Source organism: Limimaricola cinnabarinus (assembly GCF_047631075.1).
GTDB classification, from domain to species: Bacteria; Pseudomonadota; Alphaproteobacteria; order Rhodobacterales; family Rhodobacteraceae; genus Limimaricola; species Limimaricola cinnabarinus.
In genome coordinates, this window is sequence record NZ_JBLHYX010000002.1 from 55,656 (window position 1) to 110,578 (window position 54,923).

At 68.0% G+C, this 54,923-nt stretch carries 55 protein-coding genes (2 of these 55 cut by a window edge); 34 read left to right on the forward strand and 21 right to left on the reverse strand.

Annotated features, from left to right (window positions below):
• Nucleotides 1–374, forward strand: the end of a protein-coding gene (locus ACJASC_RS02090; protein ID WP_415143149.1) for a transglycosylase domain-containing protein. 1,975 nt of this gene lie to the left of the window's left edge; the window shows 374 of its 2,349 coding nt (coding positions 1,976–2,349); the start codon falls outside the window, past its left edge; its stop codon occupies nucleotides 372–374.
• A 43-nt stretch (nucleotides 375–417) separates the two neighbouring features.
• Here ACJASC_RS02090 and ACJASC_RS02095 read toward each other — a convergent pair whose 3' ends face one another.
• Nucleotides 418–1,059 (reverse strand): hypothetical protein, encoded by a 642-nt coding sequence (locus tag ACJASC_RS02095; protein WP_415143151.1) that lies wholly within the window; start codon nucleotides 1,057–1,059, stop codon nucleotides 418–420.
• Between the two features lie 177 nt (nucleotides 1,060–1,236).
• On the opposite strand from ACJASC_RS02095, the gene ACJASC_RS02100 reads away from it, so the two are divergent.
• The 7 genes from ACJASC_RS02100 to ACJASC_RS02130 all read left to right on the forward strand — a co-directional run bounded on the left by ACJASC_RS02100 (nucleotide 1,237) and on the right by ACJASC_RS02130 (nucleotide 8,016).
• Complete coding sequence (locus tag ACJASC_RS02100; protein ID WP_045320034.1) at nucleotides 1,237–2,976, forward strand: type I secretion system permease/ATPase; 1,740 nt, start codon at nucleotides 1,237–1,239, stop codon at nucleotides 2,974–2,976.
• Nucleotides 2,973–4,295: an HlyD family type I secretion periplasmic adaptor subunit gene (locus tag ACJASC_RS02105; RefSeq protein WP_021694297.1), complete on the forward strand. Its 1,323-nt coding sequence runs from the start codon at nucleotides 2,973–2,975 to the stop codon at nucleotides 4,293–4,295. The genes ACJASC_RS02100 and ACJASC_RS02105 overlap by 4 nt, the downstream gene beginning before the upstream one ends.
• Before the next feature lie 72 nt (nucleotides 4,296–4,367).
• Nucleotides 4,368–4,838, forward strand: coding sequence for a RidA family protein (locus ACJASC_RS02110; protein ID WP_021694298.1), 471 nt, complete (start codon nucleotides 4,368–4,370; stop codon nucleotides 4,836–4,838).
• The gene (locus tag ACJASC_RS02115) at nucleotides 4,835–5,611 is read left to right on the forward strand and encodes a glycerophosphodiester phosphodiesterase family protein (RefSeq protein WP_415143154.1); all 777 of its coding nucleotides are present in this window, start codon (nucleotides 4,835–4,837) and stop codon (nucleotides 5,609–5,611) included. The genes ACJASC_RS02110 and ACJASC_RS02115 overlap by 4 nt, the downstream gene beginning before the upstream one ends.
• A gap of 31 nt (nucleotides 5,612–5,642) precedes the next feature.
• Nucleotides 5,643–6,845: a GNAT family N-acetyltransferase gene (locus ACJASC_RS02120; RefSeq protein WP_081698556.1), complete on the forward strand. Its 1,203-nt coding sequence runs from the start codon at nucleotides 5,643–5,645 to the stop codon at nucleotides 6,843–6,845.
• Complete coding sequence (locus ACJASC_RS02125; protein WP_415143157.1) at nucleotides 6,842–7,129, forward strand: 4a-hydroxytetrahydrobiopterin dehydratase; 288 nt, start codon at nucleotides 6,842–6,844, stop codon at nucleotides 7,127–7,129. Before ACJASC_RS02120 ends, ACJASC_RS02125 begins: the two co-directional genes overlap by 4 nt.
• Nucleotides 7,129–8,016, forward strand: a complete 888-nt coding sequence (locus ACJASC_RS02130) for a mechanosensitive ion channel family protein (RefSeq protein ID WP_415143159.1) — start codon at nucleotides 7,129–7,131, stop codon at nucleotides 8,014–8,016. The genes ACJASC_RS02125 and ACJASC_RS02130 overlap by 1 nt, the downstream gene beginning before the upstream one ends.
• A gap of 49 nt (nucleotides 8,017–8,065) precedes the next feature.
• Here ACJASC_RS02130 and ACJASC_RS02135 read toward each other — a convergent pair whose 3' ends face one another.
• A complete protein-coding gene (locus tag ACJASC_RS02135; RefSeq protein ID WP_415143161.1) occupies nucleotides 8,066–8,554 on the reverse strand; it encodes a peroxiredoxin in 489 nt (162 codons plus the stop codon).
• Nucleotides 8,555–8,641: 87 nt separating this feature from the next.
• Here ACJASC_RS02135 and ACJASC_RS02140 point away from each other — a divergent pair, with 87 nt between their 5' ends.
• Together ACJASC_RS02140 and rsmD are read left to right on the forward strand one after the other, a co-directional pair.
• A complete protein-coding gene (locus tag ACJASC_RS02140) occupies nucleotides 8,642–9,853 on the forward strand; it encodes an NAD(P)/FAD-dependent oxidoreductase (protein ID WP_415143163.1) in 1,212 nt (403 codons plus the stop codon).
• Nucleotides 9,850–10,410: a 16S rRNA (guanine(966)-N(2))-methyltransferase RsmD gene (rsmD, locus tag ACJASC_RS02145; RefSeq protein WP_021694304.1), complete on the forward strand. Its 561-nt coding sequence runs from the start codon at nucleotides 9,850–9,852 to the stop codon at nucleotides 10,408–10,410. The genes ACJASC_RS02140 and rsmD overlap by 4 nt, the downstream gene beginning before the upstream one ends.
• A gap of 3 nt (nucleotides 10,411–10,413) precedes the next feature.
• Here the strand turns inward: rsmD and map are convergent, their stop codons facing one another.
• Nucleotides 10,414–11,247, reverse strand: coding sequence for a type I methionyl aminopeptidase (gene map, locus ACJASC_RS02150; RefSeq protein WP_045320035.1), 834 nt, complete (start codon nucleotides 11,245–11,247; stop codon nucleotides 10,414–10,416).
• 152 nt (nucleotides 11,248–11,399) lie between these two features.
• Between map and ACJASC_RS02155 the strand changes: the two genes are divergently transcribed.
• Genes ACJASC_RS02155 through ACJASC_RS02170 form a run of 4 tightly spaced genes read left to right on the forward strand, consistent with a single transcriptional unit; the run spans nucleotide 11,400 to nucleotide 14,717 of the window.
• Nucleotides 11,400–12,122 carry a competence/damage-inducible protein A gene (locus ACJASC_RS02155; RefSeq protein ID WP_415143506.1) on the forward strand — a complete coding sequence of 241 codons (723 nt, stop codon included), beginning with the start codon at nucleotides 11,400–11,402 and terminating at the stop codon, nucleotides 12,120–12,122.
• Nucleotides 12,119–12,805 (forward strand): GNAT family N-acetyltransferase, encoded by a 687-nt coding sequence (locus ACJASC_RS02160; protein ID WP_415143166.1) that lies wholly within the window; start codon nucleotides 12,119–12,121, stop codon nucleotides 12,803–12,805. The genes ACJASC_RS02155 and ACJASC_RS02160 overlap by 4 nt, the downstream gene beginning before the upstream one ends.
• Nucleotides 12,802–13,722 carry an OmpA family protein gene (locus tag ACJASC_RS02165; RefSeq protein WP_415143168.1) on the forward strand — a complete coding sequence of 307 codons (921 nt, stop codon included), beginning with the start codon at nucleotides 12,802–12,804 and terminating at the stop codon, nucleotides 13,720–13,722. The genes ACJASC_RS02160 and ACJASC_RS02165 overlap by 4 nt, the downstream gene beginning before the upstream one ends.
• 44 nt (nucleotides 13,723–13,766) lie before the next feature.
• Complete coding sequence (locus ACJASC_RS02170) at nucleotides 13,767–14,717, forward strand: cation diffusion facilitator family transporter (RefSeq protein WP_021694309.1); 951 nt, start codon at nucleotides 13,767–13,769, stop codon at nucleotides 14,715–14,717.
• A 63-nt stretch (nucleotides 14,718–14,780) separates the two neighbouring features.
• On the opposite strand, the gene ACJASC_RS02175 is transcribed toward ACJASC_RS02170, so the two are convergent.
• The 4 genes from ACJASC_RS02175 to ilvD form a co-directional block, all read right to left on the reverse strand.
• Nucleotides 14,781–15,686, reverse strand: coding sequence for a LysR family transcriptional regulator (locus ACJASC_RS02175; RefSeq protein WP_415143170.1), 906 nt, complete (start codon nucleotides 15,684–15,686; stop codon nucleotides 14,781–14,783).
• Nucleotides 15,687–15,806: 120 nt separating this feature from the next.
• Entirely contained in the window at nucleotides 15,807–17,822 is a 2,016-nt protein-coding gene (locus tag ACJASC_RS02180) for an FAD-dependent oxidoreductase (protein ID WP_415143172.1), read from the reverse strand.
• Between the two features lie 101 nt (nucleotides 17,823–17,923).
• Nucleotides 17,924–18,559, reverse strand: a complete 636-nt coding sequence (locus tag ACJASC_RS02185; RefSeq protein WP_415143174.1) for a DUF6478 family protein — start codon at nucleotides 18,557–18,559, stop codon at nucleotides 17,924–17,926.
• On the reverse strand, nucleotides 18,556–20,289 hold the full coding sequence (gene ilvD / locus ACJASC_RS02190) for a dihydroxy-acid dehydratase (RefSeq protein ID WP_415143176.1): 1,734 nt from the start codon (nucleotides 20,287–20,289) through the stop codon (nucleotides 18,556–18,558). Before ilvD ends, ACJASC_RS02185 begins: the two co-directional genes overlap by 4 nt.
• Before the next feature lie 326 nt (nucleotides 20,290–20,615).
• Between ilvD and accD the strand changes: the two genes are divergently transcribed.
• The 3 genes from accD to ACJASC_RS02205 are packed head-to-tail and all read left to right on the forward strand — an operon-like array spanning nucleotide 20,616 to nucleotide 23,421.
• Complete coding sequence (accD, locus tag ACJASC_RS02195) at nucleotides 20,616–21,611, forward strand: acetyl-CoA carboxylase, carboxyltransferase subunit beta (protein WP_415143178.1); 996 nt, start codon at nucleotides 20,616–20,618, stop codon at nucleotides 21,609–21,611.
• A complete protein-coding gene (locus ACJASC_RS02200; RefSeq protein WP_415143180.1) occupies nucleotides 21,608–22,885 on the forward strand; it encodes a bifunctional folylpolyglutamate synthase/dihydrofolate synthase in 1,278 nt (425 codons plus the stop codon). Before accD ends, ACJASC_RS02200 begins: the two co-directional genes overlap by 4 nt.
• Nucleotides 22,882–23,421, forward strand: coding sequence for a hypothetical protein (locus tag ACJASC_RS02205; RefSeq protein ID WP_415143182.1), 540 nt, complete (start codon nucleotides 22,882–22,884; stop codon nucleotides 23,419–23,421). Before ACJASC_RS02200 ends, ACJASC_RS02205 begins: the two co-directional genes overlap by 4 nt.
• Nucleotides 23,422–23,700: 279 nt before the next feature.
• Here ACJASC_RS02205 and zapE read toward each other — a convergent pair whose 3' ends face one another.
• Complete coding sequence (gene zapE / locus ACJASC_RS02210; RefSeq protein ID WP_415143184.1) at nucleotides 23,701–24,774, reverse strand: cell division protein ZapE; 1,074 nt, start codon at nucleotides 24,772–24,774, stop codon at nucleotides 23,701–23,703.
• Nucleotides 24,775–24,839: 65 nt separating this feature from the next.
• Here zapE and ACJASC_RS02215 point away from each other — a divergent pair, with 65 nt between their 5' ends.
• Both ACJASC_RS02215 and ACJASC_RS02220 read left to right on the forward strand, forming a co-directional pair.
• Nucleotides 24,840–25,334: a GNAT family N-acetyltransferase gene (locus tag ACJASC_RS02215; RefSeq protein WP_415143186.1), complete on the forward strand. Its 495-nt coding sequence runs from the start codon at nucleotides 24,840–24,842 to the stop codon at nucleotides 25,332–25,334.
• 97 nt (nucleotides 25,335–25,431) lie between these two features.
• A complete protein-coding gene (locus tag ACJASC_RS02220) occupies nucleotides 25,432–26,670 on the forward strand; it encodes an MFS transporter (protein WP_415143188.1) in 1,239 nt (412 codons plus the stop codon).
• Between the two features lie 15 nt (nucleotides 26,671–26,685).
• Here ACJASC_RS02220 and ACJASC_RS02225 read toward each other — a convergent pair whose 3' ends face one another.
• Entirely contained in the window at nucleotides 26,686–27,333 is a 648-nt protein-coding gene (locus ACJASC_RS02225; RefSeq protein WP_415143190.1) for a YggS family pyridoxal phosphate-dependent enzyme, read from the reverse strand.
• Between the two features lie 180 nt (nucleotides 27,334–27,513).
• Between ACJASC_RS02225 and ACJASC_RS02230 the strand changes: the two genes are divergently transcribed.
• The 4 genes from ACJASC_RS02230 (at nucleotide 27,514) to holA (ending at nucleotide 32,850) form a co-directional block, all read left to right on the forward strand.
• On the forward strand, nucleotides 27,514–28,626 hold the full coding sequence (locus ACJASC_RS02230) for a porin (protein WP_415143192.1): 1,113 nt from the start codon (nucleotides 27,514–27,516) through the stop codon (nucleotides 28,624–28,626).
• Nucleotides 28,627–28,797: 171 nt separating this feature from the next.
• The gene (gene leuS, locus ACJASC_RS02235; protein WP_415143194.1) at nucleotides 28,798–31,356 is read left to right on the forward strand and encodes a leucine--tRNA ligase; all 2,559 of its coding nucleotides are present in this window, start codon (nucleotides 28,798–28,800) and stop codon (nucleotides 31,354–31,356) included.
• Entirely contained in the window at nucleotides 31,343–31,831 is a 489-nt protein-coding gene (gene lptE, locus ACJASC_RS02240; RefSeq protein WP_415143197.1) for an LPS assembly lipoprotein LptE, read from the forward strand. The genes leuS and lptE overlap by 14 nt, the downstream gene beginning before the upstream one ends.
• A complete protein-coding gene (gene holA / locus ACJASC_RS02245) occupies nucleotides 31,828–32,850 on the forward strand; it encodes a DNA polymerase III subunit delta (RefSeq protein ID WP_415143199.1) in 1,023 nt (340 codons plus the stop codon). The genes lptE and holA overlap by 4 nt, the downstream gene beginning before the upstream one ends.
• Before the next feature lie 147 nt (nucleotides 32,851–32,997).
• Here holA and ACJASC_RS02250 read toward each other — a convergent pair whose 3' ends face one another.
• The 4 genes from ACJASC_RS02250 to ACJASC_RS02265 form a co-directional block, all read right to left on the reverse strand.
• A complete protein-coding gene (locus tag ACJASC_RS02250) occupies nucleotides 32,998–33,222 on the reverse strand; it encodes a hypothetical protein (RefSeq protein ID WP_021694619.1) in 225 nt (74 codons plus the stop codon).
• A 100-nt stretch (nucleotides 33,223–33,322) separates the two neighbouring features.
• Nucleotides 33,323–33,970, reverse strand: coding sequence for a YjbF family lipoprotein (locus ACJASC_RS02255; protein ID WP_415143201.1), 648 nt, complete (start codon nucleotides 33,968–33,970; stop codon nucleotides 33,323–33,325).
• A gap of 2 nt (nucleotides 33,971–33,972) precedes the next feature.
• Nucleotides 33,973–36,120 (reverse strand): YjbH domain-containing protein, encoded by a 2,148-nt coding sequence (locus tag ACJASC_RS02260; RefSeq protein ID WP_415143203.1) that lies wholly within the window; start codon nucleotides 36,118–36,120, stop codon nucleotides 33,973–33,975.
• 72 nt (nucleotides 36,121–36,192) lie between these two features.
• Nucleotides 36,193–37,368, reverse strand: coding sequence for a TIGR03862 family flavoprotein (locus ACJASC_RS02265; RefSeq protein WP_415143205.1), 1,176 nt, complete (start codon nucleotides 37,366–37,368; stop codon nucleotides 36,193–36,195).
• Between the two features lie 65 nt (nucleotides 37,369–37,433).
• Here ACJASC_RS02265 and ACJASC_RS02270 point away from each other — a divergent pair, with 65 nt between their 5' ends.
• Nucleotides 37,434–37,784, forward strand: coding sequence for a hypothetical protein (locus ACJASC_RS02270; protein ID WP_415143207.1), 351 nt, complete (start codon nucleotides 37,434–37,436; stop codon nucleotides 37,782–37,784).
• A gap of 31 nt (nucleotides 37,785–37,815) precedes the next feature.
• Here ACJASC_RS02270 and ACJASC_RS02275 read toward each other — a convergent pair whose 3' ends face one another.
• Nucleotides 37,816–38,559, reverse strand: a complete 744-nt coding sequence (locus ACJASC_RS02275) for an SDR family oxidoreductase (RefSeq protein ID WP_415143209.1) — start codon at nucleotides 38,557–38,559, stop codon at nucleotides 37,816–37,818.
• A 125-nt stretch (nucleotides 38,560–38,684) separates the two neighbouring features.
• Between ACJASC_RS02275 and ACJASC_RS02280 the strand changes: the two genes are divergently transcribed.
• From ACJASC_RS02280 to lpxK, 6 genes are all read left to right on the forward strand, one after another.
• Entirely contained in the window at nucleotides 38,685–40,199 is a 1,515-nt protein-coding gene (locus tag ACJASC_RS02280; RefSeq protein WP_415143212.1) for a DUF2125 domain-containing protein, read from the forward strand.
• A gap of 79 nt (nucleotides 40,200–40,278) precedes the next feature.
• On the forward strand, nucleotides 40,279–41,625 hold the full coding sequence (locus tag ACJASC_RS02285) for a TldD/PmbA family protein (RefSeq protein ID WP_415143214.1): 1,347 nt from the start codon (nucleotides 40,279–40,281) through the stop codon (nucleotides 41,623–41,625).
• Complete coding sequence (locus ACJASC_RS02290; RefSeq protein WP_415143216.1) at nucleotides 41,612–42,403, forward strand: 3'(2'),5'-bisphosphate nucleotidase CysQ; 792 nt, start codon at nucleotides 41,612–41,614, stop codon at nucleotides 42,401–42,403. The genes ACJASC_RS02285 and ACJASC_RS02290 overlap by 14 nt, the downstream gene beginning before the upstream one ends.
• 55 nt (nucleotides 42,404–42,458) lie before the next feature.
• Nucleotides 42,459–42,704, forward strand: coding sequence for a DUF4170 domain-containing protein (locus tag ACJASC_RS02295; protein ID WP_021694610.1), 246 nt, complete (start codon nucleotides 42,459–42,461; stop codon nucleotides 42,702–42,704).
• Nucleotides 42,701–43,849 (forward strand): 3-deoxy-D-manno-octulosonic acid transferase, encoded by a 1,149-nt coding sequence (locus ACJASC_RS02300; protein ID WP_415143507.1) that lies wholly within the window; start codon nucleotides 42,701–42,703, stop codon nucleotides 43,847–43,849. Before ACJASC_RS02295 ends, ACJASC_RS02300 begins: the two co-directional genes overlap by 4 nt.
• Nucleotides 43,846–44,847 carry a tetraacyldisaccharide 4'-kinase gene (gene lpxK / locus ACJASC_RS02305; protein WP_415143218.1) on the forward strand — a complete coding sequence of 334 codons (1,002 nt, stop codon included), beginning with the start codon at nucleotides 43,846–43,848 and terminating at the stop codon, nucleotides 44,845–44,847. The genes ACJASC_RS02300 and lpxK overlap by 4 nt, the downstream gene beginning before the upstream one ends.
• Here lpxK and ACJASC_RS02310 read toward each other — a convergent pair.
• Nucleotides 44,834–45,757, reverse strand: coding sequence for a DsbA family protein (locus ACJASC_RS02310; protein ID WP_415143220.1), 924 nt, complete (start codon nucleotides 45,755–45,757; stop codon nucleotides 44,834–44,836). The two genes, lpxK and ACJASC_RS02310, sit on opposite strands and share 14 nt — an antisense overlap.
• Nucleotides 45,758–45,770: 13 nt before the next feature.
• Nucleotides 45,771–46,280, reverse strand: coding sequence for a DUF721 domain-containing protein (locus ACJASC_RS02315; RefSeq protein WP_021694606.1), 510 nt, complete (start codon nucleotides 46,278–46,280; stop codon nucleotides 45,771–45,773).
• A gap of 46 nt (nucleotides 46,281–46,326) precedes the next feature.
• On the opposite strand from ACJASC_RS02315, the gene mutY reads away from it, so the two are divergent.
• Complete coding sequence (mutY, locus tag ACJASC_RS02320; RefSeq protein ID WP_045320112.1) at nucleotides 46,327–47,403, forward strand: A/G-specific adenine glycosylase; 1,077 nt, start codon at nucleotides 46,327–46,329, stop codon at nucleotides 47,401–47,403.
• Between the two features lie 9 nt (nucleotides 47,404–47,412).
• Nucleotides 47,413–48,555: an alkane 1-monooxygenase gene (locus tag ACJASC_RS02325; protein WP_415143223.1), complete on the forward strand. Its 1,143-nt coding sequence runs from the start codon at nucleotides 47,413–47,415 to the stop codon at nucleotides 48,553–48,555.
• On the opposite strand, the gene ACJASC_RS02330 is transcribed toward ACJASC_RS02325, so the two are convergent.
• The 3 genes from ACJASC_RS02330 to ACJASC_RS02340 form a co-directional block, all read right to left on the reverse strand.
• Nucleotides 48,552–49,661, reverse strand: coding sequence for a site-specific DNA-methyltransferase (locus ACJASC_RS02330; RefSeq protein WP_415143225.1), 1,110 nt, complete (start codon nucleotides 49,659–49,661; stop codon nucleotides 48,552–48,554). The two genes, ACJASC_RS02325 and ACJASC_RS02330, sit on opposite strands and share 4 nt — an antisense overlap.
• A gap of 91 nt (nucleotides 49,662–49,752) precedes the next feature.
• A complete protein-coding gene (locus tag ACJASC_RS02335; RefSeq protein ID WP_415143227.1) occupies nucleotides 49,753–50,382 on the reverse strand; it encodes a ribonuclease HII in 630 nt (209 codons plus the stop codon).
• A gap of 195 nt (nucleotides 50,383–50,577) precedes the next feature.
• Nucleotides 50,578–51,720, reverse strand: a complete 1,143-nt coding sequence (locus tag ACJASC_RS02340) for a hypothetical protein (protein WP_415143229.1) — start codon at nucleotides 51,718–51,720, stop codon at nucleotides 50,578–50,580.
• Nucleotides 51,721–51,924: 204 nt separating this feature from the next.
• Here ACJASC_RS02340 and ACJASC_RS02345 point away from each other — a divergent pair, with 204 nt between their 5' ends.
• Complete coding sequence (locus ACJASC_RS02345) at nucleotides 51,925–52,209, forward strand: hypothetical protein (RefSeq protein WP_415143231.1); 285 nt, start codon at nucleotides 51,925–51,927, stop codon at nucleotides 52,207–52,209.
• Entirely contained in the window at nucleotides 52,157–52,885 is a 729-nt protein-coding gene (locus ACJASC_RS02350) for a winged helix-turn-helix domain-containing protein (RefSeq protein WP_415143233.1), read from the forward strand. The genes ACJASC_RS02345 and ACJASC_RS02350 overlap by 53 nt, the downstream gene beginning before the upstream one ends.
• Before the next feature lie 4 nt (nucleotides 52,886–52,889).
• Here the strand turns inward: ACJASC_RS02350 and ACJASC_RS02355 are convergent, their stop codons facing one another.
• Together ACJASC_RS02355 and ACJASC_RS02360 are read right to left on the reverse strand one after the other, a co-directional pair.
• A complete protein-coding gene (locus ACJASC_RS02355; protein WP_021692915.1) occupies nucleotides 52,890–53,606 on the reverse strand; it encodes a Crp/Fnr family transcriptional regulator in 717 nt (238 codons plus the stop codon).
• Between the two features lie 250 nt (nucleotides 53,607–53,856).
• A protein-coding gene (locus tag ACJASC_RS02360; protein ID WP_415143235.1) for a tyrosine-type recombinase/integrase crosses the window boundary here: on the reverse strand, nucleotides 53,857–54,923 show its 3' portion. It continues 28 nt past the right edge of the window; the window shows 1,067 of its 1,095 coding nt (coding positions 29–1,095); its start codon lies beyond the right edge, outside the window; the stop codon is at nucleotides 53,857–53,859.

Below are 54,923 nucleotides of genomic sequence, written 5' to 3' on the forward strand. Positions count from 1 at the left end.
GCTATGACGACAACCGGCCGCTTTCGGGCGTCACCGGTGGCGGGCTCCCCGCCACGATCTGGCGCGAGGCCATGGTGCGCGTGCTTGAAGGCCAGCCGGTCAAACCGCTGCCGATGCGGGTGCCCGAACAGATCCAGCCGCAGGCCATCGCCGGAGCCGATTCGCAAGACATGTCGCCCTCCGGCGGGCAAGCGAGCGACCCCGAGACCGACCGGCTCCTGCGCGAGATGCTGGGCGCGCCTCAGCCTGCGCAATCGGCCGAAGCACCTGCTCCGGCACCGGCACCGGCACCCGATCAGGCGCCCGCAGGTAACGACCGCGAGCGGCTCATCCTCGACGTGCTGACCAATATTCTCGGCGGTGTCACGAACTGATGCGTCACGGGGCCCGGTTCGGTCCGCTGGGCTCCTTCCGAGATCAGCCCGCGTCGCCTGGATCCCTGATCTGCGCGGCGGTGCCGCCCCGCGCCTCGCCCGGGTCGTCGTTCTTTCGAGGACCGGATGACGGGTTCGGGGTAGGAGCGTCATCGGGCTCGACCGCGAAGGGCGGCAGGACGCCGGGGAGGGTGATGCCGGGCAACGTGACGACGGGCAATTCGACCCATGGCAGCACGACGCGGGACGGCGGCAGCCCGGTCGCATCTTCTTCAAGCTCCAAGGCGGCACCCGCCCCGGCCTCGTCCGGCACCTCGCTTTCGTCGCCCGCCTCGCAACGGGCATAGCGAAATGCGTAGCCGTTCCAGAGCATGATCAGCCCATCATCCTGCGCCGCCTTCATCAGCAGGGCGCGCTCGGTCCAGCGCGTGTCCCCGGCGCTGCATTCCATCGTGTAGAGCGTGGCATCCATGTCGACGACATCGACGGGCCGCGTCATCCGGCATTCGCTGCCCACGCCCTGAAACAACCCTTCTTCGATCCGCAGAGCCCCGCCCTCTTCCCCGACACGCGCGCAATCGGCGTCGCCGCTGCTGCGATAGAGACCGTCATAGGGCGCGGCCGCAACGCTCCCCGCAAGCAGGAAGATGCCGGCAGCCCCCACGCTCCGGCTGGTGATATTCATGTTTCGCAAAGTCATCTGTATGAGACTAGGCGCAATCAACGACAGGTCCAGATTTCCGAGGCCACATTCACGGAACAACCGAAGCACGCCGCTACACAGAAGGCAGGCTTTGCTCTAAGCAGTATCCATGCCGGGTAACCGATCTCTGGGCCCGCTTCGATACGAATGGGACATGACATGACACGTGACGCGGCCACCATTGGCGCGGCCGAACTCCGCGAGGCCCGCAATCAGAGCAGATGGCTGTTCTGGGCGGTCGCCCTCTTCAGCCTGATGGTCAACCTCCTGATGTTGACCGGCCCGCTCTACATGATGAACGTCTATGACCGAGTTCTGGGGTCGCGCTCGATCGCGACCCTGGTGGCGCTATCGGTGCTGGTCGCCTTTCTCTATGCGATGATGGGCCTTCTGGACATGGTGCGCGGCCGGGTGATGAACCGGGTCGCGGCCCGGTTTCAGGCCCGTCTCGACAAAAGGGTCTTTGCCGCGGCATTGCGCGCAAGCTCGGGCCAGAAGGCGCGTGCCGAGGCCGCCACCGCGCAGCGCGACCTTGAATCCGTTCAGCGGCTCATCGGCTCGCCGGTCCTGATGGCAAGCTTCGACCTGCCCTTCGCGCCGCTGTTCTTCTTCGGCATCTTCCTGTTCCACCCGATGCTGGGCGTTCTCGGTCTGGCCGGTGCGCTGATATTGGTCATTCTTGCGCTGGCCAACCAGCTGATGACGCGCAAGCAGCTTGAGGAGTCGAACTCCAGCACCTTCCGCTCCGAGCAGCTTGGCACGCAGATCCGGCAGGATTCGGACATGGTGCAGGCGCTTGGCATGCGCGGCGCCGCCTTTGGTCGCTGGAACGAGGCGCGTTCGCTCTCGCTGGCCGCGTCGATCGGCGCCACCGACACGGGCGGCGGGTTCTCGGCCGTCATCAAGGCGTTCCGCCTGTTGCTGCAATCGGCGATGCTGGGTCTTGGCGCCTATCTCGTGCTGCAGGGCGTGATGTCGCCCGGCGCGATGATCGCGGGTTCGATCCTGCTGGGCCGCGCTCTGGCACCGATCGAGATGATCGTGAACCAGTGGCCTTCGTTCCAGCGCGCCCGCGAGGGCTGGGGCCGGCTGGCGGTACTCCTGGGCGAAATCCGCCCAGAAGAAACCCGCACCACCCTGCCCCGCCCCAAGGCGCGGCTGTCGTGCGAACAGGTCACCGTTCTGCCGCCGGGCGAGAATCAGGCCGCGCTGCGCATGATGAGCTTTCGGGTCGAGCCAGGTCAGGCGGTCGGCGTGATCGGCCCTTCGGGGGCCGGCAAATCGACGCTGGCGCGCGCCCTGACCGGGTTGTGGCGCCCCGCGGCGGGCAAGATCCGTCTCGATGGCGCCAGCCTCGACCAGTACGATCCCGACGTGCTGGGCAGCTATATCGGCTACCTGCCGCAGCAGGTCACGCTGTTCGACGGCACCATCAAGGAAAACATTGCCCGGATGTCGCTCTCTCCCGACGATACGGAGGTGGTGCGCGCCGCGCAGGCCGCCGCTGCCCATGACATGATCCTCAAGCTGCCCGAGGGCTACGATACGCGGGTCTCCTCCAAGGGCGGCCGGCTCTCCGGTGGGCAGATCCAACGGATCGGCCTCGCGCGCGCGCTCTATGGCGATCCGGTGTTCCTCGTGCTCGACGAGCCCAATTCAAACCTCGACAATGCCGGCTCCACCGCCCTCAACCAGGCGATTCGGGATGCCAAGGCCAGCGGGAAATGCGTGTTGATCATGGCCCACCGCCCAGCCGCCATCGCGGAATGCGACCATATCCTGATGATTGAGGATGGTGGGCGCCGTGCCTTTGGACCCAAGGACGAGGTCTTGCGCGAAACGGTGCAGAACCATCGCGAAATCGCCGCCTCGGTCCATAAAGGTGGGGGCGTGTCATGATGCGCGCCCCCATCTCTCCCGAAAACGCACCCAGCGCATGGTCGGCCGCCCGGCCCTTGATCTTGGGCTTTCTGGCGCTGGCCGTGCTGCTGGGCGGCTTCGGTACTTGGGCCACGATGAGCCAGATCTCAGGTGCCGTTGTTGCCTCGGGCCAGGTCGAGGTCGACCAGAACCGGCAGATCGTCCAGCACCCTGACGGCGGCGTCGTCTCGGAGATTCTCGTCGACGAAGGCGATGAGGTCGAGGCAGGCCAGCTGTTGATCCGGCTTGAAGCCGAACAGCTTCAATCCGAACTCGCGGTGGTGGAAGGACAGCTTCTCGAAGTGCTCTCGCGCCGGGCCCGGCTCGAAGCCGAGCGCGACGATTCGGAACGCCTCGAGTTCGACGACCTTCTGCTCGAGACGGAAAATCCGATCGCGCCCGAACTGATGGAGGGGCAAAGACGCCTTCAGGAGGCCAGGATCGAAAGCGAGAACCGGCAGGCCGAGCAGCTGACCCGCCAGCGCGAGCAGATCAGTGATCAGATCCTCGGCATTGAATCGCAGGAGACCGCCGCCGCCCGGCAACTCGAACTCATCGAGAGCGAGCTGGGAAGCCAGCAGTCGCTGCTCGACCGGGGCCTCGCCCAGGCGACGCGGGTGCTGACCCTTCAGCGCGAGCAGGCCGATCTGCTGGGTCGTCAAGGTGAACTCAAGGCCTCCAAGGCGCAGGCGGGGGGCCGCATCTCCGAAATCGAGATCGAGATCCTCAAGCTCGCCTCGACCCGGCGGCAGGAGGCAATCAGCCAGCTGCGCGACCTGCAGTTCAACGAGATCGAGCTGTCGAACCGTCGCCGCTCCCTGCTCACCCAGCTCGACCGGCTCGACATCCGTGCTCCGGTCGGCGGCATCGTCTACGGGCTGACGGTCTTCACCCCGCGCTCCGTGATCCGCCCTGCGGACCCGGTGCTCTACATCGTGCCGCAGGACCGGCCCCTGGTGATCACGACGCAGGTGCAGCCGACGGATATCGACCTGCTGCATCTGGGTCAGGAAGTGATCCTGCGCCTGCCCGCCTTCGATCAGCGGCGCACGCCGGAGCTGACCGGCGAGGTGATGCAGATCTCGGCCGACGCCTTTCAGGACGAACGCCAGCCGATCTCCTACTACCGCGTCGAAATCCGGCTGAGCGAGGGCGAGATCGACAAGCTGCCGGAGGACATGACGTTGATCCCCGGCATGCCGGTCGAATCCTATATCCGCACCACCGACCGCACGCCGCTGGCCTATTTCGTCAAGCCGCTCTCCGACTACTTCGCCCGCGCCTTCCGCGAGGGTTGAGTCAGCCGGGCGTTGTCCCCCTGCCCGGCGCGGGCTAGCTTGCGCCGGGACACTTTCACGGGGAACAACGACATGATCGACGCCGCACGCATCGAGACCACTCTGGCCGACATGGGGCTGTCGCTGCCCGAAGCGCCGAAGCCGGCCGCCAATTACGAGCCCTTCGTGATCCATGACGGGCTGCTCTACGTCTCGGGCCAGATCTCCGCCGGGCCGGATGGCCTCATCACCGGCCGTCTGGGCGAGGACATGGCCACCGAGGCCGGGGCGGACGCCGCCCGCGCCTGCGCGCTGAGCCTGCTGGCGCAAGCCCGTGCCGCCTGTGACGGCGACCTTGGCCGCATCACGCGGCTGGTCAAGCTCACGGGTTTCGTCGCCTCGACGCCCGGCTTCACCGAACAGCCCAAGGTCATCAACGGCGCCTCTGACCTGATGGTCGAACTTTTGGGCGACGCGGGACGGCACGCGCGTTCCGCCGTGGGCGTGGCGGCCCTGCCTCTGGGCGTCGCGGTCGAGATCGAAGCCATCTTCGCGATCGCATGAGCCGCAGCGCCCCTGCCCTGCCCGCCGCCTTCCTCGACCGGCCCATCGCCCACCGCGCCTTTCACGGCGCGGGTCGGCCCGAGAACTCGCTCTCGGCGGTGCGCGCCGCCGTCGAGGCGGGCTTCGGCATCGAGATCGACGTGCGCGCCTCACATGATGGCGAGGCCATGGTGATCCATGATCCGGGGCTGGAGCGGCTGACGCGGGAGCGCGGCCTCGTCTCGAGCCGCGACGCGGAGACGCTGCGCGCGATCCCGCTGATCGGCAGCGCCGACACCATCCCGACCTTGCGCGATGTGCTCGATCTCGTTGCGGGCCGCGCGCCGTTGCTGATCGAGATCAAGGATCACGACTACACCCTCGGCCCCAATGTCGGCGTGGTCGAGCCGGCGGTGGTGCGCGCGATCGAGGGCTATGACGGGCCGGTCGCGGTGATGTCGTTCAACCCGCATTCCGTCTCCGAGATGGCCCGCCTCGCGCCCGATCTGCCGCGCGGCCTCGTCACCTGCGGCTTCGATCCCGAGGATTGGCCCGACCTTTCCGCACGCGTCGCAGCCCGACTGCGCGAGATCCCCGATTATGACAATCTCGGCGCCAGCTTCATCAGCCACGAGGCGCGCGACCTCGACCGCACCCGCGTCGCGGATCTCAAGGCGCTCGGCGCCAAAGTGATGTGCTGGACCATCACCTCCCCCGAGCAGGAGGCCGAAGCGCGGCGCCTTGCCGACAACGTGACCTTCGAAGGCTACCTTCCCGGCCCGCCCCCCGCTTGACCCCGCGCCGCGGGGGGCCAACTCTGCGCCCATGAGCCAGACAGACACGGACCCCGCGGCGGTGGTCGAGATCACCGCCCATGACAACCTGCGCGACATCCCCGCCCCCGAGTGGGATGGCTGCGCCTGCCCCGAGGCAGCCGAGGGCCGCCCGAGCGACCCCTTCACAACGCATCGCTTCCTCTCGGCACTGGAAGACAGCGGCTCGGTTGGACCCGGCACCGGCTGGCAGCCGCATTACCTCGCCGCCCGGCGTGACGGCGCGCTGATCGCCTGCGCGCCGCTCTATGCCAAGGGCCACAGCCAAGGCGAATACGTCTTCGACCACGCCTGGGCCGATGCCTATGAGCGCGCGGGCGGGGCCTATTACCCCAAGCTGCAGATCGCCGTGCCCTTCACGCCGGTCACCGGGCGGCGCTTTCTCGCCAAGCCGGGCCACGAGGCCGAGGGCATGGCGGCTCTGATGCAGGGCGCGGTACAGCTTGCGGCGAATAACGGCCTGTCGTCGCTGCACGCCACCTTCTGCGCGCAGGACGAGGCGGTGGCCGGAGAGCAGATGGGGCTGATGCGCCGCACTGGCCAGCAGTTTCATTGGATCGACGAGGGCTATGGAAACTTCGACGGTTTTCTCGCGGCCCTCTCCTCGCGCAAGCGCAAGACCATCCGAAAGGAGCGGGAGGGCGCGCGCGCTTCGGGTCTGCGCATCGAGCACCTGACCGGCGACGATCTGAAACCGCACCACTGGGACGCGGTCTGGGCCTTCTATCAGGACACCGGACGCCGCAAATGGGGCTCGCCCTATCTCAGCCGCGCTTTTTTCGAGATCGCGCAGGAGACGTTGCGCGACGACATGCTGCTGATCCTCGCGTCAGATGGCGATCGGCCCGTGGCCGGCGCGCTGAACCTTATCGGGCGTGATACGCTCTATGGCCGCTATTGGGGCGCGCTGGAACATCATCCGTTCCTGCATTTCGAGCTGTGCTACTATCAGGCAATCGACTGGGCGCTGGCGCATGGGCTGCCCCGCGTCGAGGCGGGCGCACAGGGTGAACACAAGCTGGCGCGCGGCTACCTGCCGGTGGCGACGCACTCGTTGCACTGGATCGCGGAGCCGGGCTTTCGCGACGCGGTGGCGCGCTATCTCGATGCCGAGCGCGTGGCGGTGGACGAGGAAATCGAGGTGCTGACGGGCTATGGCCCGTTCCGGCGCACGCGCATGGAGGATCAGGAATGACCGAGACGCTCGACGAGGCGGGGCGCAAGACCCTCAAGGCCGCCGGATGGAAAACTGAAGCCGACCGCGACGCAGTGACCAAAATCTTTCGATTTTCAAATTTTGTTGATGCTTTCGGCTTCATGACACGCTGCGCGTTTTGGGCCGAGAAGTTGAATCACCACCCCGAATGGTCCAACAGCTACCGGACCGTGACCGTCACGCTCACCACCCACGACGCGGACGGACTGACGGAACTCGACGCGAAGCTCGCGTCGAAGATGGACAAGCTGGCGGAGGCCTGATGCAAGACGTTCTCAATACCGAGCTTTGGTCGGGCACCTCGCTCGGCGACCTGCTGACCCTCGAATTCCTGACCGCGATCCTCGGCGGCACGATCAGCGCGATCTTCGTGCTGACGGCGGGCTTCATCATCGCGGGCTGGTTCTCGCGGCGGATCAAGGGGCTGGCCTCGCGTCACTCGCGGCTCGACCAGACGCTGTTCGACTTCCTCTCCAACATCGTCTGGTACGCCGTCGTCGCCTTCTCGGTGCTGATCGTGCTCAACACGCTCGGGGTGCGGACCACCTCCGTGGTCGCGGTCATCGGTGCCGCCGGTCTGGCCGTCGGCCTCGCGCTTCAGGGCACGCTGTCGAACGTGGCGGCGGGCGTGATGATCGTGTTGTTCCGGCCCTTCAAGCTTGGCGATTTCGTGGTGATCAACGGCCAGATGGGCACGGTGAAGTCGATCTCGCTTAACTACATCGAGCTGGCCGACCTGCAGAACCTGCAGATCATCGTCCCCAACAGCCAGGTCTGGGGCAACACCATCGTCAGCTACTCGGCCAACCCGACGCGGCGCGTGCAATGGGTGTTCGGGGTCTCCTACGGATCGAACCTCGCGCAGGCCGAGAAGGTCATCATGGACACCATCATGTCGGACCCGCGCGCCATGAAGGACCCCGAGCCCTTCATCCAGGTGAGCAATCTGGGCGATTACTCGGTCGATTTCACGGTGCGCGTCTGGTGCGAAAACTCGGACGCATGGGGCTTTCAGACCGACTGCACCCGTCGGGTCAAGGAGGCGCTGGACGAAGCCGGGATCGAGATCCCCTTCCCGACCCGGACCCTCTACGCCAACAAGCTGGCCGGCGAGGACGAAGACCGCGAGACGCGCCACGCCGCCGAGTGAGCCCATCGCCAGGGCGAAGAGGGACATGCGCCCCCTTTCGCCCTCTCGCTCAGAGCGCTGCGACCATGCTCGCCCCGCCCGAGATGTCGCAGGTCCCGGTCCCTTCCTCGGGGTTCCAGACCTTCACCACCCCGTCCTCGGCCATCAGCGCGAAGCGCTTGCAGCGCCGGATGAAGCCGCGATCGGGGTTCGAGAACTCCATGCCGATGGCCGTGGTGAACACGCTGGAGGTGTCGCCCAGCATGGTGATCCCGGCCTCGGTCGCACCGGTCGCCTCGCCCCAGGCCTTCATCACGAAGGGGTCGTTGACCGACAGGCAGATCACCTCGTTCACGCCTTTGGCCCTCAGGTCGTCTATCGCGCGGATGAAGCTCGGCACATGCGCGGTCGAACAGGTGCCCGTATAGGCCCCGGGCAGGCCGAAGATCACCACGCGGCGGCCCTCGAGCATCTCGCCCAGCGCCACCTTTTCCGGGCCATCGGCCCCCATCCGTAGCAGATCCGCCTCCGGCAGCCTGTCTCCAACAGTGATCGTCATGCTTTGCGGCCCTTTCGCGATTGCGGTCGATGGCAGGGGATATAGTCTGCCGCGCGCAGCCGGGCCACTGAAACCAAGGAGACGCACATGTCCCATTTCGTCGTGATCGGGGCCGGACAGGCCGGATCGTCGCTCGTGGCCAAGCTGCGGGCCGAGGCGTTCGAGGGGCGCATCACCCTGATCGGGGCCGAAACCGCCCCGCCCTACCAGCGCCCGCCCCTGTCCAAGGCCTACCTTCTGGGCGAGATGGAGAAGGCGCGCCTCTTCCTGCGACCCGAGGCATGGTACGGCGAGCACGACATCGACCTGCGCCTCGGGGTCACGGCAGATGCGCTCGACAAGGGGGCGAAGACCGTGACGCTCTCGGATGGCGAGACCCTGGCCTATGACCGGCTCGCGCTGTGCACCGGGGCGCATCCGCGCCGCCTGCCCGCCGCGATCGGTGGCGATCTTGCGGGCGTGTTCACCATGCGCGACCTCGCCGATGCCGACACACTCGCCCCTGAAATGGTCGAGGGGCGCCGCCTTCTGGTGGTCGGCGGCGGCTATATCGGGCTGGAGGCGGCGGCGGTGGCCGCCAAGCGAGGACTGCAGGTCACGGTGGTCGAACAGGCCGAGCGCATCCTGCAGCGCGTCGCCGCCCCCGAAACCTCGGCTTTCTTTCGCGACCTGCACCGCCGCCACGGCGTCGAGATCCGTGAGGGTGTCGGGTTGGACCGGCTGTTGGGCGAGAGCCGCGTCACAGGCGCGCGGCTGTCGGACGGCACCGAGATCGCGTGCGACTTCGCCATCGTCGGGGTCGGCGTCGCACCCGGCACGGGCCTTGCCGAACCCGCGGGCCTCGCCCTCGACAATGGCATCCGCTGCGACATCCATTGCCGCACCTCGGACGAGAGCATCTGGGCTGCGGGCGACTGTGCCTCGCTCCTCTGGACCGACATGCGCATCCGGCTCGAAAGCGTCGGCAACGCCATCGACATGGCCGAGAATGCCGCGCTCAACATGCTGGGGCGGGGCGTCGAATATCGCCCCCGTCCTTGGTTCTGGTCGGACCAGTTCGACACCAAGCTTCAGATCGCGGGCCTCAACGCGGGCTGGGACGCGGTGCATGTCCGCCCCGGGACTGGCCCGGAGCAGCAATCACATTGGTACTACCGGGGCGACAAGCTGATCGCAGTCGACGCGATGAACGACAGCCGCGCCTACATGGTCGGCAAGCGGCTGATCGAAGCGGGAAAATCGCCCGATCCCGCGCGCGCCAGCGACCCGACCACCGAACTCAAGGCGCTGCTGGCATGAGGATCATCGCGGGCGCGCATCGCGGCCTCGCCCTCGCCGCCGTGGGAAAGGGCGACGCGGGCGCGCATCTGCGCCCCACGGCCGACCGCGTGCGCGAGAGCCTGTTCAACGCGCTGGCGGGCGGGCGCTACGGCGACCCGATCAATGGCGCGCGCGTGCTCGATCTCTTTGCCGGGACCGGCGCGCTGGGGCTGGAGGCGCTGTCGCGCGGGGCCTCCCATGTTATCTTCGTCGATGATGGGCGGGTGGCCGGACGGCTGATCAGCGAGAACGTGGTAAAGTTGCGCGCCGAAGCCAGCACGACGCATCTCAAATGCGACGCGACCCGCCTGCCCGCCTGCGAGGCGCCCGCGGCCCTCGTCTTTCTCGACCCGCCCTATGGCAAGGGGCTCGGTGCACGGGCCCTCGCCTCGGCCGTCGCAGGGGGCTGGATCGCGCCCGGCGCGCTGATCGTCTGGGAGGAAAGCGCGCCGCAGCCCGCGCCCGAAGGGTTCACCCCCCTTGATACGCGCCACTACGGCGACACCCATGTCACATTTCTGGAACGCGACGGCTAAGGCTCAGATATCCCAAGTGGGATAAAATCGCTCGGCGGGCGAGATGGTGAAGATCTCATTGCCCTGCGCAGTGATCCCGATCGTGTGCTCGAACTGTGCCGAGAGCGACTTGTCACGTGTCACGGCGGTCCAGTCGTCGCCCAGCACCTTGGTTTCGGGGCGGCCCAGATTCACCATCGGTTCGATGGTGAAAAACATCCCCTCCTCCAGCACCGGCCCGGTGCCGGGTCGGCCGTAATGCAGCACGTTGGGCGGGGCGTGGAATACCCTTCCAATGCCATGGCCGCAGAAATCGCGCACCACCGACATGCGATTCTCCTCGACATAGCTCTGGATCGCATGGCCGATGTCGCCGAAGGTGTTGCCCGGCCGTGCGACCTCGATCCCCTTCATCAGCGCGTCATGCGTCACTTGGATCAGCCGCTCGGCCTTGCGGCCGAGCTTGCCGGCCACGTACATCCGGCTGGTGTCGCCATAAAATCCATCGACGATGACGGTGACGTCGACATTGAGGATGTCGCCGTCCTTCAGCTTCTTGTCGCCGGGAATCCCGTGGCAGACCACATGGTTGACCGAAATACAGCTCGCGTGCTGGTAGCCCTTGTAACCGATGGTCGCGCTCTTGGCGTTGGCCTGATCGATCAGATCGGTGATCACGCGGTCGATCTCGGAAGTGCGCTGACCCACCACGACATGTTCGGCGATGTCGTCGAGGATCGTGGCCGCAAGGCGACCGGCGCGGTTCATTCCCCCGAAATCCTCGAGATCGTGGATGCGGATGCCATCACGGGTCAGGCGGCCCTTGCGTTCGTCGGCGGCGGTCTCGTCCAAAGTCATCACCTCTATCCCTTTCATCCTGAAATAGGTCGTATGGCGGGCGGAATCCACCCGCCCGCGTGGAAATGGATGCCGCCCCGGCCTATACCTTAAGCAGACAGGCGCAGCCCGCCCCCATGACCGAATGGACGACCGAGCCGATGACCGAGCCGATGACCAACCCGACCGCCGCCATGCTCGTGATCGGGGACGAGATCCTCTCGGGCCGCACCCGCGACAGCAACATGCACCATCTCGCCCGCGAACTGACGCTGCGCGGCATCGACCTGCGCGAAAGCCGCGTCGTCTCGGACGACCACGACATCATCGTCGCGGCGGTGCGCGCGCTGTCGGCGGCGCATGACCACGTCTTTACCTCCGGCGGCATCGGCCCGACGCATGACGACATCACCGCCGAGGCCGTCGCCGCCGCGATGGGCGCGCCCATCGGCATCCGCGACGATGCCCGCGCGATCCTCGCCGCGCATTACGAGGCGCGGGGCGTGGAGCTGAACGCCGCGCGGCTGCGCATGGCGCGCATTCCCGAGGGCGCCGCCCTCATCGACAACCCGGTCAGCGCCGCACCGGGGTTTTCGCTCGGCAACGTGCATGTCATGGCGGGCGTGCCGCGCATCTTCGAGGCGATGCTGGCGGGGCTCTTGCCGAAGATCCCCGGCGGCCGCCCGGTGCTGTCGCAATCCCTGCGCATCGAGCGTGGCGAAGGCGACGTGGCCGAGCCGCTCTCGGATCTGGCCAAGGCGCATCCGACGCTCGCCATCGGCTCCTATCCCTTCTCGGAAAACGGCGTCACCGGCACCAATATCGTGATCCGCGGCGGCGACGGGGCCGAGATCGAGGCGGCGCTGGTCGCGCTTGCGGAGCAGTTCCCGGCGTGACGCCCGAGGCGGGCTTTGCCGCTCTCGCCGCCACGTGGCCCGCCCATGCGCTGCGCGATCTCGGGCCGGTGCGGCTGCGCGACGGCGCGGGCGGTGGCAGCCGGGTCTCGGCGGCGACGCTGGAGGGGCCGTTCGACCTGCCCGGGATCGAGGCCGCCGAAACTGCCATGCGCGCCGAAGGACGCGCGCCGCTGTTCATGGTCCGCGCAGGCGAGGCGCGGCTCGACGCGGCGCTCGCGGCCAGGGGCTACGCGGTGCTGGACCCGACGCTGATCCTCGCGGCGCCGCTCAGCGCCCTCGACGGGATCACGCCCAATGCAAACTGGCCGCCGAGACCCGACCAGATCGCGATCTGGGCCGATGGCGACATCGGCCCTGCCCGGATCGCGGTGATGGCACGGATCGAGAGCGCGCGGGCCGTGCTGGCCCATCCCGGCGGCTGCGCCTTCGTGGCGAACCATGGAGAGATCTCCATGCTGCACGCGCTGGAGGTCTCGGCCCCGGTGCGCCGCCGTGGCGTGGGGCGGGCATTGATGGCGATGGCAGCGGGTTGGGCACGGGCCGAAGGGGCGCGTGTCCTCGCCCTCGCCGTGACCCGCGCCAACGGATCGGCCCGGTCGCTCTATGCGGGTCTGGGTTACGGGGAGGTTACCTCCTACCACTACCGGCGGGCTCCGGCATGATCCGCGCCACGCTGCTGCTGGCGCTCTGGCCCGGCATTGCCGCGGCGCTGGAGCTTCCGGTGCCGGAGGGGGCCGTGCTCACCGCCGAGACGCGGCGCGACGCAGAGGATTACGCCCTGCCCACCGGCCCGGCGCAGGGCGGCCCGCCACCGGTCGCGCCGATCATGGGCCGGGTCAAGACGCGAGCCTGGCGCATCGCCCCCGATGCCCCCACCGCCGCCGGGCTGATCGCGCCGCTTCGCGCGGCGCTTGAGACAGCGGGTTTCGAGATTTTGCTCGACTGCGCGGCCCGGGCCTGTGGCGGATTTGACTTCCGCTTCGGGACCGAGGTTCTGCCCCCGCCCGCCATGCATGTCGATCTCGGCAACTTCCGGTTCCTGTCGGCTCGGCGCGATACGCCGCAAGGCCCCGAGGCGGTCGGCGCCTTGGCGAGCCGCACGGGCGACACCGGGCATCTGCAACTGATCACGGTAACGCCAGAGGGCGCGGCCCCTGCCTCGCTCTCCCCTACCGCGCCCTCCCTCCTTGCCACTCGGTCCGGGGAGGAGCTTGCAACCGCGCTCTCGCGCGAGGGCCACGCCGTGCTCGAGGGTGTGGACTTCGCCCCCGGCGCCGCGACGCTCGGACCAAGAGACAGCTCGGCCCTTCCGGCGCTGGCTGCATGGCTCGAGGCCAACCCGGATCGACGCGTCGTGCTGGTAGGGCACACCGACATGACCGGCGCTCTCGATGCCAACATTGCCCTGTCACGCCGCCGCGCCGAAGCGGTACGCGAACGGTTGCTGCGCGATCACGGGCTGAACCGCGACCGGATCGACGCCCAGGGGGCCGGTTGGCTGGCCCCGCGCGCCTCCAATGCCACGAAGGCGGGCCGCGCCGCCAATCGTCGGGTCGAGGTTGTCGTCTCAGGGGGTTGAACTTCGCCCATTCGGCCCTCTCATCGCAGGCAAAGGAGACTTGCATGGCAGGACATTCTCACGATCATGGCCACGGTTCTGGCGGAGGTCACGGCCATCACCATCACATCGACCCCGAGGCCGGTGATTGGCGCGTGGCGGGGGCCATCGCGGTCAACCTCGCCCTGACGCTGGCGCAGATCGTCGGCGGCATCGTCTCGGGCAGCCTCGCACTTATCGCCGACGCGCTGCACAACCTGTCGGATGCGGTGTCGCTGATCATCGCCTTTGCCGCGCGCAAGATCGCGCGGCGTCCGGCGGATGCCGAAATGACCTTCGGCTACGGGCGGGCCGAGGTGGTGGCGGCGCTGGTGAACTACACCTCGCTTATCCTGATCGGGCTCTATCTCGGCTACGAGGCGATCGCGCGGTTCGTCTCGCCCGAGCCGGTGGCAGGCTGGATCATGATCTGGGTCGCGGGCCTCGCGCTCGTCGTCGATCTGGTCACGGCGGCGCTCACTTATTCCATGTCGAAGGACAGCGTGAACATCCGCGCCGCGTTCCTGCACAACCTTGCAGACGCGCTGGGTTCGGTCGCCGTCATCGTGGCGGGCGTGGCGGTGCTCGTGTTCGGCTGGGCATGGGTCGATCCGGTGGTGACGCTGGCGATCGCGGGCTACATCCTGTGGATGTCGCTGGCGCAGATCGGCGGCGTCATCCGCATTCTGATGCTTGGCGCGCCGCCCGATCTCGACACGGCGGCCGTGCTCGATCACCTGCGCGGTATCGAGGGCGTGGCCTCGGTCCACCATGTGCATCTGTGGCAGATGCAGGAGAACGCGGCCGCGCTTGATGCGCATGTGGCGGTGATCGAAGGGCGCTGGTCCGAGGCCGACGGCATCAAGGCGCGCATCAAGCGCGCGCTGGGCGAGCGGTTTGGCATCGGCCATGTCACCCTCGAGATGGAATGCGCCAGCCACGCCTGCGACGATGCCGAAGCCATTGGTCACGGATGAAAAAAGGCGGCCCCGATCGGGGCCGCCAAGTTGGAAGCGGGATGCAGAAACCGCCTCTGGGGATCACCAGGTGTCGGGGCCTTTCTCGGCGAAGGCCTCGACCAGAAAATCGATGAAGGCGCGGACCTTGGGCTGGGTGAAACGCCCCGGCGGATAGACCGCGTAGATTCCTTGCGTCTCGGCGGGCAGGTTCGGGATCGCCTCCTCCACCAGCCCCTTTTCGAGCGCGTCGGCATAGAGGAAGGACGGCAGGTAGGCGATGCCGAGGCCGCCGATGCAGGCGTTGAGCAGCGATTGCCCGTCATTGACGGTGAGCCAACCGGCAGTGCGCACCTGCCGCTTCTCGCCCGACGGCGCCGTGAGCTTCCACACCGCGCCGTTCGAAGCGTTGGAGTAATGCAGCAGCTTGTGTTCGTTGAGATCGTCGATCCGCGTGGGTCGGCCATAGCGTTCGAAATAGGCAGGCGAGGCGATCATCTTCTTGGAGGTTTCGGTGAGCTTGCGCGCACGTAGCGTGCTGTCCTCCAACTCACCGATGCGCACCGCCATGTCGAAACCCTCGGAGATCAGCTCCACGAAGCGGTTGTTGAGCACCATGTTGACGGTGATGTCCGGAAATTCCTGCAAAAAATCACCGAGCACCGGGCTAAGATGATTCACGCCGAAATCCGTGGCGACCGAGATCCTGAGCAGACCCGAGGGGGCCGATTGCATCGAGGTGACGAGCGCGTCGGCCTCGCCCGCGTCATTCAGGACACGCCGCGCCCGGTCGTAATAGGCCAGCCCGATTTCGGTCGGCGAGACCCGCCGCGTGGTGCGGTTCAACAATCGTGCGCCCAGCCGCGCCTCAAGCGAGGAGACATGCTTGGAGACGGCGGATTTGGAGATGCCCATCTTGCGCGCCGCATCGGTGAACCCGCCCTGATCCACCACCGTGGCAAAGGCCTCCATCTCGGTCAGCCTGTCCATGGCCGCTCTCCACGCTTGTCGTTTCGGTCGGCTCCTTGTGACCATGGATTCGGGCATGATTGGGTCGAAGCCCTGACAATAAAGCGGTTTACCCCCGGACCGATGCGCAGGCGGAAACAGCTAGAGCGTGGCGGCGAGCCGCGTGCCCCGGTCGATGGCCCGCTTGGCGTCCAGCTCCGCCGCCACCTCCGCGCCGCCGATCACATGCGCCGCGACGCCGCGAGACAGCAGCGCATCGGCAAGGCCGCGCTCGCTCTCCTGCCCCGCGCAGAGCACGATGGTGTCGGCCTCGATCAGCCGCGGCCCGTCCGGCGTCGTGACATGCAGCCCCTGCGCGTCGATGCGCTCGTAGCTCACCCCGCCGAGCATCTCCACGGCGCGCATCTGAAGCCCTGCGCGGTGCACCCAGCCGGTGGTCTTGCCAAGTCGTTTGCCCAGCTTCTCGGCCTTGCGCTGCAACAACGTGACGCGGCGGATCGCAGGGTCGGGACGGGGCCCCTCGGGCGCGAGACCGCCACGTGCCACGGACGGATCGCTCACGCCCCATTCGGTCCGCCATGCGGGCGGGTTGATGGTGGTGCTGTGCCCGGTCACCAGATACTCGGCCACATCGAAGCCGATGCCCCCCGCGCCGACCACGGCGACGCGCGGCCCCGCCTGCGCCCGGCCCGAGAGCAGGTCGGCATAGGAGATCACATTGGGGCCCTCCTGCCCCGGAATGCCGGGATCGCGCGGCCGCACCCCGGTGGCGACAATCACCTCGTCGAACCCGGTCAACTCATCCAGTTCGGGCGCATGGCCGAGACGCAGATCGACCGTGCGGGCCCCGATCTCGGCCTCGAACCAGTCGATCAACCCGCGAAACTCCTCCTTGCCGGGGATCGCGGCGGCGTAGTGCAGCTGCCCTCCGATACGGTCCGCCTTGTCGAACAGCGTCACGGCATGGCCACGCTCCGCGAGGGCCAGCGCCGAAGAGAGCCCGGCGGGCCCCGCCCCCACAACCGCGATGCGGCGCGGCGCGGAGGCAGGCGCGAGCACCAGTTCGGTCTCGTGGCAGGCGCGGGGGTTGACGAGGCAGGACGACAACTTGCCCGAGAAGGTGTGATCGAGACAGGCCTGGTTGCAGGCGATGCAGGGTGCGATGCGCGCGGCCTCGCCCCGCGCCGCCTTGGCGACGAAATCGGGATCGGCGAGGAAGGGCCGCGCCATCGAGACCATGTCGGCCTGACCTTGGGCGAGGATCGTCTCGGCCACCTGCGGCGTGTTGATCCGGTTCGAGGCGATCACCGGGACCGAGACCTCGGGGCGCAGCTTGGCCGTCAGATGCGCGAAGGCGGCGCGCGGCACGCTCGTCACGATGGTCGGCACCCGCGCCTCGTGCCAGCCGATTCCTGTGTTAAGCAAGTCGGCCCCGGCCTCGGTCACGGCATGGGCCAGCGCCACGATCTCGGACCACTCCTGCCCCTCGGTCACCAGATCCAGAAGCGAGATGCGGTAGATCAGCAGCTTTTCGGGGCCCAACGCCGCGCGCACGCGGGCCACCACTTCGACCGGCAGCCGCATCCGGTTTTCGAGCGACCCACCCCAACGATCCTCGCGGCAATTGGTGCGGGGTGCGAGGAACTGGTTGAGGAAATAGCCCTCCGAGCCCATCACCTCGACCCCGTCATAGCCCGCTTGCGCCGCGCGGGCGGCGGCGGTCGCGATGTCGGAGATCTGCTTTTCGATGCCCTCCTCATCCAGGGCGGTCGGGGTGAACGCGCTGATCGGAGCACGGATCGCCGAGGGGGCGACGCAATGCTTGGAGTAGGCATAACGCCCGGCATGCAGGATTTGCATGGCGATGCGCCCGCCCTCGGCATGGACGGCCTGCGTGACCCGCGCGTGGTTGGCGATGTCGGCTTCGGTGAAGAGCCCCGCCGCGCCGGGATAGACGCCGCCTTCGAGGTTCGGCGCCATGCCGCCTGTGACCATCAGCCCGACGCCGCCGCGGGCGCGCGCGGCGTAGAAGGCGGACACGCGGTCCCAATCGCCGGTTTCTTCGAGCCCGGTGTGCATCGAACCCATGAGCACTCGGTTGGGCAGGGTCAGCCCTCCAAGCGTGATCGGTGACAGCAGTTTCGGATATTCAGTCATCTGGGCCTCCCTCGTGGCGCGAGAGTGACCATGATTGACGCGCACGTCATCCTCGACGCGACGTCAGCCATGCGCCGCGCACGGCGCGAAGTCACCTGGCTTCAGAACGCGGCACGGGGTCTGCGCGCGATCACGACGTCGATGATCTCGATCCGTGCGGGCAGCGGTGCCTCGAAGATCAGGTCGATCCACCCCGATTCGATCAGCTCCGGATCGGTCTTGATGGTCCACAGGTCGAATTCGGTTCCTGTGGGATCGGTCCGAGGCAGGCCACGCAGCAATGCCTCGCTGTTGGGACCTTGGCGCAGATTGAGCCGGGCAAAGCCGCGTGGAGGGCCTGCATCGCCGAGATCGACCTCGATCCCGAGAAGATGCCTGCGCCGCAGCCCCGCCAGCACCGGGCCGGGCAGCGCGATGGCGAGGCTGACGAAACCACCGTCGAACCCTTGGGCGCACAGATGCAGCGGCCATGGCCCCTCCGGCCCGGCCCCGGGCCGCTTGATCGTCACGCCGGATGCCGCGTCGTGAAACAGCCGCACCCCGTCCCCGAGATCGGCTCCGCTTTCGACGGGACGGGATCCGCCCCCCGGCACGGCCCCGGCCCAGGGGCCGGGGCGCCAAGCCCAGTCGGCCCCCGGAAGACGCAACGGCGTGGCCGCCCGACCGGCCTCTCGGGGCGCGAACCGGCGCAGGCGTGTCAGGCCGAGCCGCGCACCCAAGAAGCCGACGCGTCTCACTGGTCCATGTAGACGTGGCTCTCGCCGGCAGCGCCGGGATGCGTCACCGCGCCCTTGCGGGCCGAGCCGACGAGCTGGGCATATTTCCACAAGGCTCCGGCGGTGTAGTCGTTGGTCCGCGCCCCTTTCCATGCGCCCTTGCGCTCGGCCAGTTCGGCATCCGAGAGATCGACCGAGATCTCGCCCTTGATCGCGTCGAGGGTGATCATGTCGCCATTCTTGAGCAGCGCGATCGGCCCCCCATGCGCAGCCTCGGGGCCGACATGGCCGACGCAGAAGCCGCGCGTGGCCCCCGAGAAGCGCCCGTCGGTGATCAGCGCGACCTTCTTGCCCATGCCCTGCCCCGAAAGCGCGGCGGTGGTCGAGAGCATCTCGCGCATGCCGGGGCCGCCTGCTGGACCCTCGTTGCGAATGACGATCACGTCGCCCTCGGCGTAGTCGCGGCGGCGCACCGCTTCGAAGGCCTCTTCCTCGCATTCGAAGACGCGGGCGGGACCGGTGAAGATCTGCTCCTCGGTCTTCATGCCCGCGACCTTCACGATCGCACCGTCGGGCGCGAGGTTGCCCTTGAGACCGACGACGCCGCCGGTCTTGGTGATCGGGTTGGCGACGGTGTGGATCACGCGGCCATCGGCCTCACGCTCGATCAGGTCCAACTCCTCGCCGAGCGACTTGCCCGACGCGGTGATGCAATCCTCGTGCAGCAGCTTGGCCTTGCGCAGCTCCTTCATCACCACCGGCACGCCGCCCGCCTCGTGCAGGTCCTTGGCGACATATTCACCGCCCGGACGCAGGTTCACGAAATAGGGCGTGTCGAGGAAGATGTTGCAGACGTCGAGCAGGTCGAAATCGATCCCCGCCTCATGTGCGATGGCCGGAAGATGCAGACCCGCATTGGTCGAGCCGCCGGTGCAGGCGACGACCCGCGCCGCGTTCTCGAGGCTCTGGCGCGTGACGATGTCGCGGGCGCGGATGTTCTTCTCGATCAGGTTCATCACCGCCTGACCGGAGAAGTCGCCATATTGGTCGCGGCTCTCGTAAGGGGCGGGCGCGCCCGAGGAGTTCAGCAGCGCCAGACCGATCGCTTCGGAGACGCAGGCCATGGTGTTGGCGGTGTACTGCCCGCCGCAAGCTCCCGCCGAGGGGCAGGCCACGCGCTCGAGGATGTCGAGTTCGGCATCGGTCATGTTTCCGGCGGCGTGCTGGCCCACGGCCTCGAACACGTCCTGAACCACGACATCGCGGCCATTGAGCTTGCCCGGCAGAATCGAGCCGCCATAGATGAATACCGACGGCACGTTGAGCCGCACCATCGCCATCATCATCCCCGGCAGCGATTTGTCGCAGCCCGCGAGGCCGACGATGGCGTCGTAGCAATGGCCCCGCATGGTCAGCTCGACCGTATCGGCGATGGCGTCGCGCGAGGCGAGCGAGGAACGCATGCCCTCGTGGCCCATGGCGATGCCGTCGGTCACGGTGATGGTGGTGAACTCGCGCGGCGTGCCGCCGCCTTTCTTCACGCCCATCTTCACCGACTGCGCCTGACGGTTCAGCGCGATGTTGCAGGGCGCCGCCTCGTTCCAGCAGGTGGCGACACCAACCCAGGGCTGGTGGATCTCTTCCTCGGAAATGCCCATAGCATAGAAGTAGCTCCGGTGCGGCGCGCGCTCGGGCCCTTCGGTGACATGGCGGCTGGGCAGTTTCGTCTTGTCGAAACGGGCGTTCTGCATGGGGCTGTCCTTCCCGGAATTGGCTGCGGTCAGGGATAGACAGGGGCCGCCGCGGCGGCAAGGCGCGATGGTGCCCCCGAATTGGTCAATCGCACGGATTTCGACCCCGCCGCCCTCATCCGCGCAAGGATCGCCCCCTTCGGGCCGCGCTTCGGGACATTTCGCGCAATACCCAAGGTCCCTCGCGCCATGTCCCACCCGCGCGGCCACGGGCCATGCTCCCGGCCTCGGCCTCACCCAAGGCCTCCGAAGCACCGCCAGAATTGCAATCCCCGCGCACGAGGCGTATCTCCCCCATCGACCCGACGCGCGCCCGGAGCAGCAAGATGAACTGGATTTCCAACTACGTCCGTCCGCGGATCAACTCGATCTTCTCGCGCCGCGAGGTGCCCGAGAACCTGTGGACCAAGTGCGACGAATGCGGGACGATGCTGTTCCACCGCGAGCTGGCGGACAATCTCAACGTCTGCACCAACTGCGATCACCACATGGCGATCACCCCGCGCGACCGGTTCAAGGCGCTGTTCGACGGCGGCGTGTTCGCGGAGGTGAAGGTGCCCGAGCCGATCACCGATCCGCTCAACTTCCGCGACCAGAAGAAATACGTGGACCGGATCAAGGAAGCCCGCCGCAAGACCTCCGAAAAGGAGGCGATGCTGGTGGCCGAGGGCGAGATCGGACGCACGAAGATCGTCGCCGCCGGTCAGGATTTCTCGTTCATGGCGGGCTCTATGGGCATGTATGTCGGCAACGCGATCATCGCGGCAGCCGAACGGGCGGTGAAGCTGAAATGCCCGCTGGTGCTGTTCTCTGCCGCCGGTGGCGCGCGGATGCAGGAGGGAATTCTCAGCCTTATGCAGATGCCGCGCACCACCGTCGCGGTCGAGATGCTGCGCGAGGCGGGGCTGCCTTATATCGTGGTGCTGACGCATCCGACCACCGGCGGCGTCACCGCCTCCTACGCGATGCTGGGCGACGTGCAGATCGCCGAGCCGAACGCGCTGATCTGTTTCGCGGGGCCACGCGTGATCGAGCAGACGATCCGCGAAAAGCTCCCCGAGGGGTTCCAGCGCGCGGAATACCTTCTTGATCACGGGATGCTCGACCGGGTGACGCCGCGCGGGCGCATGCGCGACGAGTTGATCGCCATCACCCGGATGCTGATGGGCCTGCCGCAGGCGGTGATGGCCGACCTGCCTGCTCCGGCGACTCCGGAACCGGCGGCGGCCAAGGAGGCCGAAGCCGCGAAGGCCGGATCGCCCCAGACCCCTGCGGCCACACCCGCCCCCGCCGCGTCAAAGGCGGGGCCGCCGAAGAAATGACCGAGGCACCCGGCTCCGACGCGATTCTCGGGCGGATGATGACGCTGCATCCCAAGGTCATCGACCTGACGCTCGACCGGGTGTGGCGACTTCTGGCGGCACTGGATCACCCCGAGCGGCGGCTGCCGCCGGTGATCCACCTCGCGGGGACCAACGGCAAGGGCTCGACCCAGGCTATGATCCGCGCCGGCCTCGAAGCGTCGGGCGACCGGGTCCATGCCTATACCTCACCGCATCTGGCGCGGTTTCACGAACGCATCCGCCTCGCGGGCGAGCTGATCTCCGAAGTCGCCCTGACCGCGTTGCTCGACCGCACCCATGCGGCGAACGGCCCCGATCCGATCACCTATTTCGAGATCACCACGGCGGCAGCGCTTCTGGCCTTCGCCGAAACGCCCGCCGAATGGACGCTGCTCGAAACCGGGCTCGGCGGCAGGCTGGACGCGACCAACGTGGTCGAACGCCCGGCGCTCACTGTCATCACGCCGGTCGATCTCGACCACCAGCAGTATCTGGGCGAGACGATCGAGGAGATCGCAGGCGAAAAGGCGGGCATTCTCAAGCGCGGCGTCCCTTGCGTGGTGGCGCCCCAGCACGAGGCGGCGCTCGAGGTGATTGAGGCCCGCGCCGCCCGGCTCGGTGTGCCGTTGATGGTGCATGGCCAGCACTGGCACGTCACCACCGAGCGCGACCGCCTCGTCTACCAGGATGAGCGGGGCTTGCTCGATCTGCCGCTGCCGCGTCTGCGCGGGCCGCATCAGATCGTCAATGCGGGCACCGCCATCGCAAGCTTGCGCGCGCTGGGCCGGAACGAGGCCGCAGCCGAGGCCGCAACCCGCGCCAATTGGCCCGCGCGGATGCAGCGGTTGTCGCGTGGCCCCTTGGTGGATCTCGCAGGCGGGGCCGAACTTTGGCTCGATGGCGGCCACAACCCGGCGGCAGGCAGCGTTCTGGCGCAGACCTTGGGCGCCCTGCCCCAACGGCCCACCCATCTGATCTGCGGCATGCTCAACACCAAGGACATCGTGGGCTATCTGCGCCCGCTCGCGGGCGTGGCGCAGGGGCTGCACGCCGTGTCGATCCCCGGCGAGGCCAACACCGTCCCCGCCGCCGACACCGCGCGGGCGGCCCGCGCGGCAGGCTTTGCCGAGACGACCGAGGCGGAAAGCGTGGCGCAGGCAATCCGCGCCATCACCGCGCGCGACCCCTCCGCCCGCATCCTGATCTGCGGCTCGCTTTACCTCGCGGGCCACGTGCTGCGCGACAACGGATGAGGGTCGGGCCGGTGCCGCTCGCGGCTTTGGCCGCCGTGCTTGCCCTGCCCGCACAGGCTGTTGAGCTGCATTTTTGTTGGCGCGGTGGCGCGGGCTACACGATGACCGGCCTGATGGCCTTTCCCGACGCCCTGCTGAGCGCGCCCCGCGTTACCGAAGAGGATGTCACCCGTTTCGAGATCACCGGCTGGCGCCACGGCGTGCGCGTGGGCGGCTGGAGCCTCGCGGCGCTCACTCCGGATACGAGCTGGCGGCTCGAGTTCGATCCGGTGGAGCGGCGTTTCGTCATGCCCGGCATCGGTGTGTTTCAGGCATGGAACGCGGATGGCGGCGTCGCGGATTGCGGCAAGCCGGGCTTCGGCTTCAACGCGGGCAGTGGCGGGCAGGACGTCTGCGTCGACGGACGATTCGTCACTGAATCGACGATTCCATGGGAAACGCCTCTCTTCGCCGGTCCCACACCCGTCGAGCCCGACTGCCTCGAAAATTTGCAGCTTTCGGGCAACCTGCCCGAATTCGTGCAAACCCCAAGTTGAAAGACGTCGCGTCTTCAGCGGGCTATCCCCATGATCGGTCGCCTCCGCGCTTCGGCACCTTGAAATGACACAACAGCGCTAAAATCTCGCCCTGCGTTCAGGACGTTACGGAATTTCCCCCTGAGGTTGACCTGTTCATCCAAGGATGGGCATCTGGTTCGCAGGGGAACGAACCAAAGAGGCTCCCGACACCAAGATCAGAGTGTCGCATGGCCAATCTGGACAGTATGGAAGGAGGCCAAGGGAAGCGGCCTCCTTCAATTTTTCCGGTCATCCGCCCTAGCTGCGTCCCCAGCCTTCGGCCTGCATTTCCTCAAGGCGGCTCGCGGTGCGCTCGAACTCGAAGCTGCCCTCGCCCTCGACATAAAGAAAGGCCGGTGCCGCAGCGGCCGAGGCCACCAGACGGGTCTTGGCCTCATAGAGCGCATCAACGAGGGTCACGAAACGCTTCGCCTCGTTGAAGTTCGACCGCGACAGGCGCGGGATGCCGTCAATCATCAGGATCTTCACCGCTTCGGCCAGCGCGAGGTAGTCGGCCGCGCCGAGAGGTTTGCCGCACAGCTCGTGAAACCCCGCCCTCGCGATGCCGTTGCGATATTGCGGTACCGTCACGTCACGCCCCGAAACGCGCAGCACCAGAGGCTCGCCGCCCGGCGCGCCCGCGAGATCCTCCCAGATCGCGTCGAGCTTGGCGCGCGCGGTCGAATCACCCGGCATGATCCAGCTCTCCGATCCCTTGAGGCGCCCTTGCCGGTGATCGGTGGGGCTGGCAAGTTCCAACACCTCCATCCGTGCCTTCAGCTTTTCGATGAAGGGCAGGAAAAGCTGCCGGTTCAGCCCGTTCTTGTAGAGGTCGTCCGGCACCCGGTTCGAGGTGGTGACGATGGTCACACCCTGCTCGAACAGCTTCTCGAACAGGCGGCCGACGATCATCGCATCAGTGATGTCGGTGATCTGCATCTCGTCGAAGGCGAGGAAACGCAGCTCGCCCGCCAGACCTTCGGCCACCGGCGCGATGGCGTCGTCCACACCTTGGGCACGGGCCTTGTTCATGTCGGCATGGACCCGCTGCATGAAGGCGTGGAAGTGCCAGCGCGCCTTGGGCAGGTCGATCTCTTCAAAGAGCAGGTCCATCAGCATCGACTTGCCGCGCCCCACGCCGCCCCACAGGTAGAGGCCCTTGACCGGCTCGGGCGCTTTCGGCTTACGAAACCAGCCGCCACGCTGCGGCTCGGGCTGCCGCGCGAGTTCGCGCGCGACGCGGTCGAGCGCCGGCAGGGCCGCCTCCTGCGCCGGATCGGGTTTCAGCGCACCGCTTTCGACACGGGCTCGGTAGGCGTCCTGTATGCTCATGCCGAGCGACATAGCCGCCGCTCGGCACATTGCAAAGCCGGGTCCGGCGCGGCAGCATCGGCCCCATGAAGATCCGCCAAGCCGGGCCCGATGACGTGGCCGACCTCGCCACATTGCACGTGACCTGCTGGGCCGAGACCTATCCCGGCCTCCTGCCCGCCCAAGAGATCGCCCGCTACGACCGCGACCTGCGGCTGCGCCAATGGGAGCAGCAGATCGCCAAGGGCACGAGCCGGATCATGATCGCGCCGGGCGCGGGTTTCGCGCAGATCGGCCCGCAACGCGAGGCCGCGCTGGCGGCGCGCGGTGTCGAGGAAGAGCTCTACGCGCTCTATCTCTTGCGTGCGGCGCAAGGGGGCGGGCTTGGCCGCGCGCTCTTTGCCGCGGCCCTCGGTCCCGCCCCCGGCCCGCTTTCTGCGATGGTGCTCGAGGGAAACGACCGCGCCTGCCGATTCTACGAGGCCACGGGCGCGCGGCTGGCCAAGCGCCGCCCCGAACGGATCGGCGATGCGCTGATCACGGATCTCCTCTACCTGTGGGACACGGCGCCTGCTCCTTGAAACGGGCCCATCCTACTCTTCAAATACTCGACCCAAAGGCCGCTACATGCGCATGGCATGGATTGACAGCACCGCGGGATCGCAGCCTAGATCGCGCATGACACGCCAGCCGCTCATCACTCCCGTTCTCGTCGCCGGATGCCTCATCGTGATGGTGGGTTTCGCCATCCGCGCGAGCTTCGGCGTGTTCCAGATCCCGGTGGCCGAGGAATTCGGCTGGCCGCGTGCGGAATTCTCGCTCGCCATCGCGATCCAGAACCTCGCCTGGGGCTTTGGCCAGCCGCTCTTCGCGGCGATGGCCGAGAAGGTCGGCGACCGCAAGGCAATCGTGCTGGGCGCTTTGGCCTATGCGGCGGGGCTGGTGCTGTCGGCGGGGGCGACGAGCCCGCTGCAGCACCAGATGCTCGAAATCCTCGTGGGATTCGGCATTGCTGGCACGGGCTTCGGGGTGATTCTCGCCGTGGTTGGCCGGGCAGCGTCCGATGAGAACCGCTCCATGGCGCTGGCGGTGGCGACGGCGGCGGGATCGGCCGGTCAGGTCTTCGGCGCGCCGATGGCCGAGATCCTCTTGGGCTACATGACGTGGCAGTCGGTGTTCATTGTTTTCGCGGGGCTGATTCTCGCCACCCTGCTCGTGCTGCCGATGATGCGCTCGCCCGCGCCCGCCTCGACGGCGGAGTTGCAGGACAGCATGGGACGCGTTCTGGGCCGAGCCATACGCGACCCTTCCTATACGCTGATCTTCCTCGGCTTTTTCTCCTGCGGCTACCAGCTTGCCTTCATCACCGCGCATTTTCCGGCCTTCGTGACCGAGATGTGCGCGCCGATCGCGGCAGGGGGCGTTCTGGCGGGGATGGGCATCACCACCACGTCGGGCCTCGGCGCAGTGGCGATCTCGATCATCGGTCTGGCCAACATCGCAGGCACCCTCGCGGCGGGCTGGGCGGGCAAGCGCTTCAGCCGCAAATACCTGCTGGCTGGGATCTACACGGGCCGGACGCTGGCGGCGGCGTGGTTCATCCTGACGCCCATGACGCCCGCAACCGTGCTGATCTTCTCGGGCGTGATGGGCAGCCTGTGGCTCGCCACGGTGCCGCTCACCTCAGGCCTCGTCGCGCATCTCTACGGGCTTCGCTATATGGGCACGCTCTATGGCATCGTGTTCTTCTCCCACCAACTCGGCAGCTTCATGGGTGTCTGGCTCGGGGGCCGGATGTACGACGCCTATGGCAGCTATGAAGCGGTGTGGTGGGTCGGCGTTGGCGTCGGCGCGCTGTCGGCGATCGTGCACCTGCCGATACGCGAACGGCGCACGGCCCCCGCCTTGCCCGCCTGAGACCCGGCGCCTGCCTCAGTCTCGTGCGCCGAAGATCGCCGAGCCCACCCGCACATGGGTGGCGCCGCGCGCGATGGCGGCCTCGAAATCGCCGCTCATTCCCATCGATAGACCCGCAAGACCATTGCGCGCCGCCATCTCGCGCAGCATGTCGAAATGCGGCCCCGGCTCCTCCTCGGCGGGCGGAATGCACATCAGCCCCACCACCGGCAGGTCCAGCTCATGGCAGCGGGCCACGAATCGATCTGCCTCATCGGGCAACACCCCCGCCTTCTGCGGCTCCGCGCCGGTGTTGACCTGCACATAGAGCTTCGGACAGGCGCCCCGCTCCTGTGCCAGCCGCGCCAGCGTCTCGGCCAGCCGGGGCCGGTCGAGCGAATGGATCGCATGGGCGATCTCCACCGCGGCGCGCGCCTTGTTGGTCTGCAAGGGGCCGATCACATGCAGCTCGACCCCGGGGAATCGCGGCGCGAGACTGCCCCATCGGGTCTGCGCCTCCTGCACCCTGTTCTCGCCAAATACCCTGTGGCCGGCCTCGAGCACCGGCAGCACCCGGTCTTCGGGCTGCATCTTGGAGACGGCGATCAGAGTGACCTCGCCGGGGTCGCGACCGGCCGCGCTGGCCGCCGTGTCGATGCTGCTCCTGATCCGGTCGAGCGACATGCGTATCTCCTGATTGGTTCCGGTTTTCCATCTGACAAGTGTGTGACCCCGTTGCATCAATTATTGGGCAGGGCTGAGCGGGGGGGCCAAACTCCTTGAGTGTGAAGGGGGCGGTGCGCAATGAAAACCTCAATGCTGGCTCGACTGGCATTCTCGGGAATGCAAATACGAGGGAAAATCATGAAACGCATCCTGCTCGCCTCGGCCTCGATCGTGGCCTTTGCCGGCGCCGCCGCCGCTGAAATCACCTTCTCGGGTGAAGCCGCTCTGGGCTACAACGACACCGACGCGATCTCCGAAGACGACGAAGACAAGGGCTTCTATTGGGATGCCGAGCTCGGCATCACCTTCAGCCAAGAGCTCGACAACGGCCTCGTCGCCGCCGCGACCGTCACCTCGGACGTCGTCGACAACCAGCTCGAAGGCGACATCTTCGCCGAAGGCTTCGTGCTGTCGCTGACCTCCGAGACCGCCGGCCTCTACTTCGGCGACACCGATCAGGCCGCCAACCTGCGCTGGGACGGCGTTTCGGAAATGGCCAATGACGGCTTCTCCGAGACCGACGGCGAAACCGTGCTGCGCGGCGACTTCATGGCCTACGGCCTCGACGTTTCGCTCTCGGCCCTCGTGGACGACAGCTTCGACGGTGATGAAAACAACCTTCAGAACGGTTTCCTCACCCCCGAGGACGACACCCTCGACCAGTACTCGGTCGGCGTGGCCGGTGAATTCGGCGCGTTCCAGTTCAGCATGGCCTACCAGGCTGAAGAGAACGACTTCAACCAAGCTCCGATCATCGACAACGGCGACTTTGAGCCCGACGAGCTCATCGGTGTGTCGGTCGGTTCCGCCTTCGCCGGCGCCGATGTCGACGTGGCCTATGCCCGCAACCTGACCACCGAGGAAGACTCGACCGGCATCGAAGCTGCCTACCCGATCGGTCCCGTGACCCTCGGCGCCTTCTACGTGGCCGAGTCGGATCAGGATGACGGCTACGGCGTCGCCGTGGACTATGTCTCGGGCGCGCTCACCGTCACCACCGCCTACGAAGAAGTCGACGGCGACGAGGACTGGGCGATCGATGCCGGCTACGACTTCGGCATGGGCCTGAACTTCTTCGCCGGCGTGTCCGATGCGGGTGACGACTACTACGTCGCCGGCACCTACGCCTTGGCCGAAGGCGCGCAGCTCCTCGTCTCCTACGGCGACGACGACAGCGACGACTCCGAGGACGAGATCGGCGATCCCGAGTTCCAGGAAGGCACGACCGTCGAGGTCTCCTTCGAATTCTGATCCGACCGGATCACGACATCAGGCAAGGGCGGTCCTTCGGGGCCGCCCTTCGCTTTTGGGACCACGCATTCATGTGCGTGGGAGTGGCACAGCGGAGCGATGTGCAGTATCACCGCCAGCGGGTCGAAACGCCCCAGCCGAGCCCAGCCAGACCATCCGAGGGACCATACCATGTCGCGCTACACCGCCGCCGAGATCGAAGCCAAATGGCAGGCCGCCTGGGACGAGGCCGGCCTCTTCACCGCGCGGCGCAGCGCCGACAAGCCCAAATACTACGTGCTCGAGATGTTCCCCTACCCCTCGGGGCGGATCCACATGGGCCACGTGCGCAACTACACGATGGGCGACGTCATCGCGCGTCACAAGGTGGCGACGGGGCACAACGTGCTGCATCCGATGGGCTGGGACGCCTTTGGCATGCCCGCCGAGAACGCCGCCATGGCGAGCGGAGGCCATCCCAAGGAATGGACCTACAGCAACATCGCCGACATGCGCGCGCAGATGAAGCCGCTTGGCCTGTCGATCGACTGGAGCCGTGAATTCGCCACCTGCGACCCGGAATATTACGGCCAGCAGCAGGCGCTGTTCATCGACATGCTCGAAAAGGGCCTCGTCTACCGTAAGAACGCGGTCGTGAATTGGGACCCCGTGGACATGACCGTGCTCGCCAACGAGCAGGTGATCGACGGCAAGGGCTGGCGCTCGGGCGCCGACGTGGAGCGGCGCGAGCTAACCCAGTGGTTCTTCAAGATTTCCCAATACAGCGACGAGCTGCTCTCGGCGCTCGACGGGCTCGACGACTGGCCCGCCAAGGTCAAGCTGATGCAGGCCAACTGGATCGGCCGTTCACGCGGGCTGGAGATGGCCTTCGGCCTCACCGAGACCACGCATGGCCATGACCGGATCGAGGTCTATACCACCCGTCCCGACACACTCCTGGGCGCGAGCTTCGTCGGCATCTCGCCCGATCATCCGCTGGCCCGCGCGCTGGAGGCCGAGCGCGAGGACGTCGCCGCCTTCTGCGCCGAGGCACGCAGGGGCGGGACCACCGAGGAAGCGCTTGAGACCGGCGAGAAGCTGGGCTTCGACACCGGCCTCACCGTGCGGCATCCCTTCGACGAGGGCCGCGCGCTGCCTGTATGGATCGCCAACTTCGTGCTGATGGATTACGGCACCGGCGCGATCTTCGGCTGCCCGGGCCATGACCAGCGCGACCTCGACTTCGCGCGCAAATACGACCTGCCGGTGATCTCGACCTTCGCCCCCGCCAAGGATGACGGGCAGGCGCTGGCCGAGGATGGCGGCCCGGCTTACGTGCCACCGAAATCCGAGCCTGTCATCTACATCCGCGGCTTTGCCGGCGAGACCGAGCAGAGCGGCGAGACCGCGATCGACGCCGCCATCGCTTTTTGCGAGGAGCACGGCGTCGGGCGCGGCGTCACCCGCTTCCGGCTGCGCGACTGGGGCCTGTCGCGCCAGCGCTACTGGGGCACGCCGATCCCGATCGTGCATTGCGCCGATTGCGGTGCGGTGCCCGAGAAGAAGGAGAACCTGCCGGTCCGCCTGCCCGTCGACGTGAATTTCGACGTGCCGGGCAACCCGCTCGACCGGCACCCGACATGGCGCGACGCCCCCTGCCCGCGCTGCGGCAAGGCGGCACGCCGCGAAACCGACACGATGGACACCTTCGTCGATTCGTCGTGGTACTTCGCGCGCTTCACCTCGCCCCACGCCGGGACGCCGACCGACATGGCCGAGGCCGAGTACTGGATGAACGTCGATCAGTATATCGGCGGTATCGAGCACGCGATCCTGCATCTCCTGTACTCGCGCTTCTTCGCGCGCGCGATGCACGCGACCGGCCACCTGCCCGAGAAGGCGATCGAGCCGTTCAACGCGCTCTTCACCCAAGGCATGGTCACGCACGAGATCTACCAGACCCGCGACGCCAATGGTCGGCCGGTCTATCACCTGCCCGAGAGCGTCGAGAACGGCGCGCTGAAGGACAGCGGCGAAAAGGTCGAGATCATCCCTTCGGCCAAGATGTCGAAGTCGAAGAAGAACGTGGTCGATCCCAACGCGATCCTCGCGCAGTACGGCGCCGACACCGCGCGCTGGTTCGTGCTGTCCGACAGCCCGCCCGAGCGCGACGTGGAGTGGACCGCCTCGGGCGCCGAGGCCGCGCACAAGCACCTCGCCCGGGTCTGGCGCATCGCAGACGAAGTCGCTGAGGCCACGGACGGCGATGCGGACGCCGACGAGGATCTGCTGCGGCAGTTGCACCGCACGATCCGCGACGTGACGCTCGGGCTCGAAAGCTTCGGCTTCAACGCCGCGATCGCCAAGCTCTATGCCTTCACCTCGGTGCTGTCGAAATCGTCCGCTTCGGCCGGGACGCGCCGTGTGGCCGCCCGCACCCTCGCGCAGCTGATGTCGCCGATGACCCCGCATCTCGCCGAGGAGATATGGACGCGTCTGGACGGTGAGGGCTTCGTCGCCTCCGCGCCTTGGCCGGTGGCCGAAGAGCGGTTCCTCGTCGAGGACAGCGTGACCCTGCCGATCCAGATCAACGGCAAGCGCCGCTCCGAGATCACCGTGCCCAAGGCGATGCCCAAGGACGAGATCGAGGCACTGGTGCTGGGCGACGAGGCGGTGTCGAAGGCACTCGGCGGAGCCGCCCCGAAAAAGCTCATCGTGGTGCCGGGCCGGATCGTCAATGTGGTCGTCTGACCCTTCGCGCCGCCGCTGGCTCTTGGGCGCGCTGGCGCTCGGCGGCTGCGGGTTCACCCCCGCCTTCGGGCCGGGCGGCGATGCGGCGCGGCTGCATGGCAAGGTACGGGTCGAGGCCCCGGCCACCTTTCTGGGCTACCTGCTCCGCGCGCGGCTGCTCGACCGGCTCGGCCCGGCCGAGGCCCCGCGCTATGTACTGACGCTGGAGACCTCCGAAGAGGTCGAACAGGCGGCGGTCAGCGCCGAGGGCGCGGTGCTGCGCTACCGGCTTCTGGGCCGCGCTGAATACGAGCTGCGGCCTCTGGATGACGGCCCGGTGCTGGCGTTCGGCACGGTCGAGGATTTCGCGGGTTACTCCGCCACGCTCGGCACCGTCGCCTCGGAGGCCGCCGAGCGCGACGCGCGCGAGCGTCTGGCCAGATTGCTGACCGTCCAGATCACGACGCGGCTGCTGGCCGTACCCGCGCCGGAATGAAGCTTTCGGCGCGCGATTCGGCGGCCTTCTTCGCCAAGCCCGACCCCAAGGTCGCGGCGGCGCTGATCTGGGGCGAGGACGCGATGCGCGTGGCGCAGCGCCGCGCCGAAGTGATCACGGGCCTCGCCGGTCGCGAGGCCGAGGCCGAGATGCGGCTGAGCCGCCTGCCCGCCGCCGATCTGCGCCGCGAGGCCGCGCTGCTGATCGATGCGGTCAAGGCGCAGAGCTTCTTTCCGGGCCCGCGCGTGGTCTTTGTCGAGGGCGCGACCGACGGGCTCGCGCCGCTGTTCGACGCGGCCCTCAAAGACTGGGCCCCCGGCGACGCGCAGATCCTCGCTACGGCCGGGCAGCTTCCCGCCCGCTCGGCGCTGCGCAAGCTGTTTGAGGCGCATCCTCGGGTGGTCAGCATCGGCATCTATGACGATCCGCCGGGCCCCGAGGAAATCGCGGCGATGCTGGCCGCCTCGGGCGTGCCCGATCCCGACGTCGACGGTCGCGCGCTGCTGCAGGATCTGTCGCGCGCCCTCGATCCAGGGGCGTTCCGCATGACGATGGAAAAGCTCGGCCTCTACAAGCAGGGCGACGCCAGCCCCACCACGGCGGCCGACATCACTGCCGTAGCCCCACGCTCGACCGAGGCCGAAACCGACGCGCTGCTTGCGGTGGTGGCGGAGGGGCGCGCGCCGCAGATCGCGGCGTTGCTGCGCCGTCTCTATGCGCAAGGCACCACGCCGGTGTCATTGTGCATCATGGCGCTCCGCCACTTTCGGCAACTGCACAGCGTGGCGAGCGATCCCGCCGGGCCGGGACAGGGCATCGGCCGGCTGCGCCCGCCGGTCTGGGGACCGCGCCGAGATGCGATGCTGCGCCAGGCCTCGGGCTGGGGTGCCGCGCGACTGGAGCGGGCGCTGGCGCTTCTGATCGAGACCGACCTGCAACTGCGCTCGGCCAGCCGCGCCCCGGCGCAGGCTTTGGTCGAGCGGGCACTGATCCGACTGGCGATGATGGCGCGCCGCTGAGAGGCTTGGGCGGCGGCTTTTCCCGCGCACCACCGCAGCGGCGACGCTCGGCGCACCCTTGCCAAATCCTTGCCTTCAAACGCAAAACGGCGGACCCGAAGGTCCGCCGTTCCGCTCATCCGGCCCGAAAGCCGGATGATCCTGAAATCAGGAGTCGTCCGAAGCGGCCAGAGCGACCAGGCCAGCAACGGCGGCCAGCGGCAGCAGGTAGCCGAGGGGGCCGGACAGCGAGCCGCGAGCGGCGGGGGCTTCGGGCTCGACCACGACAACCGGGGGCTCAACGATTTCGACGGCCAGGCCACCGGCGAAAGCCGAAGAGGCGGTCAGGGTGCCAGCGACGGCGGCGGCGACGAGGGTCTTGGTGAGGCGCATGTCTCTACTCCAGTTGATAACAAAGCGTTAGGTCGGCTATAGCCAAGATAGGTGTATCACACAAGCTGGATGACCAGTTCTCACCCTCCCAAAAACCAAACTAAAGGTCGCTGCTGCGCAAATATGCAACAGTCTGACTGACGAACTGACGCGACGAAACGACCTCTCCGGCATCGTCGAGCCAGTAATAATTGTCGAAGATCAGTGCCGCACCCTTGCAGGACTCGTCGAACCGGCGGGCCGTGATCCGGCGCTGCCCCAGATCGACGGACTCGACTCCCTTCGGGGTCACGGTGCAGTCGAACTCGGCCCGTTCGATTCGATCCAAACCATCAAGCGTCTCGTGCACTCGCAAGGCCTGCCCGCCACCGGCGCGCAGCGCCGCCCGGCTCTGGCGCGTCTCCGCGGCCATCAGGTCGTGGCCGAGACCTCGGGTCGAAACCAGCATCCCGTCGCGCATCGTGTAGGTGAGACCGCCCGGACCTGCGAAAGTCGCCGAGGCGCCATTATCGACCAGCCGCTGCGCCGTACCGGTCAGGCCCAGCGTGTTGAGATCGACCCGTCTCAGCGTCTCAGGATCGACCGGGCCTGCCGTGCCTGCCGGGGCGCCTGCCGCCGGGGTGGCAGCCTGCTGCGTACCCACCAGCGGCGCGACCGCCGTTTGCAGAGCGCCGCTAAGATCCGCGGCACCGCCGCAGCCTGCCAGGAGCGCCATCCCGAGCAGCCCGCCCGTCATTCTGATCCGCATCGTCATTTCCAGAACCGCCCCCAGCCGTCATCGAGATCGTTGAGATGCCCGTCGCGGACCACCTCGTAAAGCCGCCCGTCGACGCGCAGCTTGGCGCCACCGTCGCGCTGCAACGAAGCGAGCGAGGTCGAGGCTTCGCGCCGCGTCGGCTGGCCGACCACGTAGTCGAGCGGGATCGACACCCGGATGCCCTTGTCGAAGGAGCCTTCGCCATAGGCCTCGAAAGGCACGTCGGTCAGGGTGAAATAGGCCCCCACGGCCCAGCCGTTCTCGAATTCGCGGTCGAGCGTCACGGTCGCGCCCCAGTCGCCCGCAAGGTAGCGGCCGACATCAAGTTGCCCGTAGAAGCGGTTGTCGAAATCGTAATATGCCGAGGCATGGCCGGTCACCACGTCGTAGTCCTGAAAGCCGAAGCCGAGATCGAAATCACGTTGGCGCGCATAATTCACCTCGGCACCGAGGCCGAGGCGGCTGTCGGCAGGCTTCCACAGCACCTCGGTCGAGAGACCGCCGTACATTTCCTCGAGATAGCCGCCGGTGGCGCGGGTATAGACGTCGGGCATGGCCCGTCCGTAGTGGGCCAGCGTCAGGTCGCGGATGCCGGTGGTGCCCTGATCGGCATAAAGCGCGGCGTTGCGGCGCACCGGGTAGGGCTCGTCGCCTTCGGCAACCACCAGCTCGGGATTCTCACGGTTGGTATAGAGCTGCTGGCGCAGCGTGCCCGAGGCCACGATGCTGTCAGTGATCTCGTAACGGCCGCTGATCTGCGCGCCGAGTTCGACCTGGAACGGGTCGTCGCCGTTGAACACCGTGATCCGGGCATAGGGCGCCAGACCGTAGGAGAAGCGGTCATCGACGCGAGGCAGATCGACGAGGCCCGCGGCCGGCCCTGCATCTGTCAGCACCAGCCGCTCCGACAGCGCCTGCGTGCCGCCGGCGGTGTCGAAGAAGGTCTCGATGTCGGAACGGTTCAGCGTCACGGCCGACAGCGGCACGCCGCGCTGCATCGGCTCAAGCGTGAAGCGTTCGATCGAATCGGGCAGGCCGAGGCTCAACATGCGCGCGATGCGCCCCATCGCCTGCGCTTCGGCGCGGTAGCGGGTGTTGGTGTAGCGCAGGCGCACGGCGCGGTCCGACAGCTGGATCGAGGACAGCTCGACCCCTTCGGCGGCGAGCGCCTGCTGCAGCGCCGTCCTGATGGTCGCTTCGGGAATCACCCCCCGGTCCCACGTGCTGGCGGCGCGGGCGTCGCCTTGGCGAATACGGATCGGCGAAGGCGCGGGATCGAGGCCGGGGCCGAAGGGCCGCTCGGAAGGATCGATCAGGAAGGTGCCAGTGAAGGCGAGCTCGGAGCCATAGAGCCACGACGCGCCGAGTTGCACGCCGGGCAGCGGGCGGTAGACCACGCCATAGTTGAGCGAGGAGTCGCGCTCGATCAACTCCAGCTCGGTTTCGCGCTCATAGGCATCCGAGGCGTATTCGACCTTCACCGTCAGATCGTCGGTCGCGGCGTATTCCATGCCGCCGAACAGCGCGGCATCCCCCTTGAAGAGCTGATCGACGGCGAATGTGCCGCCTTCGCCGAAATCGAGGCCGGGGCGCTCGTCGAACTCCGAGGAGAGCACGCCGAGCGGGTTGTCGAAGCCGCCCTGCGACCCCAGACGCCCCCACCCCAAGCCGGCGGTCACCCGCAGCTTGTCACCGAAGGTCTTGGTGGCCACAAGGTATTCGGCGCCGTAGGCGCCGGTGCCCAGAAAGTCCTGCAGGCCCACCGCGAAGGCGGGCAGGATCGCGGTTTCATCGTTGAAGCGATAGCGCAGGTCGAAGCTACGATCGAAGTAGTCTTCGATCTGGCCCTCGGACCCTGGCAGGGTGTAATCATCGATCCTGCTGTAACGGAAGCTGCCCGAAAGGCCCGGTAGCAGCTGGAAGGTGAAGGTGGTCCGGACCTGTCCGTCGAATCCGCCGATGGTCGCCGCGATCTGTCCGTCCTTGGCGCTCAGCGCCGAGGGCATTTCGATCAGACCCGGCGTGCCGTACAGCGTATAGCTCAGCCCGCGGTCCGAAACCGCCTGGGCGTGGACCGCCCCCGTCGCCAAGAGAGCCAGAAGGCTCGCCGCCCCGCCCCGGCGCATCGCTCTGATCGTCATCTCTTGCTGCACTCCCTGCTCGCTCGGCGCACAGTAGCGAGGCGCACGGCCAAATGAAAGCAAGCGACCGTCTCAGCCCCGCGCCGTCGCCCATGCCGCCGCCCCGCGCCCCGCATGGGCCCCCGTCGCAAGGCAGGCGGTGAGCAGATAACCGCCGGTCGGTGCCTCCCAGTCGAGCATTTCCCCGGCGGCGAAGGTGCCGGGCCGGTCGCGCAGCATCAGCGCGTCGTCCAGCGCCTCGAAGCGCAGCCCGCCCGCCGTCGAGATCGCCTCGTCGAGCGGATGGGGCCCGGTGAGCGGCACCGGCAGCGCCTTGATCCGCGCGGCCAGCACCGCCGCCTCCCCCGGCAGGGGGCGGGCGAACTCGTGCAGCAGCGCAAGCCGCACCGGGTCGAGCTTCAGCGCCTTGCGCAGGTGGTTCGACAGGCTCGCCTTGCCGCGCGGGGCCTGCAGCCGCCGGGCGACCTCCGCCTCGTCGAGATCGGGCAGCAGGTCGAGCGCCAGCGCCGCGCCGTCGCGCAGATCCGCCGAGACGGCATAGATCCCGCCGCCCTCCAGTCCCCGCGTCGAGACCACGCATTCGCCCCGCACCCGGCGTGTCCCGGCGATCAGCGCCACGGGTTTGACGGGGGCCCCGAAATGGGCGCGCATGTGATCCGACCACGCGACGCCGAAGCCCATGTTGGCCGGGCGGAACGGCGCGACATAACCGGGCATCAGCGCAGCCCAAGCCCCGTCCGAGCCCAGCCGCGCCCAGCTCGCCCCGCCCAGCGCCAGCACCGTGACATCCGCCGTCTCGGCCTGTCGCCCCTCGGGCGTGTCGAACAGAGCCGCCGCCCCGTCCCAGCCTGCGAAGCGCCAGCGCGTTCGCAGCACCACCCCCGCCGCGACCAGCCGCGCCAGCCAGGCCCGCAGCAAAGGCGAGGCCTTCATCGCCTCGGGAAAGACCCGCCCGGTCGAGCCGGTGAAGACCGCCTGCCCCAAGCCCCGCGCCCAGTCCTGCACCCGCTCGGGGCCGAACGCCTCGAGCGCGGCGCGCAACGCCTCGGGTCGCGCGCCATAGGCCGCGTCGAAGGCTTCGCGCGGCTCGGCCTTGGTCATGTTCAGACCCGATTTGCCCGCCATCAACAGCTTGCGGCCCATGGTCGGCATCTGCTCGGCCACGCTCACCTGCAGACCGGCGCGCGCCAGCTCTTCGGCGGCCATCAGCCCCGCCGGTCCGCCACCGATCACCAGTGCCCGCGCCATCGCCGCCCTCCTGCGGCCCCGCGCCGCGCTTGCCGGGGTGCGCATGGCGCCCCATTTCTTCCCCCATGCCAAGCCGCCGCGAAAAACGCCAGACCGAGGCCCGGGCCGTCGCCACGCCGCACGCCGTGCCGATCTGCGCGCTGTGCGAACGCCCGATCCCCGAAGGCGTGCCGCAAAGCTCGCATCACCTCGTGCCCAAGATGAGGGGCGGCACCCACGGCCCGCAGGTGCTGCTGCACCACATCTGCCACAAGGAGATCCACGCGACGTTGTCGGAGACCGAACTGGCGCGCAGCTACAACACGCCTCAGGCGCTGCGCGCGCATCCCCGGCTCGAAAAGTTCATCGCATGGGTGTCGAAACGCCCTCCGGAGTTTTCCTCGAAGGTGCCGGGGCGACGCCGCGCCCGCGGTTGAGGACGCCGCGCGCCGCGCGCCGCGAGGCGTCCTAGATCAGGCCGATCCGCCTGCGGATCGTTTCGTCGCGCAGCGACACCTCCCGGCCGACCTGATCCGAGGCCTTGTCCGAACACATCCAGGCCAGCGCCTTGGCGGGCCATTCGGGCGGGATATGCACCGACCAGTCGAGCCGGCTCACCGCGTTGATGCCGCTCGCCTTGATCTCGCGCTGCATCTGCGTGGCCACCGTGCCGGGCGACAGCCCCATCGCGCGGATGCCCCGGCCCCGGTATTCGAGATCGAGCGAAGACGTGAGCATCGCGGCCCCGGCCTTGGAGGCGCAATAGGCCGACCAGCCCTCGACCGCGTTGTGCGCCGCCCCCGACGACACGGTGATGATCGTGCCGCCGCCCTGTTCGAGCATCACCGGCAGCGCCGCGCGCATGCCGTTGAAGACGCCCTTGAGGTTGATGTCGATCACCTTGCCCCAAGCCTCGGGATCGAGATTGCCCATGGCACCGATCGGCTCGATTGCGCCGGCGTTGTTCACCATCACGTCGAGCCGCCCGAATTCCTTGACGCAGGCCTCGATCGCCGCCTCGACCTCCCAGTAGCGGCTGACGTCGCAGGGGATGGCAAGGCCCGCCTCGCCCAGCTCCTTGGTGATGTCCGACAGCGCCTCGGCGCTGCGCGCAAGCAGCGCGACGCGCGCGCCTTGGGCCGCGAATTCCCGCGCGGCGGCCGCACCGATGCCCCGGCTCGCCCCGGTGATCAGAACCGTCTTCCCCTGCATCGCATCCTCCTCGGCGCTTTGATCTTTCGTCCAGCCTAGCGGGGGCCTAGTCTCCGGTCCAGACACGCCGGTCCCCCGGCGGAGCGGGCTGGGCCCGTGGATCGCGATTGCAAGGAGGGCCCGAAATGGCCGCATTGTCGAAAACCGCGCCGATCGGCGCGCTGATCCTGCTGGCAGGGGCCGCGCAGGCCGAAGTCACCGCCGAGCAGGTCTGGCAGGACTGGCAGGAGGGCGCGCGCCGCCTCGGAGAGACCCGGATCGAGACCGGCGCCGAAGACCGCGCAGGCGACACGCTCACCATCACCGATCTGGTGCTGACGATGCAGGGCGAGGACGGGACGCTCATCGCCCGCCTGCCGCGGATCGTCTTCACCGAGACCGGCGACGGCACGGTCGAGATCGGCATGTCCGACAGCTACCCGATCACCATCACCGGCACCGACGAGGCGGGCGTCGAGTCCGAGATCGACCTCTCGGTGCGACAGACCGGCCTCGCCCTCACGGTGAGCGGCGACCCGGAGGCGATGCGCTACGACTATACCGCCAGCCGCTACGCGCTGACGCTCGACGAGATCACCGAAGCCGGCGAAGTGGTCCCCGCGGAGGGCCTCTTCGCGCTCAATGCCCTGAGCGGCAACTACCTCGCGCAAACCGGGACGGACGGGCTGCGCCGCACCGGGTACGACATCGCCGCCGAGACGCTGGAGATCGCGCTGGAGGGCGAGGACGACGAAACCGGCGGCACGTTTTCGATCGATGCCAGCGTTGCCGAGATCGCCATCGACGGCGCCCTGTCTCTGCCCGAGGGCATGGATGAGGCCGAGGCGCTGCCCGAGGGCTTCTCGCTCGCCTTCGACTATGCCACCGGGCCGGCCTTGGTGGAGTTCGACGGAGAAGGCCCGCAGGGCCGCGCCGCCGGCACCGCGCGCACCGGCTCGAGCGAGGTGAGCCTCGCGCTCGACCCGGCCCGCGCCAGCTATGCCTCCTCGACCAAGGGCCTGACGCTGACGCTCACCGACGGGCCGCTGCCCTTCCCGCTCGAGGCCTCGGTGGCCGAATACGGCTTCGCCCTCGACGCGCCGCTGGCGGCGAACGAGGCGGCGCAGGATCTCTCGGCGCGCGTGACGCTCGACAGCCTGACCCTGAGCGACCCGATCTGGGCGCTGTTCGACCCTTCGGCGATCCTGCCGCGCGATCCCGCGACGCTGATCCTCGAATTGTCGGGCACCGCGCGGCTGCCGCAGGACCTCACCGATCCTGAAACCGCCGAAGCCGTGGGCGAAGAAGCCGCGATGGCCGAGGCCGCGCCTGAGATCGAGAGCCTGACGCTTGACCGGCTGGTGCTGCGCCTCGCCGGCGCCGAGGTCTTGGGCGACGGCACCTTCAGCTTCGACAACAGCGATTTCGAGACCTTCGCGGGCTTTCCACGCCCCGAGGGGCAGATCGACCTTCGGATTACCGGCCTGAACGGGCTGATCGAGAATCTCTCCCGGCTCGGCGTGATCCCCGCCGAGCAGCTGATGGGTCCGCGGATGATGCTGGGCCTGTTCACCACGCCGGTGGGCCATGACGAGCTGACCTCGACCATCGAGATCAACGCGGAAGGCCATGTCATCGCCAACGACCAGCGGATCAAGTGAGGCTGTCGCCCGCGCCGTCGCTTTCCAGCGGGGCGCGGGCGCGCTAGATGCACGGGCGACAGCCCGAAAGGATCGCCCCATGACCGTATCGCTCGCCGACCTGACCGACCGGATGCTCGCGGCGGCCCGCCGCGCCGGGGCCGACGCCGCCGACGCGGTGGCGGTGGACGGCACGGCCCTGTCCATCGACGTGCGCGATGGGCGGCTCGAACAGGCGGAACGCTCCGAGGGCGTCGATATCGGCCTGCGGGTGCTGATGGGCCGTCGTCAGGCGGTGGTGTCGTCGTCGGACGCGCGCGACGCGACCATTGAAACCATGGCCGAACGCGCCGTCGCCATGGCGCGCGAAGCTCCAGAGGACCCGCATGCGGGCCTTGCCGATCCCGCGCAGCTGGCCCGCGACACCGACTCGTCGCGGCTCGAGATGTACGACCCCTCGCCCGAGCCCGATCCTGGAGCGCTCGAGGAGGATGCGCGCTGCGTCGAGGCCGCCGCGCGCGGCGTGGAGGGCGTGACGCAGGTGCAGGGCGCGACGGCGGGCTATGGCCACCGGCGCATCCACATGGCGGCCAGCAATGGCTTTTCGGGCGGCTATGAGAGGTCGGACCGGGCGATCTCCTGCGTGGCGGTCTCGGGCAGCGGCACCGGAATGGAGCGCGACTGGGACGGCGACAGCCGCATCTTTCAGGCCGACCTGAAGAGCCCCGAGGAAATCGGGCGCCTCGCGGGCGAGCGCGCCGTGGCCCGGCAGAAGCCGCGCCGTCCGCGCACCGGCAAATACCCCGTCCTGTTCGACGAGCGGATCTCTTCCTCGCTGATCGGCCACCTGCTGGCCGCCGCCAACGGCGCGGCCATCGCGCGCGGATCGAGCTGGCTTCTGGGCCGCGAGGGCAGCCAGGTGTTGCCGAGCGGCCTGTCGCTTATCGAGGAGCCACACCGCCCCCGCGCCTCGGGTTCGCGCTTGTTCGACGGGGAGGGCCTGCCCACCGCCGAGCGGGCCGTGGTCGAGGACGGGGTGCTGACGGGCTGGATCCTCGATCTGGCCACCGCGCGCAAGCTGGGGCTCACGAGCACCGGCAACGCCGCGCGCGGCACCTCGGCGCCGCCATCGCCTTCGGTCACTAACCTGCGGCTGACCCAAGGGGCGGCGAGCCGCGAGGACCTGATTGCGCAGATGGGCACCGGGCTTCTGGTCACCTCGATGATCGGCTCGACCATCAACCCCAATACCGGCGATTACTCGCGCGGGGCCTCGGGCTTCTGGGTCGAGAAGGGCGAGATCCTCCATCCGGTTAACGAATGCACCATCGCGGGCAACCTGCGCGACATGCTCATGACCCTCGTGCCCGCCAATGACGCGCGCACGCATCTGAGCCGCATCGTGCCCTCGCTTCTCGTGGACGGGCTGACCCTTGCAGGCGACTGATCACAGTGAGGATCTGGCGCTTCTGGTCGCCGCGGCCCACGCGGCGGCGCCGATCGCCATGGAGTTCCGCACCCCCGAGGTCTGGGACAAGCCCGATGGGGCGGGGCCGGTCTGCGAGGCCGACCTCGCGGTGGACGCGATGCTGCGCACGCGGCTCGGCGCGGCGCGGCCCTCCTATGGCTGGCTTTCGGAGGAGACGGCGGACGCGCCGGAGCGGCTCGCGGCCGAGCGGAGCTTCATCGTCGATCCGATCGACGGCACCCGCGCCTATCTCGAAGGCAGCGCCGACTGGGCGCATTCGCTCGCCGTGGCCGAGCACGGACGGATCACCGCCGCCTGCGTGCTGCTGCCCAGGCACGGCCTGCTCTATACCGCGACGCTGGGGGGTGGCGCATTTCTCAACGGTGCGCCGATCCGCGCCAGCGACCAGACCGACCCCGCGCGCGCCACGCTGCTCGGGCCGCGCCTCGCGATGAGCCCCGAACAGTGGTCGGGCGGCGACGTGCCGCCGGTGCGCCGCGCCTTTCGCTCGGCGTTGGCATGGCGGCTGTGCCTGCTGGCCGAGGCGCGGTTCGACGCGATGCTGACGATCCGCCCCACATGGGAATGGGACATCGCCGCCGGCTGCCTGATCCTGACCGAGGCGGGCGGCACCGCCACCGACCGGCGCGGCGCCGTGCTCACGTTCAACAAGCCGGTGCCGCAAAGCGACGGCGTGCTGGCGGGGGGCGCGCTGCATGGCGTGCTGCTGCCGCTTCTGGACCCCGCCGCCGCTTGACCCGGCCCCTTCGACGCGTAATTTGCCCCCGGAGCCCCCAACCCGAGGATACCCCATGACCCAGCGCCTGCATCTCGTCTTCGGCGGCGAGTTGACCGACCCGTCGCAGAACGTGTTCCGCAGCACCGAGGACATCCACATCGTCGGCATGTTCCCCGACTACGCCTCCGCCTACAACGCGTGGAAGACCGAGGCGCAGCGCACCGTGGACAACGCCCACATGCGCTACTTCATCGCCCATATCCACCGCCTGCGCGATGAGGAGGCCGCCGCCTCGCCGACCGAGGAACTCGGCAGCTGAGACAGCCGCCCGCCGATCCCGCGCGGCGGCCCGAGGGGCCGCTGGTCTGGGTGCATTGCCCCGACCCCGAGCGCAGCCGCGCCGCCATGGCGCTGGCGCGGCGGCTCGAGGAGGAGCGCGAGCCGGTGACCTTGCTGCTCACGGCGGCGGCGCGGCAGCGCGACGCGCCGCGCAACATGCTGCAATGGCCGCCGTTTCTGGACAGCCGCGCCGCCACGCAGGAGTTTCTCGGGCGCTGGCGGCCGGATCTGTTGATGTGGATTCGCGGCCCGGTTCAGCCGTCTCTTCTGTCCGAGACGGCGCGTGCCGGCATCCCGGCCCTGCTGGTCGATGCCGAGGCCGAGACCGCCATGCTCGCAGGCGGCGGCTGGCGGCCGGGCGCGCGGCGCGCGGCCTTCGAGGTGTTCGACCGGGTGATGGCGATCGACGGGACGGCGGCGGCGCGATTGCGCCGCATCGGCGTGGCACCCGACCGCATAGAGATTACCGGACGGCTCGATGACAGCCGCCCCCTGCCCGGCTGCCACGAGCGCGACCGCGCCGATCTCGCCCATGCAATCGGCCCGCGCCCGGTCTGGCTCGTGGCAGGCGCGGTCGAGGACGAGCTGACCGCCATCGCCATCGCGCAGCGGCAGGCCAGCAAACGCGCGCACCGGCTGCTGCTGATCCTCGCCCCGGCCAGCGAAACCGCCGCGCCGCGCATTGCGCGATCCCTGCGCGAACAGGGGTTCATCGTGGCCGAGCGCGGCGAAGGGGCCGAGCCCGACGAGGCGACCGAGATCTACGTCGCCGACGGGCCGGGCGAGATCGGGCTTTGGTACCGGCTCGCGCCGATGACGATGATGGGTGGCACGCTGTCGGGCCTGCCCTGCCGCGACCCTATGGAGCCCGCCGCCCTGGGCTCGGCGGTGCTGCATGGCCCTCAGCAGGCCCGGTACGCGGATGGCTACGCCCGGCTCACCGCCGCGGCCGCCTGTCGCGGCGTGCGCGGCCCCGCCGATCTGGGCTTTGCGGTCGAGGCGCTGCTGTCGCCCGACCGGGCGGCGCTGCTGGCGCGCGCGGCATGGGGCGTGGCCACCGCGGGGGCCGAGGCCACGAACCGGGCGATCGACCTCATCCACACCGCGTTGGAACGCGGCTCATGAAACCGCCCCTCTTCTGGGATGGCGACCCTGCCCGGCCCGGCCCGCGCGCCCGTGCCCTCGCGCCGTTCGCCGCGCTCTATGCCGCCGCCACCGCACGGCGTGTCGCGCGTCCGGGCTGGCGCGCGCCGGTGCCGGTGATCTGCGTGGGCAACCTCAACGCGGGCGGCACCGGCAAGACGCCGACCGTCATCGCGCTGGTGCAGCGCCTCGCGGCGCGCGGCGTCGTCGCCCATGTGGTGAGCCGGGGCCATGGCGGGCGGCTGGAAGGGCCGGTGCGGGTCGAGGAGCGGCACCACTCCGCCGCCGATGTCGGCGACGAGCCGCTTCTCCTCGCGGCCTTCGGCCCGGTCTGGGTCGCGCGCGACCGCGCGGCGGGGGCGCGGGCGGCGGTGGCGGCGGGCGCGCAGGTGCTGATCCTCGATGACGGGTTCCAGAACCCCGCTCTCGACAAGGATCTGTCGATCGTCGTGGTCGATGCCGCGCGCGGCTTCGGCAACGGGCGGGTGATCCCGGCGGGCCCCCTGCGCGAGCCGGTGACAGCGGGGCTGGCGCGGGCCAACTTGGTGCTGTCGATCGGCGGCGCGGGCCAGCAGGCGGGCTTTGCGGCGCGCTGGGGCGCGGCTCTGGGCGATCTGCCGCATTTGACGGGCCGCCTCGCACCGCTTGCCACCGGCATGGTCTGGGACCGAATGCCCGTGCTGGCCTTTGCGGGCATCGGCCATCCGGAGAAGTTCTTTGCCACGCTGCGCGGCCTTGGCGCCGATCTGCGCCGGGCCGAGGCGCTGGGCGATCACCAACCGCTGACGCCGGCGCTGATGGCGCGGCTTGAGCAGGAGGCGCGCGCGCTTCCCGCGCAGCTCGTGACAACGGAAAAGGACGCGGTGCGTCTGCCCGCGTCCTTTCGGTCCAAGGTCCTGACGCTGCCGGTGCGGCTCGAATGGGACGATGCCGCCCCGCTCGACGCCGCGCTCGACCGGCTGGAGCTTATTCCTCGATAAGTCCGTCGATGATCTCGGCCATGTCCGGCCAGGCCATGTTGGAATACTTCTCGCCGTTGATGAGGAAGGTCGGGGTCGAGTTGATCTCGTCGGCTTCGGCGTTTTCCTCGTACCAGCTGACGAGTGCCTGCGCGGTGTCGCCATCGGTGAGGCAGGCCTCGAGCTGGGCTTCCTCGATCCCGGCCGAGAGGCCGATGGCGCGCAGCTTGGCCGCGATCGCCGCCGGATCGCCGCCGCCGGCCCAGTCGCGCTGCTGGTCATAGAGCATGTCGGAAATGCCGAAGAACTTGGTCTCGCCGCCGCAGCGCGCGATCATCGACGCCCAGAGGCCGGGACGGTCGAAATAGACCTCGCGGTAGACGAAGCGCACCTTGCCCTCGTCGATGTAGTCCTTGAGCTGCGGATAGCTGGTCTCGTGCCAGTTTTGGCAATGCGGGCACGTGTAGGAGGCGTATTCCATCACCGTGACCGGCGCGTCCTCGGCGCCCTGCACCATCTCGACGATGCCCTCTTCGACAGAGGCCCCGTCTTCATCGCTGGCCATGTCCTGATCGGTGTCGGCGTTCGAGGTGGCGGTGCCGCTTTCGGTGACGGTCGTCTCCGCTTCGGCCTCCATCTCCGCGTCGTCCTCGACAGCGCCGTCCGTCTCGACTTCGGTCGCCGTCTCGGTTTCGGCCATGGCACCGGTGCCCGTCTCGACCTCGGCCTCGGCCTCCGTCTCGGTGTCGCCTTCGGTAGTGGTCTCGGCGTCCGGTTCAGTCCCGGTCGGTGCTTCGGTCGTGGCCTCGGCGGTTGTCCCGGCCTCGGTCTCGGCCTCTGCGCCGGTGGCCTCCTGTGCGGAGATCGGGGCAGCGAGAGCCATCCAGCCCAGCGCAGCGGTCAGGGCGATGGTGGAGCTTGCGAGTTTCATGGGTCTTCCTGTCTCAATTCCGATGCTTGGAGAAGACATTGGCACCCAGCGCCTCGAGCGCAAGTCGCAATTCCGTGTCTCCCACCCCTTGGGCGGTCCTCGCCGCCTGCGCCGTCACCTCCGGATCGGGGCTGCGGGACACGGGTTTGGCGGCGGGCGCGAAGGCGGCCTCGCCTTCGGCGAATCCCGTGGGCGCGGTCTGGGTGATGCGCACCTTGGCGATCGCGCGGTAGCCATAGCAGGCGTTGACCCGCTCTCGGATCGCCTCGCACTGCATCGACAGCATCGGCGCCTGCGCCCCGGTGGTCAGCAGCGTCAGCGTCGCGCCGAGCCCGTCGCGCCCATAGCCGACCTTGACCGGCTGGGCGATGCGGGCCGTGTCCTCGCCCACGATCTCGGCCCAATGGGTGAGAAGCCGGGTCACGGCAAAGCCGCGCGCCTCCGAGGCGCCGCGAATGCGCGACTGCAGCAGGCCCGAGGCCTGTGCAAAACCGCGTGTGGTGGAGAAGCGTCGCTGTTTCATGACAGCCCCTAGTCTACTAGATGGAAGGGGGGCCGGACCAGAGGAGATGCGCGTGACCGAGAGCGAAATGACGAGCGCGCTGCTCGACTGGTACGACCGCCACGCGCGGACCATGCCGTGGCGCACCGGCCCGGCCGAGAAGGCCGCTGGGGTGCGGCCCGATCCCTACCGCGTCTGGCTCTCCGAAGTGATGCTGCAGCAGACCACCGTGGCCGCCGTCCGAAAGTACCACGACCGCTTCACCGCGCTGTGGCCCACCGTCGCGGATCTCGCGGCGGCCGATGATTCAGAAGTCATGGCCGAATGGGCGGGGCTCGGGTATTACGCCCGCGCCCGCAACCTCCTGAAATGCGCGCGCGCCGTTGTGGCCGATCACGGGGGGCGGTTTCCCGACACGCATGACGCGCTGATCGCGCTGCCGGGCATCGGCCCCTATACCGCTGCCGCCGTGGCCGCGATCGCTTTCGACCGGTCCGAAACGGTGGTCGACGGCAATGTCGAACGGGTCATGTCGCGGCTTTTCGATGTGGCCACCCCGATGCCCGCCGCCAAGCCCGAACTCATCGCCCATGCCGCGCGGCTGACCTCGCACGCGCGGCCCGGCGATCACGCGCAGGCGGTAATGGATCTCGGCGCCACGATCTGCACGCCGCGCAACCCGGCCTGCGGCATCTGCCCATTGCGCGATCCCTGCCTCGCGCGCCTGCGCGGCACCCAGACCGAACGCCCCGTGAAAGCCTCGAAGAAGGCCAAGCCGCACCGGCGCGGCTATGCCTATGTCGGGCGGCGGGCAGATGGCGCGTGGCTTTTGGAGACGCGGCCCGACAAGGGCCTTCTGGGCGGCATGCTCGGCTTTCCCGGCTCCGACTGGGGCGAGGCTCCGACCCCCATGCCCCCCGCGGCGGGCGACTGGCGCGCGGCGGGCGAGGCGGTGCATGTCTTCACCCATTTTCGGCTGACACTCACCGTCATGGTGGCCGATCTGGCCCCGGTGAACCCCGAGCGTGGGCATTTCGTTCCTGAAGACGCCTTCCGGCCTGGCGCGCTGCCCACTGCGATGCGCAAGGTGCACGACGTCGCGGCGCCGCATCTCTCCGTTGAGCGCAGACATACCGCTGGCTAGAGTTCCCGCATGAGCACCCTCCCCGCCACCCGCGCGCCCCTTCTCGCCGCCCTGCCCTACTGGGTGTCGCTGCTGACGCTGCCGCTGGCGGCTTTTGCGGCTTATATGGGCGGCTGGTGGGTGCTGCTGCTGCCGGCCTTTGCATGGCTCCTGTTCGACATCCTCGACCTCGTCGGCGGGTTGGATCAATCGAACCCCGACCCTGACACGCCCGATGAGGCGCTGTTCTGGCACCGGCTTCTGACCATGGTCTGGGTGCCCGCGCAGGCGCTGATGACCTTCGGGCTGATCGTCTATGCTACCCGCGCCGGACATCTGGGCGGCTGGGAAAAGATCGGGCTCTTCGTGGGTCAGGGCGTGATCTCGGGCGCGGTCGGCATCGTCTATGCGCACGAACTCCTGCATCAGCGCGACCGGCTGGAGCGTTGGCTCGGCGACATTCTCCTCGCGATGGTGCTGTGGTCGCCGTTCCGCTCGCATCACCTGAGGGTGCATCACCTGCATGTCGGCACCCCCGCCGACGTGGTGACCGCGCGCTACAATGAAGGCTTTCACCGCCACTTCGCCCGCGTGCTGTGGCGGATGCCGCGCGACGCTTGGCGGGCCGAGGCACGGCTTCTCGCGCGCAAGAGGCTGACGATGCGCAGCCGCAAGAACCCGTTCTGGCGCTACACCGCCCTGCAAACCGGAATGCTGGCGCTGGCGCTGGTATTGGGCGGCATCGAGGGGCTCGTGTTCTTCGCGCTGCAGGCCTTCGTCGCGATCTGGCAGCTGGAGCTCGTGAACTACATCGAACATTACGGGCTGACGCGGAAACATTTGGGCGAGGGCCGCTACGACCACGTGCAGCCGCGCCATTCATGGAACGCCGAGCACCGTGCCTCGAACAAGCTGCTGATCAATCTGCAGCGCCATTCGGACCACCATTACAAGCCCGACCGGCGCTACCCTTTGCTGCAGACCTACCCCGAGGACGAGGCGCCGCAGCTGCCGCAGGGCTATCCGATCATGGGCGTGGCCGCGCTGATCCCGCCGGTATGGCGGCGCATGATGAACCCGCGCGTGCGCGCATGGCGCAGGCGGTTCTACCCGGAGGTTTCGGATTGGGGGCCGTATAAGCGGAGCGAGTTGCCAAGGCCGCGCGGGGCCTAGCCCTCGGCCATCTCCGCGCGCACCTGCTGGCGCAAAAGGTCGATCGGCACCGTCACGCCGTCGCGCTTGAAGTGCCAATAGGTCCAACCATTGCAGGACGGCGCGCCTTCGAGCTGCGCACCAACCTGATGGATCGACCCCTTGGCCTCGGAGCAGACCAGCGTGCCATCGGCGCGCACCCGCGCCTTGTGGCGGCCGCCCAGGCTGTGCAGCACCTCGCCCGGGCGCAGCATCCCACGCTCGACCAGCACGCCGAAGGCCACGCGAGGCTCGGCCCGCTTGGAGGTCGAGACCTGCAGCGCGTCCGAATCGTAGGTGCGCACCTGCGCGATCCGCGCCTCGGCGACGCGGCGATACTCGGCCTCGCGCTCGATGCCGATGAAATCGCGGCCCATCGCCTTGGCCACGGCACCGGTGGTGCCGGTGCCGAAGAACGGGTCGAGAATCACGTCGCCGGGATTCGTGGTGCCGAGGATCACCCGGTGCAGCAGCGATTCGGGCTTCTGCGTCGGATGCGCCTTCTGGCCGTTCTCATCCTTGAGCCGCTCGTTCCCGGTGCAGATCGGCAGCACCCAGTCCGAGCGCATCTGCACGCCCTCATTCAGCGCCTTCAGCGCCTCGTAGTTGAAGGTGTATTTCGCGCCCTCGGATTTCGAGGCCCAGATCAGCGTCTCATGGGCGTTGGTCAGCCTCTTGCCGCGAAAGTTCGGCATCGGGTTCGACTTGCGCCAGACGACGTCGTTGAGGATCCAGAAGCCTTGGTTCTGCAGCTCCGCGCCGAGCCGGAACACGTTGTGATAGCTGCCGATCACCCAGATCCCGCCATGGGGTTTGAGCACGCGGCGCGCCTGCTTGAGCCAGGCGCGCGTGAAGGTGTCATAGGTCTTGAAGCTGTCGAAGCTGTCCCAATCGTCATCCACCGCGTCGACGCGGGAATTGTCGGGGCGCATCAATTCGCCCTTGAGCTGGAGATTGTAGGGCGGGTCGGCAAAGACCAGATCGACGCTTTCATCCGGCAGCTTGCGCATCTGCGCGACGCAGTCGCCCGACAAAATGCTGTTCAGGGGGAGGCTGGCCGCCCCCCGGCTCTTCGACTTCGTGGTCATGGAAAACGCCTCTGATCCGCGGCGGTGGCCCGCTTCGTGGTTGTGGATAACTATGAGTCAGAGGTGAGTCGGTGTCAAAATCTTTTTCGAATCAGTCGGTTGCGATTTCGGGTTGATACAACATGTTGTGGATGGGTTTGAACTTGCGCCTATGATGAGGCGTCACCCCCAGATCCAGTAGAGCGGCCATGTGCTGGGCCGTTCCATAGCCCGCGTTGCGCTCCCAGCCATAGCCGGGATGGGCGCCGGCCAGCTTCGCCATGATCCGGTCGCGTTCGACCTTGGCGACGATCGACGCGGCGGCGATCGACAGCGACCGCCCGTCGCCGCCCACCAGCGTCTCACAAGGGTGATCGAGCCCGCGCGGCACCATGTTGCCGTCGACAAGGACGTGGCAGGGAGGAGCGGACAACCCGGCGATGGCGCGGATCATCGCGAGATGCGAGGCGCGCAGGATGTTATGGGTTTCGATCTCGGCGACGCTGGCATGCGCCACGCAGACCTCGGCCGTCTCGAAGATCGCTCGGGCCAGAGCGGTACGGCGCGTGGCACTCAGCTTCTTGCTGTCGTCGAGACCTTCGGGAATGCGCGCGGGGTCGAGTATCACCGCCGCCGCGGTCACCGGCCCGGCAAGAGGGCCGCGGCCCACCTCGTCGACGCCACAGATGCGCAAAAGCCCACGGGTCCGGGCGGCGGTCTCGGATGTGAAATCGGGCGGCATGTCGGCGCTTCTGGCGCGAGGACCGGCGGCGATCAAGGTCCGGGACAAAAAAACGGGACGGGGCGCAGATGCACCGCCGTCCCGCACTCGTCAACAAGGCGCACTCGTGAAATCCATGCGGGGGTGAAGGCCGAGGCCCCCACCCCCGGGGCGATGCGGCAACTGGGGCAAGAGCCGCATCTCTGCTCGACCGTGTTACCGGACGGCAATCCTGTAGCCGCGACCCCGCAGACACTGCGTGTCGTAGCCTGTCGTGACCTGACCCGCGTCACTGCCGGTCACGGCGCAATCGGCGGGAAAGCTGCGGGCCAGCACCGGGTAGCCGTCGAGGCAGTCGCCATCGACCACCGAGGCAGCCCTGAAATCGATCTGACGCTGGCGCAGGCAGGCGAAGGGGATTTCGCCGGTCGCCACCGGCGTGGTGGTCTGGGGCATCGGCAGCGCGCTGGCCGAAGAAGGCTGCCAGTCGCGCAAAAGATCGGGCGTCACCTCGTCGCGCGGCACCGGCGGCAGCGCCTCGGGCGCGGCAGGGGCCGCGGGCGCGACCGGAGCCATCTGTGCTTCGAGCCGGGCCCGCGCCTCCGCCCGCCGCCGGGCTTCGGCGTCGCGGGCGATCTGGGCCAACCGCTCCTGCTCGGCCTGCTGGATGATCTGCGACCGGCGCGCCTCGGTTTCGGCACGGGCGAGCGCCTGCGCCTCGGCGCGGGCTTGGGCTTCGGCGCGGGCCTGAGCATCCGCACGGGCTTGGGCCTCGGCACGGGCTTGGGCGTCAGCGCGAGCCTGAGCCTCGGCACGCGCGCGCGCCTCGGCTTCGGTTTCACCAGCGGAGCCTGTCTGCGCGCCAAGCACGGATCCAAGATCCACCCCGAGTTCGCGTCCGATCACATCGAGCCCCGCCGCGCCGCCCGAGCCGCCGATGAGCGCGCCCAGCGCCCCGAGCGCCGCCCGGGTGCGCGCCTCGCGATCCTGCTCGCGGGCCTCTGCTTCGGCGCGGGCGGCCTCGCGCTCCTCGCGCTCCTTCTCAGCTTCCCTTTCGGCCTGCTCGCGGGACTTTCGGGCCTCCTTGCGCGCCTCTCTGGCGTCCTTTTCGCGCTCCTTGCCCTCTTCCCTGGCCTCTTTCTCTCTCTCCTCGCGCGCTTTGGCCTCGGCCTTCTCGCGCTTGTCCTTCTTCTTGTCGCGCTCTTGCTTGGCCGCCGCGCCGATCACGCCGAGCGCCACCAGCCCGCCGATCAGGCGGCCCATGTTCTGGTCGTCTTGCTGCGCCAGCGCCGGAGCGGGGGCCAGCCCGGTCAGCCCGAGCGATAGCGAAAGGGTCGCGGCGATGAGGCGTCGAGCCATGTCGGTCTCCGTATCTTCAGCTCCGGCTGGAGCGGATCTTCGGCTCCCGGCGGAGCGGATACCCTGCGGCCGGCCGATGGTGCGGGGCCGGGGGAGGCAGGTCTTGGACGGCAAAGTTGGGTCAAACTGCCCGACAGGCAATAACGCGGCGTCCCGCGCCAGCCGTTATTGAATAGCACGAGCCGACGCCGCATGGTGAACGGCATGAAAACCCTCGCACTCACCCTTTGCCTCCTCATCGCCGGCGCCGCCTCGGCGCAGGCGGCCTGCTACGCCGACTACAAGGCCAAGCGCGACGATCCGCTCAGGCTGCATTACGGCGTTGCCGAAATCTCCCCGCCATGCGACCAACCCGAAGCCGCCGCGGACGAACTGCGCCCGCGGCTCGGCTCGGATGGTTGGAAACTCCTCGCCATCATGAGCCTGTTCGGCGAGGATGGTCTGGAGAAAAGGCGGGACAGTGCAGGCGATTACTACCTCCGCTACTGAAGCAAGGCAGGCGGGCAACAGGATCGTCACGGCGGGCCTCGCCGCGATCGCGCTGCTGCTCGTCGGAGCGGCGATCCTGCTTTTCGTCAACCTGCCCGACGCCAACGCCTTCAACGCCCGGGTCGAACAACTCTTCGTCGAGAATGACGACCTGACCGCGCAGGCCGAGATCAAGCTTCTGGAGATCCTCGCGCAGTCGGGCACTGCCTTTTCCGAGACGCTCACCTCCTACCGCTTCGTGATCTTCGTGCTGCTGACCTTCGCGCTGGCGATGCTGGTGGCGGCGGTGGCGTTCCTGTTGATGCTGGTGCAGCTCAATCGCCGCATGGGCCGGATCGAGCGCAAGGGCATCGAGGTCAATTCGCTGGTCATCAGCCGCGATCAGAACGCGGTGCATCTCAACGATTTCGAGTTCAAGCTGACACCGGCGGCGATCGAGACGCTGTCGGTGCTGGCCGAGGCGCGAATGGATGACGAGGTGCTGTCGGGCTCGGAGATCGAAGCGGTGATCTCGGGCCGCTCGGCCGCCGATTGCGACGAGGCGGCAGGGGCCACGCGGATCAAGCGGCTTCGCGACACGCTGGGCAACCAGCTGGTGAGCGAGCTTCTGGTCAAGAACATCGCCAAACGGGGCTATGTTCTGGCGATCGACAAGTCGGTGATCCGGATGCTGTGACGGCTCAGCCCGTCAGCAGCCGCGCGTATTCCGCCTCGGGCACGCCGTAGCAGCCGCCCACCATCTCCTCGAGCCCCTCGCGGTCGAGAATGCGGATCAGCCCGCGCGTGGCACGCACCAGCCCCTGCCCTTCGAGGATGTGCAGCGACACGGTGACGCCGGCGCGGCGCACGCCCAGCATGGTCGACAGGAAATCATGCGTCAGCGTCACCTCGTCGCCCTCGATCCGGTCGTGGCACATCAGGAGCCAGCGGGCGAGGCGCGCGTCGAGCTTGAGCTTGGCATTGGCGAGCGCGGTATGCGCGGTCTGGATCGACAGGGCGTGGCAGTAGTGCAGAAGCCGCTCGCGCAGGGCGTCCTGCTGCAGCGCTTCCTGCAGCCGCGCGGTCTCCATCCGGTAGCCCGCGCCGCCGATCTGCACCGTGGTCTGATGCGGCGAACGATCCGTGCCGAGCACCACCATGGAGCCGGACATGCCCTCGCGTCCGACGAGGCCCGCCTCGATCCGGGCGCCGCCCTCGGGGGTCATCGCGACGATGGAAATGACGCCACGGGTCGGGAAATAGACATGCTCGACCGCTTCGTCGGGTTGTTCGATGATCATGCCCTGAGGCAGGTCGACGGATTCGAGATGCGTCAGCATGAGATCGGCCAGCGCTGCGGGCATCCGGGCCAGCAGCTGGTTGCCATCACCTCGTGTGCCTTTTTCTTCGACCTTCATTGATGCCTTCTTGCCCTCGGGCGATCGCTCCATGGGCGTTTCGGCCCCGTCGGATGCATCCTTGACGACGTCGTTCCCATCCATCCGTGCTAAGTCTAGGCAACAGTAAACGCCAGTATCAGGCAATGTTCCGTGCGGACTCGCACAAACGTCCGGATGGTGCGACATTCTATCATACAATGAGGAGTTTGGTGACCCCGGCAGGATTCGAACCTGCAACCTGCCCCTTAGGAGGGAACCGTTCATAGCGTTATTCCTTCTTTGATTTCTGGCGTTTGGGTGTTTGTACAGTGTCCGCTTGTACGTGATTTGTACGAAAACGGGCCCTGACATCGGCCTCATCCGTCTCTGCATGGGCGTAGATACGCATGGGTAAATTCGGGTCTGACCAGCGGCCAGCCTTGGCTGCAGTGACAGGATCGACGCCCTGACGGACGACCAATTCAGTGAAGAACCCGTGCCGCCCCGCAGGGTGGGCAGAGAGGTATGGGATGCCCGCACTCTTGCAGATCGTCTTCCAGCGCGTGTTGTAGCCCGTTGAGCTTCCGTAGCCGAATACACGCGGCTTCATAAACTTGCCGGTTTTGCGGTTCTTCGGACGCTTGGGAGGTAGGGCCAGCAGCTCGTCCATCATCTGAGGCGAAACAGTTATCCAGCTTTCCGGGTGGCCCTTTTGCGCCTTTACCCTGACCTTGTTCTCGGCTGGGCGCAGATCGTCAGGCTCAATTGAGACAGCCTGATCGATCCGCGCCGCCGTCTCGAACATGAACCGGACCAGCGCTGCGTTGTATGAATCAGCGGCCCGACAGAATGCCTCGATCCATTCCTTGTCGGCTGGCTTGCGCTCGACACGGCTGTTCTTCCCGCGACGCTTGTCCTGGGCAATGCGCTCGAATTTGTCATAGGGCTTCACTCGAATGAGCGGTGTCCCTTCCAGCTCATGCGCGTTGTTGATGACCGCACTCGCAGGCGTCACAATCTCGCGCCACCAAGTATCGGTCGATGCCTTGGGCTTCAGCTTAGGTCCAAGGCCCTTCAGAAGCGCACCAGAGATTGCGCCCAAAGGCATGTCACCAATCTCTTCCACAATCGGAATCAACTGTTTCGCGGTCTTGGGGGAGGCATTGTAGACCATGATTGCATCGGAGAACGTCTTGCTTGGCTCATCGCCAACAACATGACGACGTATCTGGAGCTCGGTCTCGCGGTTTATCCAGTCCCGTGCGCCCGCTTCTGTAGATGCCTTAGTGCTTCGCCGGTATGGGCCTGCGATTGGCCTGCCGTTGTATTCGACCCAGCCCTTAGCCCAGTAGAAGC

Coding starts and splice junctions, on each gene's coding strand:
- ACJASC_RS02095 (WP_415143151.1), bottom strand. CDS start 1,059: ATGAATATCACCAGCCGGAGCGTGGGGGCTGCCGGCATCTTCCTGCTT.
- ACJASC_RS02100 (WP_045320034.1), top strand. CDS start 1,237: ATGACACGTGACGCGGCCACCATTGGCGCGGCCGAACTCCGCGAGGCC.
- ACJASC_RS02105 (WP_021694297.1), top strand. CDS start 2,973: ATGATGCGCGCCCCCATCTCTCCCGAAAACGCACCCAGCGCATGGTCG.
- ACJASC_RS02110 (WP_021694298.1), top strand. CDS start 4,368: ATGATCGACGCCGCACGCATCGAGACCACTCTGGCCGACATGGGGCTG.
- ACJASC_RS02115 (WP_415143154.1), top strand. CDS start 4,835: ATGAGCCGCAGCGCCCCTGCCCTGCCCGCCGCCTTCCTCGACCGGCCC.
- ACJASC_RS02120 (WP_081698556.1), top strand. CDS start 5,643: ATGAGCCAGACAGACACGGACCCCGCGGCGGTGGTCGAGATCACCGCC.
- ACJASC_RS02125 (WP_415143157.1), top strand. CDS start 6,842: ATGACCGAGACGCTCGACGAGGCGGGGCGCAAGACCCTCAAGGCCGCC.
- ACJASC_RS02130 (WP_415143159.1), top strand. CDS start 7,129: ATGCAAGACGTTCTCAATACCGAGCTTTGGTCGGGCACCTCGCTCGGC.
- ACJASC_RS02135 (WP_415143161.1), bottom strand. CDS start 8,554: ATGACGATCACTGTTGGAGACAGGCTGCCGGAGGCGGATCTGCTACGG.
- ACJASC_RS02140 (WP_415143163.1), top strand. CDS start 8,642: ATGTCCCATTTCGTCGTGATCGGGGCCGGACAGGCCGGATCGTCGCTC.
- rsmD (WP_021694304.1), top strand. CDS start 9,850: ATGAGGATCATCGCGGGCGCGCATCGCGGCCTCGCCCTCGCCGCCGTG.
- map (WP_045320035.1), bottom strand. CDS start 11,247: ATGACTTTGGACGAGACCGCCGCCGACGAACGCAAGGGCCGCCTGACC.
- ACJASC_RS02155 (WP_415143506.1), top strand. CDS start 11,400: ATGACCAACCCGACCGCCGCCATGCTCGTGATCGGGGACGAGATCCTC.
- ACJASC_RS02165 (WP_415143168.1), top strand. CDS start 12,802: ATGATCCGCGCCACGCTGCTGCTGGCGCTCTGGCCCGGCATTGCCGCG.
- ACJASC_RS02170 (WP_021694309.1), top strand. CDS start 13,767: ATGGCAGGACATTCTCACGATCATGGCCACGGTTCTGGCGGAGGTCAC.
- ACJASC_RS02175 (WP_415143170.1), bottom strand. CDS start 15,686: ATGGACAGGCTGACCGAGATGGAGGCCTTTGCCACGGTGGTGGATCAG.
- ACJASC_RS02180 (WP_415143172.1), bottom strand. CDS start 17,822: ATGACTGAATATCCGAAACTGCTGTCACCGATCACGCTTGGAGGGCTG.
- ilvD (WP_415143176.1), bottom strand. CDS start 20,289: ATGCAGAACGCCCGTTTCGACAAGACGAAACTGCCCAGCCGCCATGTC.
- accD (WP_415143178.1), top strand. CDS start 20,616: ATGAACTGGATTTCCAACTACGTCCGTCCGCGGATCAACTCGATCTTC.
- ACJASC_RS02200 (WP_415143180.1), top strand. CDS start 21,608: ATGACCGAGGCACCCGGCTCCGACGCGATTCTCGGGCGGATGATGACG.
- ACJASC_RS02205 (WP_415143182.1), top strand. CDS start 22,882: ATGAGGGTCGGGCCGGTGCCGCTCGCGGCTTTGGCCGCCGTGCTTGCC.
- zapE (WP_415143184.1), bottom strand. CDS start 24,774: ATGAGCATACAGGACGCCTACCGAGCCCGTGTCGAAAGCGGTGCGCTG.
- ACJASC_RS02215 (WP_415143186.1), top strand. CDS start 24,840: ATGAAGATCCGCCAAGCCGGGCCCGATGACGTGGCCGACCTCGCCACA.
- ACJASC_RS02220 (WP_415143188.1), top strand. CDS start 25,432: ATGACACGCCAGCCGCTCATCACTCCCGTTCTCGTCGCCGGATGCCTC.
- ACJASC_RS02225 (WP_415143190.1), bottom strand. CDS start 27,333: ATGTCGCTCGACCGGATCAGGAGCAGCATCGACACGGCGGCCAGCGCG.
- ACJASC_RS02230 (WP_415143192.1), top strand. CDS start 27,514: ATGAAACGCATCCTGCTCGCCTCGGCCTCGATCGTGGCCTTTGCCGGC.
- leuS (WP_415143194.1), top strand. CDS start 28,798: ATGTCGCGCTACACCGCCGCCGAGATCGAAGCCAAATGGCAGGCCGCC.
- lptE (WP_415143197.1), top strand. CDS start 31,343: ATGTGGTCGTCTGACCCTTCGCGCCGCCGCTGGCTCTTGGGCGCGCTG.
- holA (WP_415143199.1), top strand. CDS start 31,828: ATGAAGCTTTCGGCGCGCGATTCGGCGGCCTTCTTCGCCAAGCCCGAC.
- ACJASC_RS02250 (WP_021694619.1), bottom strand. CDS start 33,222: ATGCGCCTCACCAAGACCCTCGTCGCCGCCGCCGTCGCTGGCACCCTG.
- ACJASC_RS02255 (WP_415143201.1), bottom strand. CDS start 33,970: ATGCGGATCAGAATGACGGGCGGGCTGCTCGGGATGGCGCTCCTGGCA.
- ACJASC_RS02260 (WP_415143203.1), bottom strand. CDS start 36,120: ATGACGATCAGAGCGATGCGCCGGGGCGGGGCGGCGAGCCTTCTGGCT.
- ACJASC_RS02265 (WP_415143205.1), bottom strand. CDS start 37,368: ATGGCGCGGGCACTGGTGATCGGTGGCGGACCGGCGGGGCTGATGGCC.
- ACJASC_RS02270 (WP_415143207.1), top strand. CDS start 37,434: ATGCCAAGCCGCCGCGAAAAACGCCAGACCGAGGCCCGGGCCGTCGCC.
- ACJASC_RS02275 (WP_415143209.1), bottom strand. CDS start 38,559: ATGCAGGGGAAGACGGTTCTGATCACCGGGGCGAGCCGGGGCATCGGT.
- ACJASC_RS02280 (WP_415143212.1), top strand. CDS start 38,685: ATGGCCGCATTGTCGAAAACCGCGCCGATCGGCGCGCTGATCCTGCTG.
- ACJASC_RS02285 (WP_415143214.1), top strand. CDS start 40,279: ATGACCGTATCGCTCGCCGACCTGACCGACCGGATGCTCGCGGCGGCC.
- ACJASC_RS02295 (WP_021694610.1), top strand. CDS start 42,459: ATGACCCAGCGCCTGCATCTCGTCTTCGGCGGCGAGTTGACCGACCCG.
- lpxK (WP_415143218.1), top strand. CDS start 43,846: ATGAAACCGCCCCTCTTCTGGGATGGCGACCCTGCCCGGCCCGGCCCG.
- ACJASC_RS02310 (WP_415143220.1), bottom strand. CDS start 45,757: ATGAAACTCGCAAGCTCCACCATCGCCCTGACCGCTGCGCTGGGCTGG.
- ACJASC_RS02315 (WP_021694606.1), bottom strand. CDS start 46,280: ATGAAACAGCGACGCTTCTCCACCACACGCGGTTTTGCACAGGCCTCG.
- mutY (WP_045320112.1), top strand. CDS start 46,327: ATGCGCGTGACCGAGAGCGAAATGACGAGCGCGCTGCTCGACTGGTAC.
- ACJASC_RS02325 (WP_415143223.1), top strand. CDS start 47,413: ATGAGCACCCTCCCCGCCACCCGCGCGCCCCTTCTCGCCGCCCTGCCC.
- ACJASC_RS02330 (WP_415143225.1), bottom strand. CDS start 49,661: ATGACCACGAAGTCGAAGAGCCGGGGGGCGGCCAGCCTCCCCCTGAAC.
- ACJASC_RS02335 (WP_415143227.1), bottom strand. CDS start 50,382: ATGCCGCCCGATTTCACATCCGAGACCGCCGCCCGGACCCGTGGGCTT.
- ACJASC_RS02340 (WP_415143229.1), bottom strand. CDS start 51,720: ATGGCTCGACGCCTCATCGCCGCGACCCTTTCGCTATCGCTCGGGCTG.
- ACJASC_RS02345 (WP_415143231.1), top strand. CDS start 51,925: ATGAAAACCCTCGCACTCACCCTTTGCCTCCTCATCGCCGGCGCCGCC.
- ACJASC_RS02350 (WP_415143233.1), top strand. CDS start 52,157: ATGGTCTGGAGAAAAGGCGGGACAGTGCAGGCGATTACTACCTCCGCT.
- ACJASC_RS02355 (WP_021692915.1), bottom strand. CDS start 53,606: ATGAAGGTCGAAGAAAAAGGCACACGAGGTGATGGCAACCAGCTGCTG.